Source organism: Enterococcus sp. AZ035 (genome assembly GCF_050548325.1).
GTDB classification, from domain to species: domain Bacteria; phylum Bacillota; class Bacilli; order Lactobacillales; family Enterococcaceae; genus Enterococcus; species Enterococcus faecalis.
Window position 1 is genome coordinate 2,292,501 of record NZ_CP172958.1, and the last position, 57,671, is coordinate 2,350,171.

Here is a 57,671-nt window from a genome sequence, read left to right on the forward strand (position 1 = left end):
TATTTGATTGAGAGTAGACCTCTCAAAACTGAACAAAGTAAAGACGAAATGTGTATTTCCGTAATATTCCTTAGAAAGGAGGTGATCCAGCCGCACCTTCCGATACGGCTACCTTGTTACGACTTCACCCCAATCATCTATCCCACCTTAGGCGGCTGGCTCCAAAAAGGTTACCTCACCGACTTCGGGTGTTACAAACTCTCGTGGTGTGACGGGCGGTGTGTACAAGGCCCGGGAACGTATTCACCGCGGCGTGCTGATCCGCGATTACTAGCGATTCCGGCTTCATGCAGGCGAGTTGCAGCCTGCAATCCGAACTGAGAGAAGCTTTAAGAGATTTGCATGACCTCGCGGTCTAGCGACTCGTTGTACTTCCCATTGTAGCACGTGTGTAGCCCAGGTCATAAGGGGCATGATGATTTGACGTCATCCCCACCTTCCTCCGGTTTGTCACCGGCAGTCTCGCTAGAGTGCCCAACTAAATGATGGCAACTAACAATAAGGGTTGCGCTCGTTGCGGGACTTAACCCAACATCTCACGACACGAGCTGACGACAACCATGCACCACCTGTCACTTTGTCCCCGAAGGGAAAGCTCTATCTCTAGAGTGGTCAAAGGATGTCAAGACCTGGTAAGGTTCTTCGCGTTGCTTCGAATTAAACCACATGCTCCACCGCTTGTGCGGGCCCCCGTCAATTCCTTTGAGTTTCAACCTTGCGGTCGTACTCCCCAGGCGGAGTGCTTAATGCGTTTGCTGCAGCACTGAAGGGCGGAAACCCTCCAACACTTAGCACTCATCGTTTACGGCGTGGACTACCAGGGTATCTAATCCTGTTTGCTCCCCACGCTTTCGAGCCTCAGCGTCAGTTACAGACCAGAGAGCCGCCTTCGCCACTGGTGTTCCTCCATATATCTACGCATTTCACCGCTACACATGGAATTCCACTCTCCTCTTCTGCACTCAAGTCTCCCAGTTTCCAATGACCCTCCCCGGTTGAGCCGGGGGCTTTCACATCAGACTTAAGAAACCGCCTGCGCTCGCTTTACGCCCAATAAATCCGGACAACGCTTGCCACCTACGTATTACCGCGGCTGCTGGCACGTAGTTAGCCGTGGCTTTCTGGTTAGATACCGTCAGGGGACGTTCAGTTACTAACGTCCTTGTTCTTCTCTAACAACAGAGTTTTACGATCCGAAAACCTTCTTCACTCACGCGGCGTTGCTCGGTCAGACTTTCGTCCATTGCCGAAGATTCCCTACTGCTGCCTCCCGTAGGAGTCTGGGCCGTGTCTCAGTCCCAGTGTGGCCGATCACCCTCTCAGGTCGGCTATGCATCGTGGCCTTGGTGAGCCGTTACCTCACCAACTAGCTAATGCACCGCGGGTCCATCCATCAGCGACACCCGAAAGCGCCTTTCACTCTTATGCCATGCGGCATAAACTGTTATGCGGTATTAGCACCTGTTTCCAAGTGTTATCCCCCTCTGATGGGTAGGTTACCCACGTGTTACTCACCCGTCCGCCACTCCTCTTTCCAATTGAGTGCAAGCACTCGGGAGGAAAGAAGCGTTCGACTTGCATGTATTAGGCACGCCGCCAGCGTTCGTCCTGAGCCAGGATCAAACTCTCATAATAAAAGTTAGAACAATCTTACGATTGTTAAGCTCAATTTGTTTGCTAGCATATTGCTTGCTTGTTAAAAATGTTTGTTGTCTTGAATTGAATCAAGACGCCCTACACATTTGGTTCGTCTATTCTTTGTTCAGTTTTCAAAGGTCTACGTTACCTCGCAGCAACTTTTATATCATAACAAACTTTCGTTTGAATGTCAAGAACTTTTTTTAAAAAAGTTTTTTAAGTTGTTTCGCTCGGTTGTTGTTGTCTGTTGTGACAACTTCTATATCTTATCATCTCGTTCGTTATTTGTCAACAACTTTTTTGTTGTTTTTTCAAACTTTTTTCGAGAGATTCGAAATCAAGAATTGTTATTTAATTATTGATTTCTGAATCGCTCAGCTGTGTGACTCGCCTTGCGACATGTAATAATATATCAAGATTTTGATGTTTGGTCAACACTTTTTTTCAAAAAAATTAAAAGAAGTTTTCAATCTGTTTTCATTCTTTTCAATTATTTCGTTTTTAAACTTTTTAAATCCTAATTGTCTATCAAAACAGTTTAATTCCTTACTAAAAATCGAACAATTTGAATCATATATTTGAAATAGTTCGATTAACTTTTTTACGTACAACATAAAAAAAGAAAGAATCTGTTCAATTATCGACAGATTCTTTCTTTTTTGTTTAAAACATTGGGACACCTTCAATATGATATTTTGACCAAATCGTTTTTAATTCTGCAGGCGCTACCCATGTATAGTCTTTATCCATTTCATTTTTAAGTGCTTGTTCATCCATCTCGAAGACAAACAGCGGAACATTTTCTTTATTGATATGCGCGTTAGTTAATTCTACTAAGCTAATTGAAGTAACGTCCAATTGAACCTCTTCTTTGAACCATTGTAGCATACTAGCTAAACCCGTCATCTCATCAGAAACTTTTGCCATCGCAAACTCAATCGCTTCACCTATTGGATGCATCAAAAATTTTTTACTACCATCGTTTAAGTTCAGTATGATTGTTCCAGCGACTTTTTTGTTAGACACGACATCCACCTCAATTAATTTTTAGATTCACTAACAAAAGAAATTGTAACACACTTTCTGAAAAAATACAGAATTATTTTTCAAGCAACTTATCCATTGCTTCATCAATCCATTCTGGAAGTTCTTTGTCTAAGGTTGCAAAGCCAATTTTTTTATTCTTATCCGTAAAATATTTTTTGCGTCGATGGTTCACTGAATGAACTTTGTCTTCAAGGGTTCGTAAAGATAAGCTAATCTTTTGAGAATATTCATCAACATCAATAACTTGAACGGTTACTTTTTGTCCAACGGTTAAGAGTCCATGGATATTTTTGGTAAAGCCAGCTTGTACTTCCGAAACATGAATCAGTCCTTGTGTTTCTTCGTCTAAAGAAACAAATGCGCCATATGGTTGAAGTCCGGTAATTGTGCCAGAAAGTACCATACCAATTTTGTACTTCATCAAATTTCCTCTTTTCATACGATAAATTTCTTTTTCCGTTTCTACTCATTTAAAATAATAGCATTTTTTCAACGTTTGTGCATTATTTCTTCCCTAGTTGTTAAAACTATTGTTTCATCTTTTAAGCAAAATCTACTATACTATAGGAAGTAAGACTTTATATAGAAGAAAAGGAGTTATCTTATGTTTAATTTTAATGAAACCATTGATCGTCGCCACACGAATTGTGTTAAATGGGACACCGTTGAAACGAGTTACCACGAAAAAGATTTACTACCTTTATGGGTTGCTGATATGGATTTCAAAGTACATCAGCCTATTCTTGATGCCTTGTCACAAGTTATTGAACAGGGCATTCTAGGATATGCGATTGCACCTAATGAACTGTATCAAGCAATTCAAGATTGGCAACGGCAACACCATCAATTGATTGTTGAAAAAGAAGAAATTTTGTTTAATAGTGGCGTGGTACCCAGTTTGGCCACAGCCGTTCAAGCGTATACAGCACCTGCTGATTCTGTCATGATTTGTGATCCAGTCTACCCCCCTTTTGCAGATGTGGTAAAACAAAATGAGCGTAGACTTGTGCGCCATTCTTTACTAGAAGTTAACGGACATTATGAAGTTGATTTGGTTAAAATGGAACAACAGATAATCGAAGAAAAAGTGAAACTGTTACTTTTTTGTAATCCCCATAATCCTGGTGGACGTGTTTGGACAAAAGAAGAATTGCTAGCAATTGGCCGTTTATGCCAAAAACACCAAGTAACTGTGGTTAGCGATGAAATTCATCAGGATTTGATTTTCAAACCGCATACCTTCACTTCCTTCACTGTCGCTGATGAAACATTTAAGGAATTCACTGTTACCTTAACAGCGGCAACCAAAACCTTTAATTTAGCGGGGATTAAAAATTCAATGCTGTTCATTCCTAATGAAAAACTACGGCAATCTTTCGTATCTTTACAAGACAAAAATCATCAAGGCGGCATCAATACTTTTGGCTACGTTGGAACGGCAGCTGCCTATCAAACAGGGGAAGAATGGCTAACGGCGTTACTTGATTATTTAAAAGAAAATATTGATTTTGCCCTTTCCTTTTTCCGTGAAGAGCTGCCTAGCGTTCGTGTAATGGAACCTGAAGGAACCTATCTTTTATGGTTAGATTTTAGTTCTTATTCGCTAACGGATCGGGAACTTCGCGATACCTTAATTCATAAGGGGAAAGTGGTTTTAAATCCAGGAATTAGTTTTGGTCCCCAAGGTTCTCAACACATGCGTTTAAACTTAGCTTGTTCAAAAGAAACTCTCGAAGAAGGCCTTTTACGTATCAAAAAAGCCTTTAATTAAAAACAGCTGTCCTAGTTTTTAGGACAGCTGTTTTTAATTCTTTCTTTTGCGTTTAGCTAAATAAACTCTGACGAACCAGATACCTGAAAATAGAAGTAAAATTTCTCCAATTATGATTGTATAAAATCCTGGTTCATGAACGATTCCTTGCTGATCTACATACGTAAAAAACGTTCCTATAAATGGGAGTATTACTGCAAACAAAGCCAAGGCCATTGGATATCTGTATTTTTCTAACAAATTCGCTTCCTCTCCTTCTATTCTTTAATTCAGTATCCTATAAAGACTTCATTAAAAGAAGCGATTTGGATGCTTTTAAAAAAAAGTTAGTCGTTTTAAGAAAAAAATAAAGAGTACCAACGAATTTGTCCCTCGTTGGTACTCTCTTTTTCAATTGGTTAAACTTATTCACCAATGATTTCAACTGTGTCCATCACGACGTCAAATGTTGGACGGTCTTGGGCATCCCGTTGGACTCCACCAATTTCATCCACTACATCCATACCATCAACAACATGACCAAAAACAGTATGACGGAAGTCTAACCAAGGTGTTCCGCCTTGTTTGTAAGCTTCAATAATTTCTTCTGGAAAACCAGCGTCTTCTAACTGACTCATCATTTGAGCTGGAACATTTTGATTAGTAACAACAAAGAATTGGCTACCATTTGTGTTAGGACCAGCATTTGCCATTGACAATGCGCCACGCAAATTGAAAACATCCCGAGAAAATTCATCCTCAAATGCTTCTCCATAAATACTTTCGCCGCCCATTCCTGTTCCGGTTGGGTCACCGCCTTGAATCATAAAATCAGGAATCACACGATGGAAAATAACGCCATCATAGTAGCCCTTTTTCGCTAATTCAACAAAATTTTCAACCGTTTTAGGCGCTTGTTCTGGGAATAATTGAACAGTGATGTCGCCTCGGTTTGTTTTAATGACCGCTTTTGGGCCTTTAGCATTTTCTAAATCTAATTGTGGAAATTGTGACATGAGAATGTCCTCCTAGATAATTATTTTATAGTTCCATCATATCGAAAAATGCTGAAAATTGCTATGATCTTTTTCCAATGATTAAAGAATGCTTTGATTCGTTAGCCAAACTTGCTTTTTTTGAAAAGCCGTGCTATTTTGTGAAGTGTTCGCAAAACGATCAATAGTTGTCTCAACCCTAAATGAATTAGGAGGAATTTTCAAATGTCTGATGAAAAAGATATTTATGATTTAACGATTATCGGCGGCGGTCCTGTTGGATTATTTGCCGCTTTTTATGCGGGAATTCGTAAAGCGAAAACGAAAATCATTGATAGCCTGCCGCAATTAGGTGGTCAGCTAACAATGCTGTATCCCGAAAAATATATTTATGATATTCCTGGATTCCCTGCTATTAAAGCCGGTGAGTTAATTGCCAATTTGGAAAAACAGATGCAGCCATTTCAGCACGATGTTTGCTTGGAAGAAGAGGTCACACACCTTGCACAGGAAGCAGATGGACTTTTGCGCTTAGACACAACTAAAGGCACACATTATTCTAAAACGGTTATCTTTGCGATTGGTAACGGCGCTTTCCAACCTCGACGTTTAGCTATCGAAAATGTTGAAGCCTTTGAAGGTGAGTCAATCCATTATTATGTGACTGACATGAAAAAATTCGCTGGCAAAAAAGTTGCGATTGCTGGTGGCGGCGATTCCGCAATTGACTGGGCTTTAATGCTAGAAAACGTTGCAGAAGAAGTATCTATTATCCATCGTCGCCCACAATTTCGCGGCCACGAACATAGCGTGGAACAACTGGAAAAATCTAGCGTTTCTATCAGAACTCCTTATATCATTAGTGATATTTTGAAGGAAAATGAAACGTTCACAGGCATCCAATTAACGGAGACAAAAGGTGACCAAACATTGGATCTCCCTCTGGATGATTTAATTATCAATTATGGCTTCACTTCTTCTTTAACACACCTCAAAGAATGGGGATTAGACGTTTCTAGAAATGCTATTAATGTTCATTCCGATATGTCAACTAACATTCCTGGTGTATACGCTGTAGGGGATATCTGTTTCTATGAGGGAAAAGTGAAATTAATCGCTACAGGATTTGGTGAGGCACCTACTGCCGTAAATAATGCTTTACATTACTTACGGCCCGATGCTCGACGTCAACCAGTTCATAGTACAAGTTTATTTGAAAACGGCGTACCTAAATAAGGTTAGCACTGGACTTTAGCAGTTTTTAAGCCAAGGACAAAAATCTAAATCGGATTTTTGTCCTTGGCTTTCTGCTTTACTGAAAAGCCTTTCTTTTTCTCTTTTAAATTTATTTTTGATACAATAAAAAGTGCTAGGAGGAAGAAAGATGAACCAACCAATTATTTATTTAAATGAAGTATTCAACGAAGAACAACTGGAACAAGTGAAAGCTGTGGCGCCCAATTATCTAGTTAAAACATCTACCGATCATTTATCCTCTGCTGAAGAAGAGGCAATCGAAATTATGTTAGGCTGGCATAAAGAAATTGGTCCGCGTTTATTAGCCTCTGATACTAGTCACCTAAAATGGATTCAGCTCATTTCTGCTGGTGCTGATTATATGGATTTTGATAAATTAAGAGAAAAAGGCATTCTGTTGTCTAATGGTAGCGGAATCCATAGTGTTTCTATCTCAGAACATGTTTTAGGCGTTTTATTAGCACATACCCGCGGACTGCAAGAAAGTATCCAACAACAAATGCAACACACATGGAATCAAACAGCCCCTTCCTATCAACAACTTTCTGGGCAAAAAATGTTAATCGTAGGCACCGGGCAAATCGGACAACAATTAGCTAAATTTGCTAAAGGTTTAAATCTTCAAGTTTATGGCGTGAATACCTCTGGACATGTGACGGAAGGCTTCATTGAATGCTATTCACAGAAGAATATGAGTAAAATTATCCATGAAATGTCCATTGTTGTGAACATTCTTCCTTTGACTGAAACAACAAAACATTTATACAATCAGGCACTTTTTGAAAAAATGGCTCCTGAAACAATTTTCGTAAATGTTGGTCGCGGCGCCTCAGTAGCAACGAACGATTTGATAACTGCCTTAAACAATAAAACCATTGCTTTTGCTGCCTTAGATGTCTTTGAAGAAGAACCTCTTCCCGAAGATAGCCCTTTATGGGAGATGCAGAATGTTTTATTAACACCTCATATTTCTGGCATGACACCGAAATTCAAATCAAAATTACTGGCGATTTTTATTCCAAACTTAAATCAATTTGTGACGGATCAGACCCTCGTCAAAAACCAAGTTTCCTTAAAAAAAGGCTATTAACTCAAAAAAGGCCTTCAACCATCTTTCAAGTAATTGCATGGTTGAAGGCTTTTTTTGCTATTTTTTACCAGATAACCTTGAAGTTATCATTTGTCGACGCTTGAATGATTGGATGTTTTTTTAAATATTCTGCAATCAGTTCCGTCATATCAATTTGGATTTCTCGAATAATTTTTTCAGGTTGGAACATTTGATAGTTTCCGCCACCGACTGCACGGTATTGATTTGTCACGATTTCCAAAACATCTTCTGCTTGCACTGCTTTGCCATGATAATTAAGTTTCGTCACTCTTTCACCAAACGGTTGTCTTAAATCAAGCGTATACTCAATGCCTTCATACATATCATAATTATAGTATTGTGGTTTTGGATCGACATATTTCGGGTTAAAAATTGGTTGGCCTTTTTCTAACACAAAATAAGTAGCGCTTTGTTCTAACGCTTCACGGAGGTCTTGTCCAGTGACACGCAATACAGCCAAAGTATTTGGATAAATATAGTTGGTAATGATATCGCGCATCGTAATTTGGTTATTAAACCCTTTGCCTTCATTGTTAAAAAGTGCAGTCCCTGAAATATCCGTTCCGCTTGAAGCCATTTGGACGTTATTAATAAATTCTATATATGGATGTTCTTTGAGGCGTACGGCATTCGGATTTTGAATCGTCATATCCCCTTCCACATTTCCCACTGGTTGATCAAGCCACTCTTCTACCTCGTCATGTAACGCTGTTGTCAAAGCTAAAACTTCTGCATCTGGTTGTTCGTTTCCAACAGGATGAATAGCTGCGTCACTTCCAATAACGCGATAGCCTTTAGCCATAGGTTCAATTTCTAAAGTAATTTCTCCAACAAAAGCTCCTCGAAAACCTGGTTGAATCACAGGTATTCCATTCAGTTTTGTAGCAATTTCTCGATGTTGGTGACCAGTGACTAAGGCATCAATCCCAGGAACTTTTTCCAATAAATCGTAGCCTTCATTTTCTCCTGTTAGTAATTCCGTGGGTTCCCCTGTTTCTAAATCTTTTTCAAAACCGCCATGGTAAGCGACAACAACTAGGTCTGCTTCTTCCCGCAGTTTTGGCACGTATTCCGCCGCTGTTTCAACGACACTTTTAAACGTTAAATCTTTGACTGTTGCCGGCTGTTCCCAATGAGGAATATATTGGGTCGTCACGCCAAGGATGGCTACTTTAACCCCTTGTTTTTCTATGATGACATACGGCTGACCGAAATAAGGTTGTCCATCTTTACCAAGAATATTGGCAGCTAAAACTGGCTGTTGATAACTGGCAATCGTTTCCTTTAAATAATCTAAACCGTAATTAAATTCATGGTTGCCTAAAATGCTAACATCATAATTCATTTGATTAATGATTTTAGTGATGGCTTCCACTGAATGTGTTTCTGCTTTTCTTACGTAGTAACTAAGCGGCGAACCTTGAATAAAATCCCCATTTTCAATTTGAAAAACTGGTCCTTTGGCAGACGCCCGTAACTTTTTCAGCATGGTTGCTGCTTTTGCGGTTCCAAAAGGCAAATCCATCTTTTTTTCACTATAACTTGTCGGCATAATATACCCATGCATATCACTTGTTGCTAAAATTTTTATTTGCATTTTGTTTCTCTCCTTCTTCCGCCCAAAAGAACAGGAAGGTTAGAACACGAGCCATAACGACTCAGATCCCAACCTCCCACGTCTGTTTATTTATTGATTATTGGTTCCATGCTTGTTCAAATTGTGATGTTGCATCTTTCAATAATTTTTTCGTGTCTTTATTTGATGAAGCAAAAATACTTTCCATAATTGTCCGCATTTCATTATAGGCTGAATCAGCATTTTCTTCTACTGGGATAGCGAATAAATCTTTTACTGCGTTTTCAAGTTGTGCAGGTACTTTGGTTGTCTTAGAATTTTTGTACTCATCACTGTGTAAAACAGATTCTAAAATTGGCATATAACCTGTTTGTTGTGCCCAGTACAATTGTGAATCAGGAGTAGCTAAGAATTTCATGAATTCAAATGCCGCTGTCCGTTGTTCTGGCGTAGCACTATCGAACATATAAATATCTGTTCCTTGTTGTAAGTTGATTTTTTCAGGACGTGGTGCAACACCGTATTCATAGCCACCAGCTTCAGCATCTTTTTGAACAAAACCAGCACCAGCAATACTACCGACAAACATTGCTACCTTTTTGTTTGCAAATGGGCCAGATAAATATTTATCTGAACCAGCTGTGCGGAAGTAACCTGCTTCGATACCATCACGGTAATAGTCCACGACTTCTTGTGAATCTTTGCTTGTTAAATCTAAGTCTTTATTAAAATCAACGCCTTTGTTTTTCATTCCAATTGCGTAATAGTTATTTAACGAGTCAAAACCAGCACCAACGACTTCTTTGTTGGATTTTTCGTAAATTGTTTTAGAAGCTTCTTTTAATTCCTCTAATGTTTTCGGTACTTCAACACCATATTCTTTCAACAAATCAGCATTATAGAATAACATTTCTGTCGATTTATTAAATGGAATGCCGTATTGTTTGCCGTCGATTTTGGCGCCGTCTAACAATACTTCACGAATTGGCTCTGCATCTTTCCAGCCGATTGTGTCATCATCCATATATGGTTTTAAGTCCACTAACATTTCATCTTGTGCAGCATTCCATAACCAGCCTGGGTACGCTTGCGTAATTGTTGGTAAATCTTTTGGTGAAGTTAAAGTCGAATTGATTTTGGCTTGTAAATCAGGGTAAGCAGATTGATTTTGTAATTCCACTTTAATTTTTGGATTTTCTTTCATGAAGTCTTTCGTTAATTTTGTTAACGCTTCTTCTTGAACCCCATTCATTGCATGCCAGAAAGTGATTGTCGTATCTTCCTTCACTTCTTTCACAATATCGTTTGATTCTTTGGCCCCATTACCGTTACCACAAGCCCCCAATGCGAAAATAGCTGCGGTTGCTAACACTGTTGTTGCTAGAGTTTTGAACTTCATTTTTTTCTCTCCCTTAAAAAAATTTATAAAACAATTTGCTCGCCACGTTCTGGCAATATTCTTTCACCATACGGGTTTTCCAGTTTTTCTGGTTTTAACGTATGGATTGGAACCAATACTTGAGGTTCAATCAATGCAATAATTTTATCCAGATCTTCTGGAATTGCATGTCCTGAACAAGCTAAACGGACAAAAGTAATGTCTTTTTTAGCCAACAAATCTAAAAACACGCGATACTGTGGATCAAAGTCTCCTAACGGTTGTGCATCACTGTGAATGTATAAACTACCTTCTTGGAGGTTGTCAAACTGGTTCACAACTTGCCACAAATAGTCTGTTTTGTCCTTTAGTAACGTGTCATACGGGATTTCTAACGCTGGATTCAATTCTGGTATTTTACCAGATTCAGCATAATAATAACGAACTTCTATTCCAAATACTTCAAGTAACAACGCAGCCATATTTGCTTCTAAAACGACTGTACGTGGTGACTTTTCAATAATCTTAGCAAAACGTTCCACGTTTGCTGGATAACCATTAAAGGTAATTTGTCGATTCGGGTTTTCTAGTTCTAAACGAACCAAGTGCTGAACAAGATCTTCTTCACTGACAACCGCTATTTGGGCTGGATCTGGTTCACGTTCTGGGAAGCTAATGCTTACGCCTTCCATCATTAATAATTCAGTATGTTTGGCTTTTTCACAAAAAGCTAAAGTCTCTTCACGATTATGGCCATGTAAGCGCAAATCACCTGTGTATGTGATGAAATGGTCAGGCGTGCGAATCAGTAATGCCGAAGCACCGTACGCATCATGATCAACAGGCACGATTTCCACTGAAATTTCGCCAACTTTAATCACATCGTTTTTATTAAGACCAATCATTTCTCGGGTAAAATTCTTTTCTTCAAACGGTGATGGAATCAAAAAATCACCTTTTCGATTTAAACTATTTAGAATCATTTTCGTTTCTTTTAGGGTGTACAACGGAACAGCTGGGTCTAAATAATTAATCATGCGTGAATGATCTAAGTGGGCATGAGATAAGAAAACAGCTGTGTGTTGATACTCTTTGTCTTCTGCACCATGATATTCATAACCTAAACGTGGATCATATAAGTCTTTTAATTCTGGCACTAAACGATTATTAATTAAGGTTTCAATGTGATCATCGGGCAAATCTAATTCTGGTCGAAATTCTGTACCAAAATCAAAGAAGATGTGGGCATCTTTATACGCCACTTCAATCACGGTTCCTCCAATTGTTAAAATGCCACTGTGAAAAGTCACAGTTGTTTTAGCCTTTGATTCCATTTTTTGCAACTCCTCTGATAATTTCTTTTCTGAAAATCAAGTAAATAATTAAAATTGGAATAACGGTTAATGTTGCAGCAGCCATTTGTAAATGTACGTCACTACCGCTCTCTGTCGCAAAGGCCGATAGTCCATTATTCAATAGACGGTATTTTTTCTCGTTCGTCACCAACAATGGCCACAAGAAAGAATTCCAACTAGAAATGAATGTTAAAATCCCTACTGTTACCAACGCTGGTTTTGACATTGGTACTAAAATACGCCAAATATATTCTAAATCACTAGCGCCATCAATCTTGGCAGCCTTGTAAAAAGTATCAGGAATACCTTTTAAATACCCGTTTAAATAGTAAATATAAAAAATACTAGTTAAAAATGGAATAATTAAGGCGCTGTAAGTATTTAACAAACCTAATTGCGCAATCGTTTGATAATTGGTAAAGATAATAGATTCATATGGAACCATTAACAACGAAATCATCAAAGCAATGACCACATTTTTAAAACGGAACTTCAAACTCGTTAACGCGAATGAAGCTAACACGGCGGTGACTACCGTAGCAATCGTTGTAACACCTGAAACAAAGACTGTGTTCAAGAAATACCGAAGAAAGGGTGCTTTTTGAAAGACCTCTGTGTAGTTTTGCCATTGTGGTTGTTTTGGAAACATGGTTGGCGGCATGCTGGTCGCTTCAGAGTAACTCATTAAACCAGCTAAAATCATATAGACAAATGGAAATAACGTAATAACGGCTAAAATGCCTAAGAAAACAAATGCGATAATCGTTAAAACTTTTTTCATTGGCTTATTGCCCCACTTTCTTTAAGAGTTTATTTTGTAAGAAAGTGACCACTAAAATAATCACAAATAAAATCACTGTGGCGGCCATCGCAATTCCGGGACGCCCTGCAATGTGGAATTTGTCATAAATATAGTACACTGCGGTTGTGGCACTATTGGCAATCCCCGCACGACCACCGAATAAAGCATAAACTTGTGTATAAACTTTAAAGGCGCCAATTAAATTGACCGTTAATAAAAAGGCAATGGTCGGGACTAATTGCGGAAACGTAATACGTCGGAAAATTTCGCCGTCTGAGGCACCAAACATTTTCGCTATTTTAAAGTGTTCTTCATCAATATTTCTCAAACCCGCCAACAAAATAATAATATTAAATGCTAAACTCGTCCAAACCCCAAAAATAATCAATGTTGGCATACTCATTTGAACATTATCTAGCCAGTTGACAGAAGGAATGCCGAAAAAACCTAAGACGTAATTGACAATTCCATAATCGCCATTAAAGAAGTAACGGAAGACAATCCCAATGGCAATCGTACTCGTTACATAAGGCATAAAGAAAATCGTTTCAAAGAAACTCTTATGTTTAACTTTTTCAAAGATAATCCAAGCAATTGCTAGGGAAATTATCAAGGCAATCGGTACCACAGCAAATGCATAGAGCGCTGTATTTTTTAACGCTTTATAGAAGATTGGATCATTCAATACACGTTGATAATTTTCTAAACCAGCGTAGCGTTGGTTAATTAAGGAACCTTTTTGGAAGCTCATCCACAAAGAACGAAACAGCGGATAAACGCTAAACAGTAAAATGATTCCTAATGATGGCAGAAGGAAGAGCCATGCTTTTGGTTGATTTTCTGGATTGTATTTTTTCATTAGTAAACCCGGTCTCCCGCTTCGTTAAAGATAAATACTTTTTTATATGAAAAATCAAAAGATAAAGTGTCTCCTTCTTCAATCGCTTCTTCTACACTTACAATTGATTTCACTTGTTCATTTCCTAATGTAAATCGTAAAATACGTTCTCGACCAATCAATTCCACTAAATCTGTCGTTGTGGTAAAGAGACCTGTTTCAGTTGGTACCACATCTTCTGGACGAGAAGCAAACGTATATTTCCCGTCAGTCATTGGCATTTTAAAGCGTGCTTGCTCAAAACGCTCAAGCGGAATTTCAAAACTTTCATGGTACATTTTGCCGTCTTTCACTTCAACAGACAATAAATTAATAATTGGGTTACCTATGAACTGAGCAACAAATAAGTTATTTGGTTCTAAGTAAAGGTTTTGAGGTTCATCATTTTGTTGAATAACCCCTTCGTTTAATAAAATAATTTTATCACTGATTGATAGCGCTTCCTCTTGGTCGTGCGTTACAAAGATTGTTGTAATGCCTACTTCTTTCACCAAGCGGCGGATTTCTTCACGAATTTTCAAACGCAAACGTGCATCCAAGTTACTTAAAGGCTCATCTAATAATAAAACATCTGGTTTTTGAACTAACGCCCGGGTAATCGCAACACGCTGTTGTTGACCACCAGAAAGTGTGCCTGGCTTTTTATGGCTTAACTCTTCAATATTCGTTAGTTTCATATATTCTTCGGCAATAGCTTGTGCCTCTGCCTTGGGAACTTTCTTACTTCCTACCGTCAAAGGAAACATTACGTTTTCTAGAACAGTCATATGTGGATATAAGGCATAGTTTTGAAAAACGAACCCGATGTTCCGATCTTTTGGTGCTGTTTTGACAACCGATTGCTGTCGAAACTGAATATCTCCATCACTTGGATGCAATAAACCTGCAATTAAGTTTAAAATTGTGGATTTCCCACACCCACTTGGTCCTAACAAACAAACCAAGTCCCCTTGCTCAATCGTAAAATTGACCGATTTTAACGCTTCAAACCCATTATCGAATACTTTTTTCAAGTCGATAACTTCTATCATGACCCAACCTCCAAAAAAACATTTAATAGCATACCTTTTGATTTTAACATTTATTTCTTGCAACCGCGAGAGCAAAGCTGTTTCATTAAGATAAAAATAGGTAAAGTTAATGTATTTTTTATGTAAAAAATGTTGTTTTTCTGAAAAGTCTATTCACACTTTTTTTAATGCACAACAAAAAAGCAGAGAATTTTTCTCTGCTTTTTTGGTTATTTTTTAGAATCTTTTTCTGATTCCTTTACAATATAAATTGGTCGTTTTTTCGTTTCTAAGAAAATTTTGCCGATATATTTGCCAATAATTCCTAAACATAATAGTTGCAAACCACCTACAAAAAGTACAATACAAACCATTGAAGGCCAGCCGCTTGTTGGATCACCATTAACTAATGTTCGAAAGATAATCACTAACATTGCTAGTGCAGAACCAATACACGAAAAGGCGCCAACGTATGAAGCGATATTCAATGGTGTTTCTGAAAAATTGACAATCCCGTCAATTGAATAACTTAATAGACTCCAGAAAGACCAAGAGGTTTCTCCAGCAATTCGTTCTCGATTTTTAAATTCAATATATTCTGTTTTAAAGCCGACCCAGCTAAAGATCCCTTTTGAAAAACGATTATACTCAGATAACTCTAAAATCGCATCGACCATTTGCCGGGTCATGACACGAAAGTCACGGGCACCATCCACCATTTCCGTCTCAGCAATTCGATTAATGAGTTTATAGAACATCCGTGCAAAAAAGCTACGAATGGGCGGTTCGCCGTCTCTTGTTACGCGTCGTGTGCCAACACAATCTAAATCTGTACTGGTTTCAATCATCTCAATCATTTGAGGTAATAACTCAGGCGGGTCTTGTAAATCAACGTCCATGACTGTCACTAAGTCACCTGTTGCTTCTTTTAAACCAGCGTATAAGCCTGCTTCTTTCCCAAAATTTCGTGAAAAAGAAAGATAACGGACCTTCTCTGGATGTTCGCGATAAAGCTGTCTTAAAACAGCTAACGTATTATCTTTTGAGCCATCATTCACAAATATATATTCTACTGAATGAGACAGTTGCTGGCTAATTTTTTCTACTTCTTCAAAAAACAGCGGAATCGCTGCTTCCTCATTATAACAAGGGACAACAATTGATAACATTTTATTTCCTCCACACTTCAGTTAATTATCATTATACCATATAATAGCCTTATTAAATAACGATATCCGACTAAAAATAACTTAAATAGAAAGAACCTGAGAAAAAATCCAAAACGATTTTTTCTCAGGCTGACTAGCGGTTAAACGAAAGCAACAGAAATAGTCCTACGCACTACTTCAGCCTCTTTTGTTTAGCACTAAAATTATTTTGTTAAATCTTCTTGGTTTGCTTCAAATTGATAACGCGGTTCATCATTCTTTTCATCATAATCAACAATCAAATCATACCCTTTAAAGAACCAATCATCTGTTTCTTCAATAAAATAGGTAATCCCATCTAGGTTCTCTTTAATCATTGGCTCATCTGGCGCTTCTACAGACATCGCAATGGAAAAACCATCATGAACAGGTGTTTTTCCGTAAATTTTTCCGAAAAAACGAATGCCTGTCTCAGGCTGAACCCCGGTTTCTTCTTTAAACCATTGTTGGGCTTTCGGTGTCACTTCTAATTTCATTCTTTGTTCCTCCTTCACATCTCTGTCGCCATTTATTGTAGCACAGCGCAGTGCTTTTAGAGAATAAAGTGCTTAGCCATTCATTTTTTCATCTAATAAATCAACGTCTGCGGTATCACCGATAACTAATAAATTGTCGTTTTCTCGAACAATTTCAGAAGCATCTGGCGAAGCAATTACTTCTGTTTTCGAGCGGCGGATCGCTACCACAGTTAAACCAAATCGTTGACGGAAATTTAATTCTGCTAAGGTTTTATTGTAAAATTTAGGATTGGTGACCCGAACCTCAGCTAATGAAAATTCGCTAGATAATTCAATATAATCTAAAATATTGCGTGAAACAAGTTTGTGAGCAATTCGAATACCCATATCCCGCTCTGGGTGAACGACCATGTCTGCCCCAATTTTATCTAAGACACGGGCATGATATTCATTGACTGCTTTGGCCAAGACATTGGGAACCCCCATCTCTTTAACCATTAGTGTCACTAAAATACTCGCTTGAATATCTTCACCAATTGCCACCACTACGTGATCAAAATTCCGAATTCCTAAAGAACGCAACGTCATTTCATCTTGGGCGTTAGCCACCACTGCATGCGTTGCAATATTCATATATTCATTGACACGGTCTTCACTGCTGTCAATGGCCAAAACTTCTTGACCAGCTTCCACCAAAGTTTGGCATATGCTGCCGCCAAAACGTCCTAAACCAATAATTGCAAAATTTTGTTTCATTTCTTCTGACCGCTCCTGTCTGTTCGTTAAAATTAGTATAACAAATCCATAAATAAATTCCTAGAAGGATTTCCTAGAATTTATTTATGGATTTATCTGATATTTATTTGGCTAAACCATGTTGAAAAGCATAAATCGCCGCTTGGGTCCGATCATCCACATCTAGTTTTGCTAAAATGTTTGAAACATGTGTTTTAACTGTTTTCAAAGTGATAAAGAGTTCATCAGCTATTTCCTGATTACTTTTACCTTGTGCAATCAACATTAAAATTTCGTGTTCCCGGTTTGTCAAATCTTCGTGCAACACCGGCTCTTGTTTTTTTGTTAACCGTTCCATCATCTTATGTGTCACTTCAGGTTCCAACACACGCTCTCCGCGATAAGTCGCCCGAATTGCATCAGCAATCTCATGTGCTGTTGATGTTTTTAATAGGTAGCCCGCTGCACCAGCTTCAATCGCCGGATACACTTTTTCATCATCAATAAAACTCGTCACAATAATAATCTTGGCTTCTGGCCAATCTTTCAAGATCGCTTTTGTTGAATCAATGCCGTCCATTTCTTCCATTACCAAATCCATCAAAATAACATCTGGACGTAGTTCCAATGCTTTTTCATAGCCAATCTTACCATTTTCTGCTTCGCCTACGACTTCTATATCCTCTTGAATAGATAAATATGATGAAACGCCTAAACGGACCATTTCATGGTCATCCACTAACATTACTTTGATCACTTGCAGTTTCCTCCTTTATGACAGGAACTTTAATTTCAACGCTGGTTCCCTGCCCTTTAAAACTAATAATTTTAACTGTACCGCCCATGCCGACAACACGTTCTCGAATATTATTTAAGCCATAACTACCGGCTTTATTACTTTGTTCCTTCATATCAAAGCCGACACCATCATCAACAATACGCAATAACACGTTTTTATCGACTTGGTGTAAGTATACCTCTAATTCCTTTGCTTTGGCATGTCTTAAGGTATTTGAAAGTAACTCCTGCACAATTCGGAAAAGATGATCCTCAATGCTGCTATTTAAATGAACATCTTCAACATCCCAAATCAATTCAATTTTAATTTTTGTTTGTAGTTCTTTCAGTAATTGTTCAATACCTTTACGCAAACTTTTTCCTTCTAGACTGATAGGACGCAAGTGCAATAGTAGCGCGCGCATTTCCGATTGAGAGGCATTAATGATTTCTGCCACCATGGCTAGTTGTTTACGATATGGTTCCGGGGTTTCTGTTCGTTGTGCTTGTTCATTTAAGGCAGACAACATCATCATGGCTGCAAAAAGTTGTTGACTGACTGAATCATGCAACTCCCGCGCCAAACGATGCCGCTCGTTCTCTAAAATCTCTTCTTTTGTTTGCCCATCCATTAATTGCGGTCGACTGTTTAATAATTGCAATTCTTTAGACATCTCTAATAATTTATTTTTAATCGACCAAATATCTTGTTCGACTTCGGTTAGATAATGGTCTTGATTTTCACTGGTCGTTGGTTTGTTTAAGACTGGACTTTCATAATTACCGTTGGCCAATAACCGAAGTTTTTCTTCAATCCGTCCATATTGCCCTTTTTGAACCAATGAAATCAGTAAAAAGGTCAATAAGCCTATTAGTAAGGATATGAGAACAATGTGCACAATTAGTGGTAGATAAAAGACTTTTCTCTGAAGAAGCTCTAATAGCCACCGGTTTTGTTTAATCGAATGAAAATATGAAAACAATGTAATTAAGATAACAATAAAGGTGCTAAGGGACGCATATAATGAAATCATGCGTCTTGAAATCCGATCGGTCATACACGGATCACCTCAACATCTCCTACTAAAGTGTTCGTCATAATTTTCAAACGACGAAGATTGGTATCATAATCATTGCTGTAAATTTTTAATGATTCGTTTTTCAATTGATATTTTTCTTCTTCAAAACGTACCGTTCCGTAAAAAGTTGAATGTTCTAACAAAATAGCTACACCTAACGGCACTAGAATTCGCGTGCGGCCAAAACCTTTACGAATAATAATAATATTGTCTTCTTTCGGTAGTAGCGTATTACCTAAATCAATAATGGTGTCCCCAGAGATTAAATCAATATTGATGTCGTCCCATTCATAGATATTGTTACCAATGCGTTCGTTGGCAAACCAGCGGCGTTTAAATCGTTTGCCATTTTTAGGTTCTTTTGCCGCCGTCTCCACCATAATCATTTGTTTTTTACGCCAAGGTGCTCGCTCAGCTATATCCACGCCTGAGATCTCAAAGCCTTTTAAGCCGATAAAGAGTACGCCAAAAATCAACATAAACCAAACAGCCGTGCTGTTCATTGCACCAATGACAATAAAAACAACGCCGAGGACGAATTGAAAGTTGTTAAAATGTGTTTTAGATGCTTTCCTGGAAACATAGGCCACAAGTAAAACGCCAATTGTTAATAAAACAGCTAATCCAGGATTATGTACAATTTGCCATAACGCCAGAATAAAAAGTAATGCTTCTGCGACGATAAAAAAGCGCCAAGGGTTATTCATAGATTTGCCTCCTCCCTCTGTCATTTATTTTACTCGTTTATTTTATTTAATCATAGTGGTTTGCGCCTCAGGTTACCATAGGACTTTAGCCCTAAATGTCATAGATTGCGAAAGGACAGGCCTTGGAAGCTGCCTGCCCTACTCAATTATTTAGTTTGCTTCAACTTTTGTAATTTTAACTGTCATGTCGCCACCAGGGGTTGCAATAATCACTTGATCGCCTAATTGTTTACCAATTAAGGCTTGCGCAATCGGTGAATCGTTAGAAATTTTACCAGAAAATGGATCGGCTTCGGCACTTCCTACGATTGTGTATTCCTCTTCTTCTCCATCAGGCAATTCTTGGAAAGTAACTGTTTTACCGATGGAAACTTCGTCTTGGTCCACGCCATCATTGTCGATAATTTCTGCAAAACGAATCATATTTTCTAACGTTGTAATACGTCCTTCAACGAAAGCTTGTTCATCTTTAGCTGATTCATACTCTGAGTTCTCTGAAAGATCCCCAAAGCTACGAGCGATTTTAATACGCTCTACGATTTCTTTACGTTTAATTGTTTTTAATTCTTCTAGCTCTTGTTCTAATTTTTCTTTTCCTTCAAGAGTCATTGGATATACTTTTTCTACCATGTTAATTCTCCTTTTTCGCTTAACGATACGTAGTTCTTGGTTGGTTATTGAAAAAAATTCCGCTTTCAATCCACAAAAGAGTACCACGCTTTTTCTAAATTGTAAATATAATTATTGAATTTTTGTGATTTTGCTAAATTTTATTTATATAAATTTCTAGTTGCTACTCTTTCCCTCTGCTAAACAGATTACTTTTTGAGTATCTAAAAGCTTGGTGAATCATACAAAATTGATTCACCAAGCTCTTTTATGTTTTCATTTTATTCACTACTTGAATTATTGACATACTGATCTACTAATACTTGATGTTCTTCATATGTTTTTGAGAAGTAGACTTTTCCTGTAGAAATATCTGCTACAAAGTATAAATAGTCACTTGGTGTCGGATTCAAGACTGCTTTAATTGACTCCTCACTTGGGCTATCTAATGGTCCTGGTCCATAACCAGTATTTTTATACAAGTTATAAGACGAGTCCACTTCCAAGTCAGCATACGTTACAGTTTCTTTGTGTTCTCCTAGAGCATACAAAATAGAAATATCTGATTGGATTGGCATATCGGCAGCCAAGCGGTTAAAGAATACTTGCGCAATTTGTTTGCGGTCTGCTTCTTTGACTCCTTCTTTTTCAACCAATGAAGCTAACGTTAAGACTTGCTGATTGGTTAAATTCTTTGCATGAATTGTCGGCGTATATTGTTCCATTACTGTGTTCATTTTAGCAATCATTTGTTCGACAAATTCAGGAAGTGTTGCTTTTTTGTAGTAATCATAAGTTGCCGGGAACAAATAGCCTTCTAAGCGATAACGAACACCTTCTGCAGTTGCAGCACTTTCAAGTAAATCAGGATACTTAGCTTTCATTTGATTGAAGAAGTCTTCGTTTTTCATTAATGCAATGAAATCTGCTTTCTTGAAATCTGTATTTTTTTCAATAGCTTCGCCAATTTTATCTATATCGTAGCCTTCAGGAATCGTTACTTTGCCATCTGCAATTTTAGTTGGTTCTGGCGTGCCTCCTTCTTTTAGCATTTCACCAATTTCATCGAGTGTCATGCTTGGAGACATTTGATAATAGCCCGCTTGAAAATCTGTTAAGTTTTTAAATTTTACGTAGTAGTTAAAAACCATTCCGCTTTTAATGACGTTGCTTTCTTCTAAAACCGCAGCAATTTGCTTATTAGAAGATCCTTCTGGGATATGCACTTGAACAAGCTTCTTATTGTTCTTGTCTAGTGGTTGTAGCCCAGCGTCTACATATTTATAAAAAGTAAACCCAAAGATTGCCATCATTAAAACCAATACAGAAACTACAATTAACACGATACGACCGACTAAACGATCTTCTTTTTTACGTGTTTGTTTTTTTGTATTTGTTGGCTTTTCGTCTGTTTCAATCGGGGTTGGCTCTTCGACTGTCTGTGTTGTCTTGTCTTTCCCACGTCTTCGAGCAGCTCTAGAACCTGCACGTGTTTGTGTTGTGCGGCTCGCTGTTTCTTGTGATTCATCAGATGAAGGTTGGGGAGACCTATCATTTTTTTCAGAGGAATCAGGTTGATCGCCATCATTTCTACCTTTTAAAGACCCAGTTACTTGATCTCTAAGCGAAGATTTGGGATCTTGGTTATTTTGGTTATCATTAGCCAAAACTAACCCTCCTTACTATTCTATCGTTTATGACTGAAACTATTATACATGAAACCTCTTTAAAATTAAATGTTTTTAATAAAAAGACCGTCATTCCCCGATAAAAAATTCATCATTGACAACGTTTAAAGCCTATGATGGCGCTTTTCTATTGAAACGATAATAAATCTTAAAATCCTCCTAAATTTATCGAAAATCCATTTTCTATTAAGAATTTTGTAGCAAAATAGCACCTAAGTCTTTAGGCGATTGTACTAGGAATGTCGCTCCCGCCTCTTGTAATTCTGTTTCTTCACCAAATCCATACAAGACACCTATACTATCTAAGCCATTTTGTTGAGCACCAAGAATGTCATGGTTGCGATCACCAACCATGATAATCGCTTCTTTGGTTGGGTCTAATTGAGCTTCCGTTAATGCATACTGAATCACATCTGCTTTTTTAGAACGATAACCGTCCATACTCGCTCCATAGATGCCTGTAAAATAACGATCTAAATCAAAATGAGTAATAATCTTTTTAGCAAATTCTTCTGGCTTGGAAGTCGCAATGTATAACTTTGCTCCCGCTTCCTTTAACCTTGTTAACACTTCTGGAATCCCTGGATACACATGGTTTTCAAACATACCTTTTCTCTGATAATACACTCGATAATGACCCACGGCTTGTTGCGCTGCTTCAGCTGAAGGCGCCATGTGCAAAAACGACTCATATAGAGGCGGCCCTATGAAAGAACGTAACGTCTCCTCGCTAGGAGCTGGCCAGCCTAATTGTTCTGTTGCGTATAAAATAGAACGCATAATGCCGCTACCAGAATCCGTAATTGTGCCATCTAAATCAAATAAAATCGTTTGATACATCTTCACTTCACTACTTTCTAGCATTTTTTGTCTAATTGATTCTTCAAAATAAGATACGCAAAAGAAGCACCTTTTCAGCGCTTCTCTGCCTTTTTATTTATTTTGCTGTAAACGTATCTGGTTTTTTATCTGATTGCTGCATTTCATAGGCAATGGCTTCAACGATTCGGCGGCTAGCTTGACCATCCCCATACGGATTTTGTGCATGCGCCATCGCGTGGTAAGCATCAGAATTAGTCAATAATGTTTTCGCCTCTTGATAGACTACTTGTTCGTCTGTACCAACCAATTTCAATGTTCCTGCCGCTACGCCTTCTGGACGTTCCGTTGTATCTCGTAAAACTAAAACTGGCACACCTAAGGAAGGAGCTTCTTCTTGCACACCACCAGAATCAGTTAAAATTAACGCACTTTTCGCTGCAAAATTTTGAAAATCTTTGACATCCAATGGTTCAATTAAATGCACACGAGCTAATTCACCTAAATGTTCCGCTACTATTTCACGGACTTTGGGATTTTTGTGCATAGGGAAAATGACTTCAATTTCTGGATGTTCCATTACAAGTCGACGAACAGCTTTAAACACATTTGCCATTGGCAGGCCTAAATTTTCACGACGATGCATTGTAATTAGCACGATGCGTTGGTCTGTAGGGATTTTTTCCAATAAATCATTTTGATAGTGGGCATCAACGGTGTACGCCATCGCGTCAATCGCTGTATTGCCAGTCACATAAATATGTTCTTCTGGATGATTTTCTTTGATTAAATTGTCCTTACTTTGAGTGGTTGGGGCAAAATAAATATCCGTTAACACATCTACCAGTTGACGATTCATTTCTTCCGGAAACGGAGAATATTTTTGCCAGGTCCGTAATCCTGCTTCCACATGTCCCACCGGAATCTGTTGATAAAAAGCAGCCAATGCAGCCGCAAATGACGTGGTTGTATCGCCATGAACCAAGACAATATCCGGCTGTTCTGTCACAAGAACCTCAGTTAATAAATTCAAAACACGACTTGTAATATCTGTTAAGGTTTGCCCATCTTTCATGATATTTAAATCATGATTCGGTGTAATTTGAAAATCTTCTAACACTTGATCCAACATTTGGCGATGTTGCGCTGTTACGACTACTACAGAGTCAAATCCTTGACTTTGCTCTTCTAAAACTTTGATTAAGGGCGCCATTTTGATCGCTTCTGGCCGTGTTCCAAAAACCGTCATTACTTTAATTTTCTTCATCATTTTCCTCCTAATTCTATGTTAGTTTCGGGTATTTTTGTTGGCGAAATTCTTCTGCTCGTTGAACGTAATGTAAGGCGTTCGTATGATTACTGGCTATTTCTGCTGCCGTTAACGGACGGATAACCTTCGCGGGTCGACCAAATGCTAAAACATTTGGCGGGATAATTTTGCCTTCCGTCACTAAAGAACCCGCACCAATCAGGCTGTTTTCTCCAATAATAGCATTATTTAGAATCGTTGAACCCATGCCAATCAAAGCACCATCACCGATTTTACAACCGTGTAACATGCATTGATGGCCCACCGTTACATACTTGCCTACAATTGTCGGGGCATCTTCATCAACATGAATAATCGTGCCATCTTGAATATTACTACCTTCACCAATGGTAATTGTGTTACTGTCACCTCTTAAGACCGACTGAAACCAAATATTACTATCCTTTGCTAGTTGTACGTTTCCATAGACATCTGCACTAGCAGCAATAAAATACTCTTTTTTCAAACCCTGTCACCTCTTTTCATTAAGTATAGACAAGAATTCCTCACTTTCATAGTAAAAAAGACAAGAAAAGAGCGTGGGACAAAAATCACTTTGGATTTTTGCTCCACGCTCAAAAACTGATAAACGGCGGGAACAAAAGCAACTCCTTAGGAAATAAGCCGGAATTCTCCAAAAATTACAGAACAATTTTCGGAAATTCCTTCTTATTTCTCGGAGTTAAACGCTTCTGTCCCGACCTCTTTTTATTCCTCATAGTCGCCTTCTTCAGCAAATTGACTATTGTATAGTTTTTCATAGAAGCCACCTTGTTCCAGCAACTCATGATGCGTACCTTTTTCAATGATTTCTCCTTGTTTCATAACAAGAATTAAATCAGCTTCACGAATAGTTGATAGACGGTGGGCAATAACGAAACTCGTTCGTCCTTCCATAACACGATCCATTGCTTTTTGAATTAAGGCTTCCAAGCGTGTATCGACTGAACTAGTCGCCTCATCTAAAATCAAAATTTTCGGATCAGAAATTACCGCTCGGGCAATGGTCAACAATTGTTTTTGACCAAGGGAAACGTTATCTCCCTCAGAATTGATTTCCATTTCATACCCGTCTGGCATTGTCCGAATGAAGTGATCCACATTGGCCGTTTTCGCTGCATCGACAACTTCATAATCCGTGGCATCTAACTTCCCAAAACGAATGTTATCTGCAATGGTACCTTTATACAACCAAGCATCTTGCAATACCATTCCAAATACAGATCGGACATCACTACGGTTCATTTTTTTCGTGTCAATACCATCAATTTTAATGGCGCCTTCTGTTACATCATAAAAACGCATCAGTAAGTTGATTAAGGTTGTTTTCCCAGCGCCAGTTGGTCCCACAATCGCAACCATTTGGCCCGCATCAACTTTAAAGTTCAAATTACGAATTAACGGTTTTTCTGGGTCATAACTAAAGCTGACATTTTCAAATTCAACAGAGCCTAAAATAGGTTCTGGTAAAGGAACATCTTGTTCGTTAAGTTCTTCTTCTGGTTCATCTAGGATTTCAAAAATCCGCATGGTCGAAGCTGAAGCGCTTTGTAAAGCTGCAGACAACTGCGTAATATTCCCCATTGGTTGGCTAATTTGCCAAATATATTGAATAAACGCTTGTAATTGCCCCACTACAATCACACCAGCAACCACATAGTAACTACCAAGGACAGCTACCCCGATATAGGTCCCATAAGCGGTCATCTGAACCAATGGCAACATTAATCCTGAGATAAAGGATGCTTTGAAACCAAAACCATTTAATCGATGATTGACTTGTTTAAAGCCTTCAAGGGTTTCTTTTTCCCGACCATATAGTTTTAAGACACTGAACCCAGTCATATTTTCTTGGACATAACCATTTAAGTCTCCTAAAGAATTTTGCATTCCTTGGAAATATTTCTGGGAGATTTTAACAATTGTTTTGGAAATAATCAGAGACAACGGAATCATAATCACTGAAAAAATCGCCATCAGCGGATTGATCAAGAACATCATCACTACCGCCATCACAATCCCTAAGACTGCCGAAACAATATTAATAAAACTTTGTTGCATCGCATTGCTGACAGCATCCACATCGTTCGTCACCCGTGACAAAATATTTCCTTGTTGGTTCTTATCAAAATAAGAAACTGGCAAACGATTGATTTTTTCTTCAATATCGCGACGTAAATCGCGCATGGATTGTTGAACGACATTCGTCATTAAAAAGCCTGACAAAAATTGTGCCACACAATAACCTGTTCCCACAACTAAAATCCAAATTAAACATTGGATTACATAATCAAAATTGATTGATTCACCGGCCGCAATATTACGGCTAATTTCTGTCGTTGGTAATCCAGTCAAATAAGGCAACGCTGCATTAAAGGCAACGGTTAATATTGTAAATAAAATAACTAAATAAAACGTCACTCGGTACGGTTTAATATAGCGACCGATTCGTTTCATAGAAGAAAAGGCGTGTTTCATGCTAATTCCTCCTCTGACAATTGAGAAGCCGCAATATCATAGTAAATTGGACAAGTCTCAAGTAATTCACGATGTGTGCCAATTCCGACCACGTCGCCTTCGTTTAAAACAACAATGCGGTCCGCATGCATAATTGTTCCAACACGTTGTGCCACAATTAAAACAGTGGATTCTGTTGTTTCTTTTTTCAGACGCGCTCGTAAATTTGCATCTGTTTGATAATCTAACGCAGAAAAACTATCATCAAATATATAAATTTCCGGATTGCGAATAATCGCCCGTGCGATAGCTAAACGTTGTTTTTGACCACCAGAAAAGTTCGTGCCACCTTCTGAAAGAGGTTCATCATAGCCTTGCGGTTTTTGTGAAACAAATTCTGTAGCTTGAGCAATGTCAATTGCTCGTTCCATTTCTTCTAACGTCGCATCTTCCTTACCGTAGCGAAGATTATCAGCAATTGTACCAGTAAAAAGTAACGCTTTTTGTGGAATATAGCCAATCTTATTGCGTAATGCACTAAGTTGGTACTCTTTTACGTTCACTCCATCGATTAAAATTTCACCTTCTGATACATCATAAAACCGTGGAATCAATTGAATTAATGTTGATTTCCCACTACCTGTGCTCCCAATAAAGGCCACTGTTTCACCAGGTGACGCCTTAAAACTTACATTGCGGATGACTGGGCTTTCCGCATGTCCAGGATAGGCAAAGGTTACATTTTTAAACTCTAGATAGCCTTTAGTAGCTGTTTCTGTTACGCCTTCTTCTTCACGAATAGCTGGTTCCATGTCTAAGGCTTCTTGAATCCGTGAAGCCGAAACCGCAGCCCGCGGATACATCATAAAGACACTGGCAAATAACATAAACGAGAACAGCGCATGGAAAATATATTCAATAAAAGCAATTAAATTCCCAACTTCTAAATCCCCATGGCTGATTTGAACAGTCCCGCTCCAAATGATTAAGACCATCACAATATTAAATAAGAAAAAGAACCCTGGTTGGGCTGCTGCCATTAAACGAAACAGACTTTTTGAACTTTTAGTGTAAGTTTCATTGACTTTATTAAAACGAGATTCTTCAAATTTTTCATTAACAAATGCGCGTATTACCCGCAATCCAGAAAGATTTTCTCTTAAAATCCCGTTGATTCCATCTAAGTTCTTTTGTTGCTTTTTAGATAACGGTTCTGACAAACGAGCAATCCCGACAACGGCTAGCAGTAGAAAAGGCAAGGCACCTAAAACGTACATTCCTAACGACGGACTCGTCCGCATCACCATGTAAAGACTGGCAATAAACATCACTGGCGTCATAAAGCCAAGACGTAAAATATTTCCCATGAAGAGCATAATTTGGTATGCATCATTGGTAGTTCGCGTAATTAAGGAAGAAACCCCAATACTTTCATATTCACTGTGTGAGAAAGTTTGAATCTTTTCAAATAAATCATCACGAATATCACGAACAATGTTTGTTGTAATTCTGGCACCAAAGTACCCCAGCAAAATATTCATTGCGACACCAATAATCGTAATTACAACCATCCAAATCCCTTGCTGATAAATATAGTCCATATCTCTAGGAATAATTCCTTTGTCAATCATTCGTGCTAAAATGGTCGGCAAGCCTAATTCAATCAAAATAAAACCAAACACACAAATAAAATCAGCGAAAAGTAATTTCTTATAACGCATTGTGTAACGCCACATTAACTTCAATTAATCATCTCCTTCTTATCTTACTTTAAATTTTCTAGTACTCCCACTGTATCAAAAAGAAATCGGTAATACAAGCTGTCTGGCTAGAAAAAACAGCCTTTCTCTTTCTATCCTTTCTCTTTTAGATTTTCTAAAAAATAGATAATTTTAATGATTTACTTATACGATTAAAATTGCTACTTCCTTTTGATTGTGCCATAATTGGGAAAAACTGAAAGGACCCTTTGAATGAAAAAATTATTCTTCATTTTTCTCGGTTCCTGTACGTTTGCTTTAGGCACGTTAGGAATCTTTTTGCCGCTTTTACCCACCACTGGTTTTTATTTATTAACGGCCTTTTTTTGGATGCGTAGTTCAGATAAACTTTATAACAAATTTTTAGCTTCTTCTTATTATCAAAAATATATCCAAGAAGCCTTCTTCGAGAAAAAAATTACTCGTAAAGGTAAATGGAAACTATTTATTTCCATGTTTCTTTTATTTGCCATTCCGTGTTTAATTGTCCGAAATACGTTGATGACTACGACTTTAGCGATTGTTTATTTAGCTCACGTGATTGGCTTAAGTTGGTATTGGCGTCCTAAAAAAAAGGCACTCGAACTTGATCAAGAATAAGGTGAAACAAGAAGTTTGTTTTTTTTAAAAGTCCAGTGAGTGTTTCTATACTTCCTTATCATTCTATGATAAAATAAGCTTAATTGTTGTTATTCACAACACACGGGACGGTTGAAAAAAGAACACATAAAATCAAATACCCAGAATGAAGCAAAGTCGAGGCTTCATTTCATCATTAACAGATGTTTTTGATGAGCATTCTTTTTTAGGTGATCAGCACCTCGTTTTGTTGTGTTTAATTTTCTGTCTTAAAATGAAAAAAACTATAAATTGCTACTATTAGTAGCTGAAGGAGAAATGAATCGATGATTTACAAAGTATACTATCAAGAAACAAAAATCAGAAACCCAAAAAGAGAAGACACAAAATCTCTTTACATGGAAGCCGATAGCGATGTAATCGTGCGCCAATTAGTTGAAGAAAATACCCCATACAATATTGAATACGTTCAATTATTAGACGAAAAACATCTTGCTTACGAGCAAGAACATGCGGACTTCACTCTAACGGAGTTTTAACATGAAAGTAAACATAAAAAATAACGAAACTGGCGTTTTTGCAATCGGTGGTTTAGGCGAAATTGGAAAAAACACATATGGGGTACAATTCCAAGATGAAATTATCATTATTGATGCTGGGATCAAATTCCCAGAAGATGATTTACTTGGGATTGACTACGTGATTCCAGATTATAGCTACATCGTTCAAAATTTGCATAAAGTCAAAGCACTCGTTATTACCCACGGTCATGAAGACCATATTGGTGGCGTTCCTTATCTTTTACGTCAAGCGAATATTCCAATCTATGCGGGACCACTAGCCTTGGCTTTAATTACCAACAAACTAGATGAACATGGTTTATTGCGAGAAGCGGAATTACACGAAATTAATGAAGATACGGTGATTCGTTTTAGAAAAACAGCGATTAGCTTTTTCCGGACGACTCACAGTATTCCTGATGCCTTGGGCGTTGTGGTTAAAACGCCTTCTGGTAACATTGTCGCAACAGGTGACTTTAAGTTTGACTTTACACCCGTTGGCGAGCCAGCCAACTTACACAGAATGGCAAAATTAGGTGAAGAAGGCGTCCTTTGTCTTCTTTCGGATAGTACCAATGCTGAAATACCCACCTTTACAAAATCCGAAAAAACAATTGGGACCTCTATTTTAAAAATCTTTGAAAAAATTGATGGTCGGATTATCTTTGCCAGTTTTGCTTCAAACATTTTCCGTTTACAACAAGCTGCTGACGCAGCTGTGAAAACCGGTCGCAAAATTGCTGTTTTTGGTCGTAGCATGGAAAATGCCATTGTCAATGGCGAACGCTTAGGCTACATCAAAGTGCCAAAAGGAACGTTTGTCGATGCGGCGGAACTGAACCAATTGCCAGCAAATGAAACAATGATTTTATGTACTGGCTCTCAAGGAGAACCTATGGCCGCGCTTAGTCGGATTGCTAACGGTACACACCGCCAAATTAGTATTCAACCAGGCGATACGGTTGTTTTCTCAAGCTCACCAATTCCTGGGAATACGACAAGTGTTAACCGTTTAATCAACTTATTATCTGAAGCCGGTGCGGAAGTTATCCACGGAAAAATCAATAATATCCATACTTCTGGTCACGGTGGACAAGAAGAGCAAAAATTAATGCTTCGTTTGATGAAGCCTAAATATTTCATGCCTGTTCATGGTGAATTTAGAATGTTAAAAATCCATGCTTCGCTCGCTCAAGATACAGGGGTTCCTGAAGAAAATTGCTTTATCATGGGCAACGGCGATGTCTTAGCTTTAACGGCTGATAGCGCACGTCCTGCTGGTCACTTCAACGCTAATGACGTGTACGTTGATGGAAATGGTGTCGGTGATATCGGGAATGTTGTTTTACGGGATCGTCGTATCTTATCTGAAGAAGGTTTAGTTTTAGCGGTAGCAACAGTTGATATTAAAAATAAAGAAATTATGGCTGGTCCAGACATTCTTTCCCGTGGTTTTGTCTACATGCGTGAGTCTGGTGATATGATTCATGAAGGCCAACGTCTTTTATTCAATGCTCTACGTGAAGCAATGAAAGATAAAAACTGTACCGAAGCAAAATTAGGCGAAGCCATGACGACCGCTTTACAGCCTTTCTTGTTTGAACAAACAGAACGTCATCCAATGATTCTGCCAATGATTATGACTGCCACAGTTAGTGATCAATAAAGCTCTCATTTAATAGAGAAGAAAAATGTTTGTCCATTTTTCTTCTCTATTTTTTCTAACAAAAAAACACCTAACGCATGTTAGGTGTTTTTGGATTATTTTTTATTAGTTTTTTTCTACGTTAACTGCTTGAGGGCCACGGTCTGAATCTTCAACATCAAAAGTCACTGCTTGACCTTCTTCTAAAGTTTTGAAACCATCACCTTGGATAGCTGAGAAGTGTACGAATACGTCGCTTCCGTCTTCGCGTGAGATAAACCCAAAACCTTTTTCTGCGTTAAACCATTTTACTGTTCCTTGTTCCATTCTTTTGTTCCTCCTCGTGCATTTGCACATAAATAGTCGTAACTTTGCTCGCTTCCAATAGAATATTTAAAAAAATTTAAAAAGTCTACATAATTCCAAACAAGATTACCCTTTCATTTTACACGTGATAAAATATTTTTGCAAGAATTGTCCTCATTCTGAAGCAAAAAAATTCTCTTCTCTCAAACTAATGTATCCGCTATCACCAACAATAATATGATCCAACAATTGAATCCCCATCATTTCGCCACATTCTTCCATTCGTTTGGTAAATTGAATATCTTGTGGAGACGGTGTCGGATTGCCAGATGGATGATTATGAGCTAATAGTATGCGAGCAGAAGAATATTTAACCGCTTCCCGAAAAATTTCGCGTGGATGAGCAATACTTTGATTCAGTGATCCTTTGAAAATCGTTTTCTGTTGGATAATGTCATTCTTGGTATTCAAGTAAATACAAATTAAATGTTCTTGTTGCAGCCCCTTCATCTCTTGGAGTAATCGTTGAGCGACTTGTTGACTGGACATAACTTTGCCAAATTTGATTTGACTACTTTGATAAATTCGACACCCTAATTCAATGGCCGCACGTAATTCAATGGCTTTCACTTGGCCAATGCCTTTAATAGCCATTAACTCGTTCAACGTAGCTTGCTGCAAATAAGAAAGTTGCTTAAACTGTTTTAATAGCGTTGCGGCAACAGTCATCACGTCTGCTTCTTTTGAGCCAGTTCGTAACAGAATCGCCAACAACTCTTGATTCGATAATGCTTTTTCTCCTATCGCTAAGAGCCGTTCTCGTGGTAAACAATCACTCGGCATCTCGCGAATAAACAGATCCGATACTTGCATAAAAAAACCTCCTTTGCTAGTCATTAATAAACTACGCAAAGGAGTGTTGTTTTTATTATTTTAAATAATGTGGCGCTTGATGTAAACTCTCCAAGACATGTAATGTTTTCTCTTGGATAACTTCAGTTGGTTGCAATAAATCAGGTACCATGATCACTGGAATGCCCGCACTATGAGCCGCACTTACCCCATGAAATGAGTCTTCGAAAATCAAGGTTTTCGGGGCTTCTGTTCCTAAAAGTTGACGAGCTTTTTGAAAAATTTCTGGGTCCGGTTTTGCTCGTTTAACATCCTCTGCTGAAACGATCCCTACAAAACGATCCTGAATCCCAGCATGGCTTAATAACATTTCAATTGCTGGACGGACGTTACTTGAAGCAACTAATCGAGGAATTTTTTGATCATCTAAAAAGTCGAGGAATTCCACCACCCCTGGTTTTAAAGGGACGTTACCAGATTGAAACTCTTGCAAGGTATCATCATAAGAACGGCGGATAAATTCTTCCACTGTGTCATGACCATAGGATGCATAAATACGTCGGTAATTCTCTTGTACTTCTTCATCGGAAATCCCAACATAGTCTAAATAGACTTCTTTACTATATGGTAACCCCATTGCATCTGCTACTTTTTGAGTAGATGTATAGTAAATCAACTCCGTATCAAAAAGCAACCCATCCATATCAAAAATTACGCCATCAAATTTCTTCATCATTTCCTCCTATAGTTAAAAGTAATTCTCTTACTTGAGAAACAAAATATAATGAACCTGTTACTAATAATAAATCATCTGTCGACATTTTTTCTAAAATTTCGCCTAAGCCAAATTGCCATAAAGACACAATTTCTGTTAAATCGTCTTCATATTTTTCCATTTCTGTAAGTGCAATAGCTTTAGGATAATCGAAGCTAGTTAAGTAAAGATGCGCATTCGGTACTTGCTTTAAGTCCTGAATCATCTCATCCACATCTTTAGTTGCTAAAGCTGAAAATAAAATATGAATCGTGTGTTGTGGAAACTCTTTGCGCAAGTTTTCAACTAAGCGTTTTACTGCATGATCATTGTGGGCACCATCTAAAACAATCAACGGTTCATCACTAAGACGTTCCATTCGAGCTGGCCATTGCGCTTTAGCTAACCCTTGAGTAATGTCTCGTTCTTTAAACGGCAAATGTTGTAGTTGGCAATACTTGTCAAATAATTGAATAGCTACCGCCGCGTTTTCTACTTGGTGACGCCCCAACAAGGGAACTTTAATTTTTGTCAGTTTGCCCATTTCTCCATAGAAATTAAATACTTCCCCCCATTGTGTATCAGGATGTAGATATTCCACTTGATACTCTTTGCCAAAACGAAAAATTGGACTCTGTTTTTCTTGTGCGACTTTTTCAATGACTGCTAGCGCATCAGCACAAATATTGCCTGTTACTACTGGGACTTTTTCTTTAATAATACCCGCTTTTTGATAGGCAATTTCAGCAATTGTTTCACCTAAAATTTCTGTGTGATCCTTCCCAATTGTCGTAATTCCCGTCAATAATGGCTTCACGACATTGGTGCTATCAAGTAATCCACCTAAGCCAACTTCAACAACGGCGATATCCACTTGTTCATTCACGAAATAGTCCAAGGCCATTCCTGTCAATGTTTCGAATTCTGTAATTCCAGCCACTTCAGTGATTTGGTCTAATTCTTTAATGATTGGTTGATACTTTTCCACATAGGTAATCAATTGTTCGTCTGAAATTGGTTGACCATTTATCGCAATTCTTTCATTAAATGATTCAATATAAGGAGAGGTAAAGGTTCCGACTTTCAAGCCCATTTCTTCTAATAGACAGCGTAAATATGTCACGGTTGAGCCTTTACCATTGGTTCCTGCGATATGAATCGTTGGCACTTTGTTTTCTGGATGATCAATTTTTTCTAATAACGCATTGATCCGATCCAAACCAGGTCTTGAACCAAAGGGTAACCGGCTATGAATCCATTCAATGGCTTCTTCTATTGTTAATTGCATCTTGTCCAACTCCTTGTCTTCTTCTACATTATAACTAAGTTAGGTGACTTTTTCACTAATAACCAATTGAAACTTTTTCTTGAAAACTTTTTGCATTTTTCATAATTTTGCGTTATTAGCGGATACATTAATGAACTTATGGTAAACTAACATTCTGGATGGTTCATTCCAGCCAGCCAATTAAAAACTATTTTTAGAGCGTTCAACACGCTTATTCATGATTTTTTTATAAAGGTGGACTTATTTTGATGAAAAACAAATCGAAGCTTTTATGGTTAGGAAGTTTTTTCTTGCCGTTTTTACTTCTGTTGCTTGTATGGATGACATTACAACTTGCGCCTTTTGGTGACAACAACTTATTAGTTAGTGATTTAGGCACACAATACATGCCTTTCTTGAGTTTTTTAAAACGCTCTTTTCACGAGGGAATAACTACATTCTACTCTTTTTCCAATGAGATTGGTGAATCGATTGTTCCTTTGGCAGCCTATTACTTACTGAGCCCTTTTAATGTGTTGGCTTTCTTTTTTCCTTATGAACAATTACCTATAGCAATTTTATGGATTATTACCTTAAAACTTGCCTTGATGGGCACTACGATGTTTAGCTATTTAAAATACACCTATCAAAAAGTTGATGGCACCACGTTACTTTTTTCAACGTCCTATAGTTTCTGTGGCTTTGTCACCGTCTATAGCCAAAACTTTATGTGGTTGGATGCACTGATTCTATTCCCGCTTATCTTATTGGGACTCCAACGTTTATGGGATCAACGCAAATGGGGCTTATACAGTATCACCCTATTTTTAGCGATTGTGACGAATTACTACATGGGTTATATGATTTGTCTCTTTGCTGTTTTGTACAGTATCTATTGGTTCTTTAAAAAGAATACCCAAGCCCATGCTATTCGGCAATTTTTTAAACAAAGTCCGTTATTCATCCTCGTTTCTTTTTTAACAGGAACCGCAACTAGCTTTTTATTATTACCTGCAGCAGAAGGGATGCTTTATACAAAAAAAGCAGATTTTGATGTCTCGACGTTCTTTTTAACGCCTAAGTTCAACACTTCGTTTTTCTCGCAATTAGGCTTAGGTTCTATTAATTATGAGTTGCGTTTAGACCATTTACCAACCGTTTTTGCTGGATTATTTGTGACACTCCTCTGTGTTGCCTATTTTCAAACGAAACAAATTGCGTTAAAAGAAAGAATAGCTTCAGCAATTCTTTTATTCATTCTCTTTTTAAGCTTTTGGTTAGAAGCCTTTAACACTGTATGGCACATGTTTCAAAGCCCAGCTGGGTTCCCTTACCGAAATGTCTTTATCTTTAGCTTTTTATTGATTGTCTTTGCCTATGAAGTTTGGCTTAAAAAAGTGACCATTCCTTGGACCGCACCTATTATTTTTAGTCTGCTGTTAGTCATTGGCTACGGATCTTTGTATTATGGTCCACAAAAGAATCTCTTAATTTCGATCAATTATTTATGGCTAAGTTTACTTTTTATTTGGTTGATTTTCTTTTGCTTGCGTTTAGCACACAAAAAGGCCTTAAGAAACTATGTAGTCGTTGCTTTATTCTTACTGGTCAGCACAGAATTAACAACGAATTTCTGGATTTCTTTTAAACACATGCCCTTTGGTAGCCAAGCAACATTTGCCCAAGATTACCGAAAACACAGCCAATTAATCGATGAAAAAATGGCCTCAGCACCAGAACTTTATCGCATGAAACAAGTCATTCCTTCCAAAGAAACAGGGTTCCGTGAAATCAATAACGGCTACAACAATCCTTTACTTTATGGCTATGCTGGCGTTTCTAGCTATACTTCGACTTTAACTGCCACTACCCAAGACACATTAAGTGCGCTAGGTTTATATCGAAAAAATGATCGCCGGATTGCCTATGTGGATAATTCACAACTAACCAATTTACTTTTAAATGTGAAATATGACTTTTTACCAATTGAAAAACCTACGAGTGAAAAATTGCTAAAAACAGTTGGTTCCACGAAAATCATGGAAAATGATGAAGCGATCGGTATGGGCTTTTTGGCGCCAACCGCATTAACCAAGTTAAAATTAGCAAAAAATAATCCTTTAGATGCCCAAGAAGAACTCCTGCAAACGCTCGTGCCGACGGATAAACCTTACTTTAAAACAGCTTCGTTGATAAATGAACCTCATCATACCAACGAAACAATTGAAGCAACCTTTAAAGTGAATAGCACTGGTGACTTGCATCTTTATATTCCGAATTTAAAATGGAAAAAAGTTACACAATTGAAGGTAAACCAACAAGTTATCTCGACGCCGATTTATATTGCAACCAATCAACTGTTCAATTTAGGGCATTTTGAAAAAGGAACTACCGTGACCCTGTCACTAACTGCTGAACAAGTGGTTGATTTAACCAATTGGCAACTTCAAACTTTAGACCAAACAGCCTTTAATCGTGCGGTTGACAAATTACGCCAACAAGCTCTTCACGTGAATGCAACTAAAAAAGGCCATTTAAATGGCGCACTGAATGTACCTGGAAATGACACTCAGTTACTGTATACGTCCATTCCTTATGACCAAGATTGGCAAGTCAAATCGTCGCTACAAAAAGAACCCCTAAAAACACAACGCATTCTAGGTGGCTTTTTAGCTGTTGAAGTCCCAGCTGGCAAACAGCAGTTAACCTTTGCCTATCATCCAAGAATGATTTATCTCGGCACTGCCGTCAGCGGAACGATTTTACTGGGAACGGCTGGTTATCTTGGCTTTAAAAAATACCGTCGAAAACGTCAGGAGGCCACTCATGACTAATCAGAAAAAATTTTTAAATGGACTCATTCGGTGGTTACCCCTAGTTGGACTGGTGCTTTTCTTCGGCTTAATTTTATGGGGATATTCCAGAGGAATTTTTCATTCTGTTGCTTCCTTGCAAGCTTTTATTAAACAGTTTGGTAACTATGCGGTTCTGTGTTTCATTCTTTTACAAATCGTCCAAGTGATTATCCCTATTCTACCTGGAGGAATCTCTTCTGTTGCAGGAATGTTGATGTTTGGCAATTTGCAAGGACTTTTGTATAGCTATCTTGGATTGATTATTGGTGAGTTTATTGGCTTTTTACTGGTTCGTTACTATGGACGTAGCTTTGTAAAAATAATCCTTTCACCCAATAAATACAAAAAATTTGAAGAGATTTTGGACAAAAATGAACACAATGTCAAAAAGCTCTTAATCTTTACTATGTTAGTCCCCTTCGCTCCAGATGATATTGTTTGTTTAGTGGCGGGAATTACAGATATTTCTTTAAAAGAATTCATGAAAATTGTTCTTTTATTGAAATTCTGGTCTGTAGCTACTTACAGCTATTTAATGTTGTATTTGTTTCAATTATTTGGCAAATTATAACAAAAAGACAACAAAACCAACGTTGGTTTTGTTGTCTTTTCTTTTTTAGATTGAACGTAATTGGGCAATCCGTTCTTTGACAGCCTCTTGTTTTTCAAGGTAGTCTTTTTCTTTTGCACGTTCTGCTTCCACGACCTCATCTGGTGCGTTTGACACAAAACGTTCATTTGAAAGCTTGCCTTGCACACGTTTGACTTCTTTTGTCCATTTGTCTAATTCTTTTTCTAAGCGAGCAATTTCTTCCTTGATATTAATCAACCCAGCTAATGGTAGGAATAGTTCTGCGCCTGTTAATACAGCGGACATGGCTAATTCTGGCGCTTCTATTTCACGACTGATGACTAATTCCTCTGGGTTACAGAAGCGTTCCAAGTAGCTAGTATTAGCTGTTAAAAATTCTTCTACTTCTGTATCGTTTGTTTTAATTAACAAAGTAATTGGTTTAGAAAGTGGTGTATTCACTTCTGCTCGAATATTCCGAACTGAACGAATGACTTCTTTCAGAACTTCCATTCCTCGAGCTGCTGCTTCATCGTTAAATTCTTCATGCACAACTGGATACTCTGCCACAACCAATGACTCACCTTGATGCGGAATTTTTTCCCAAATTTCTTCTGTTACAAACGGCATAATTGGATGCAATAAACGTAAGATTTGATCCAATGTGTACACCAAGATGCTCCGTGTTGTTTGTTTAGCTGCTTCATTTTCTCCGTAAAGAATCTCTTTACTCATTTCAATATACCAATCACAGAAATCATCCCAGATGAAGTTGTATAATTGGCGACCTGCTTCACCGAATTCAAAACGATCAAATAATTCTGTCACACGGGCGACTGTTTCGTTTAAGCGCGTTAAAATCCAACGATCAGCGACAGTCTTTTCACCACTAAAGTCAATATCTGCAGCAGTCATACCTTCTACATTCATGATAACGAAGCGACTTGCATTCCAAATCTTATTGATAAAGTTCCAAGAAGCATCCATTTTTTCATAACTAAAACGAACATCTTGACCTGGAGCTGAACCATTTGATAAGAACCAACGCAATGCATCTGCGCCATATTTTTCGATGACATCCATTGGATCAATCCCATTCCCCAATGATTTACTCATTTTGCGTCCTTGCTCATCACGAATTAAGCCGTGAATTAAGACATTTTGGAAGGGACGTTCACCTGTAAACTCTAAACTTTGGAAAATCATACGACTTACCCAAAAGGCAATAATATCATAGCCAGTAACTAATGTGCTTGTTGGGAAGTAACGTTGATAATCTTCGCTTGCTTCGTCCGGCCAACCCATCGTTGAAAATGGCCATAAAGCAGAACTAAACCATGTATCTAAGACGTCACTATCTTGAACCCAGTTTTCACTGTCGGCTGGCTCTTCCATCCCAACATACATCTCGCCCGTTTCTTTGTGATACCAAGCAGGAATTTGGTGGCCCCACCATAATTGTCGCGAAATAACCCAGTCATGAATATTTTCCATCCAACGTAAAAATGTTTGATTGAAGCGTGGTGGATAAAATTCAACAGCGTCTTCTGTTTCTTGATTTTCTATTGCTTTTTCAGCTAATGGTCCCATTTTTACAAACCATTGGGTCGATAAACGTGGTTCCACGACAACGCCTGTTCGTTCTGAATGGCCCACGCTGTGATTCATTGTTTCGATCTTAATTAAGCGACCTAGTTCTTTCAAGTCAGAGACAATCGCTTTACGTGCAGCAAAACGATCCATTCCTTCATATTTTCCAGCCAGTTCATTCATCGTGCCGTCTTCGTTCATAACATTTACTCGAGGTAAGTCATGACGATTACCGACTTCAAAGTCATTTGGATCATGGGCAGGTGTGATTTTTACAACCCCTGTTCCAAATTCCATATCTACATAGTCATCTGCAATAATTGGAATTTCTTTATCTACTAATGGCAAGACAACTGTCTTACCAATAAGTTCTTGATACCGTTCATCTTCTGGATGGACCGCAATCGCCGTATCTCCCAACATTGTTTCAGGACGCGTTGTCGCAATTTCAACAACGCCAGAACCATCTGATAATGGGTAGCTCATGTGGTAAAAAGCTCCTTCAATATCTTTATGGATTACTTCAATATCAGACAATGCTGTTTTCGCTTTTGGATCCCAGTTAATGATATATTCACCACGGTAAATCAAATCTTTCTCGTAAAGAGAGACAAACACTTTACGAACGGCCTCAGATAGCCCTTCATCTAAAGTAAAACGTTCACGGCTGTAATCTAAAGAAAGACCCATTTTTGCCCACTGTTCACGAATGTGAGAAGCATATTCTTCTTTCCATTCCCACACTTGATCAACAAATTTTTCACGACCTAAGTCGTAACGTGAAATTCCTTGTTGTGCTAGTTTCTCTTCTACTTTTGCTTGCGTGGCAATTCCAGCATGGTCCATTCCTGGCAGCCATAACGTATCAAAGCCTTGCATTCTTTTTTGGCGGATAATCATATCTTGTAATGTTGTATCCCAAGCATGCCCTAAGTGTAGCTTCCCTGTTACATTAGGTGGTGGAATAACAATTGAATAGGGCTTCGCTTTTTTGTCGCCACTTGGTTTAAATAAATCTTGATCTAGCCATTTTTGATAACGGCCAGCTTCGATTTCTGTCGGTTGATATTTCGTTGGTAAGTTTTTTTCTTCTGACATTTTTTCCCCTTCTTTCTTAAAATACGCGATTTGGAGCGGTAATTATTTTACAAATGAGTTTTTTTGGGCTAAACACTAAAATACGCCCTAAAATACTTTCGTATTTTAGGGCGTAGATTCATCTTATTTACGCGGTACCACCTAAATTGCATTTGAATTGAATTCATTCAAATGCCACTCATTCGTGAGATAACGTTCACGAAACGAATCGTTCTACTAACGTACTGTGTTCAAACCATTGACTCACAAGCTACCTTCTCACTGGTTGTGTAAAAGTCTTGCACCTGAACGACTTTTTCTCTAAAACGACGCCAATGATACTCCTCTTGTTCGCTGTCTTTGCTTCATTCTACAATGAAGCGCAAGCAAAGTCAATTTGTAATCTAGAGGGATTACACTTTTTTTGCAGCTTCTAACGCTTGTTGATAATCGGGTTCCGACGAAACTTCTGAGACGATTTCTTCATAAACTAACGTTCCTTCTGGGTCAATCACAAAAATAGCACGTGCTAAACGGCCCATTTCTGGAATATACAAACCATAAGCTGCACCAAATGAGTCTTCAGTATCATGAAGCATTTCCATTTCGACACCCTCAGCGGCACACCAATTTGCTTGTTCTTCAACTGTGTTATTGGAAATCGTGATAATCTGAACACCGTCTAATTTCGCCGCTTCTTGATTGAAACGTTTCGTTTGCAGTGAACAAACACGTGTGTCGATATCAGGAACCACACTAATTAAAACCGTTTTACCTTTATAATCTGCCAAGTTGATTTCTTGGTTGTTTAAATTTTTCAAAGAAAAGACGGGAGCTTTTGTGCCAACTTTAGGCTGTTCACCTGTCAATTCTAATACGTGCCCTTTTCTTGTAACATTCATTCTGAAATCCTCCTTTTCCACTTTCAATAATAAGTATAGTAGAGGATTTTTATGAAGACAATTTTATTGCTTTGGGCTATTTGCTAGTGAAAAAGTTTCATTAAAATAAATTAGTGTTTGCAGTTCCGTTGTTAAATCAATATACTGCACACTAACGTTGGCTGGCACACTGACACGGTCTGGCGCAAAATTTAAAATCGCAGTCACACCCGCTTGTACAATTTTGTCGATGGCTTTTTGGGCATGGTGACTTGGTACTGTAGAAATGGCTACCGTGACCCCTTCTTGTCGAACGAATGCTTCTAACTCAGACATATCATGAACTAATAATCCATTAATCGTGGTGCCAACTAAAGCTGGATCATTATCAAAAGCACAGACAATATTCAAATTCTCGTTGCGTCTAAAATTATTTTTTAATAATGCCTTGCCTAAATTGCCACAACCAATCAAGGCAATTCTTTTTTCTTCTTGCGTATTTAAAATATTACTAAATACCTCAATTAAATACGGCACATCGTAACCATAACCGCTTCGGCCCAGTTCACCAACGTGGGAAAAATCACGCCGAATCGTTGCAGAAGGAATCTGGATCATTTCACTAAACTCTCGTGATTTAATGCGTTTAACACCAGAATCCCCTAACATTTTTAAATAACGTAAATAAACCGGCAAACGTTTTGCCGTTGCTTTAGGCATTTTTTTCTCCATCCTCTGTCCTCCTTGTTACCTACTTCACATATTCAGTTTATCACGGTTCCCCTCTCCGAGCAACTTGTTTGTGAAATAAGTACAAAATAAATACAGTGACGTCTAAGCGACCGTCACTGTATTTATTTCTTATAGGAAATCTGCAAATTCGTCTTCTTGTTTATCTTTCGCTGTTTCTGCTGAAATCTCTGTAATTTTGAGTCCTTCTAAGGCCCGAGCCATTAAACCTTCCAAGTCTAAGCGCGCTTCATAATCTTGCGCTTTATCCAAGCGAGGTCGCGTTTTCGGTTGCGGTGGCGCAAAAATTGTACAACAATCTTCGAAGGGTTGGATGGCTAATTCAAACGTGTCAATTTTTTCGGCAATTTCGATAATTTCTGTCTTATCCATTGAAACCACAGGTCGAATTATCGGTGTTGAGGTAACCTCATTAATTGCTACCATACTTTGAAGTGTTTGCGAAGCCACTTGTCCTAACGATTCACCGTTAATAATGACTAAACCTTTCCGCATTTCACGAATTGCATCTGTTAAGCGTAACATTAAACGTCGTGTAATGGTCATTAAGTAGCCTTGGGGAACAACTCGTTTTATTTCTTCTTGAATTTCTGTAAAGGGCACTTCAATAAATTGAATAGTTCCTACATAAGGGACTAATTTTTCAGCTAAATCTTTAGCCTTTTGTAACGCTTGTTCACTTGTATAAGGCGGACTAGCAAAATGGACAGCTTCCACTTCCACGCCACGTTTCATAGCTAAATAACCTGCAACTGGTGAATCAATGCCTCCTGACAACATCAACATACCACGACCACTGGTGCCCACTGGCAATCCACCCGCACCACGAATCGTTTCATAAGATAAATACGCCGCATCTTTACGAATTTCAATTCTTAAGTTAATATCAGGCTTTTTCATTTGTACCTGAATTTCCGGGATGGCTTCAATAACAGCCCCACCTAATTCTTGATTCAAGCCATTTGAATCAAGTTCAAATGAATGGTCCGAACGTTTAGCAGTAATTTTAAACGTCTTACCTGGCGTATAAACTTCCCGAACAACCTCTTGAACCATTGCACGAATCGCTGGCATTTCTTTTTCAATACGAATACTTGGCGAAAAATTTTGAATTCCAAACACTTTACTTAGTTTTGGAATCACTTCTTCACTATCTTCCCCATTTAATAAAATATGCATTCTATCTCGATCTGCATGGATTTTCAATGCTGGAAAATCAGCTAACGCACGTTTCACATTTTGTGCTAACTGCATGATAAACGTTTTACGATTTTTTCCTTTAGTTGATAATTCGCCATAGCGAACCATAATTTCTGTATATTTCACTTTCTATTAATCCCTTTCTAAATCGCTTTAAAACAAAGCTTACAATTAGTTTTCATTATATTTGCTAACAATAAAGCTAACAATTACTATTCTAAATTTTTAAATCAGTTAATTTCTTAGAAACATCATTCATTCTTCCATTATAAAGGTGCCCATATTTTTCTAAAGTAGTTGTTATACGACTATGACCCAATCTTTCCTTAATAACCAGTGAATCTTCCTTAAGGGCAATTAACATAGAAGCATGAGAATGTCTTAAAGCGTGTATCTTAATCACTGGCACATCTGCTAAGTCACAAAGTTTTTTAAGCCAGCCATGCGTTGTAGACTTAGCCAATGTTCCACCATCTATAGAAAATATAAGGTTTATTTTTAAAGGAGATTGCTGTTCTCTCCATATTTCAAAAAGCCGTAGCGTTTCATCGTCAAGAGATACGGTTCTAATACTACTTTTTGTTTTTGGCGTTGTAGTTCTAAACTCTCTTTTATTTTTAACAAGCATCGTCTTATTAATATAAACAACTTTACTGTCAAAATCAACATCTTCCCAATTCAAAGCTAAGGCTTCACCTAGCCGAAGACCTGTCATGAATAAAAATCTAAAAAACATTTTTTTAAAGAACAATAAACTATCGCTTTCATCACTAAGCAGCATTACTTTTTGCATATCATCTATAGTCCAAATGTTAACTTCTTTCTCTTCAACACGAACTCTACTTACTTTTTTTGATATATCTTCATCAATAAACCCAAAAATAAAAGCTCGCTCAAATACGGATTGAATATTACAAATGATCAAATTAATATACTCTGGAGATAAACTTTCACCTGTTTTAGTTCTATACTCACCAGATAAATAATTAATCAATTTTTGTAAATCAACCGTTTCAATAGTATTTATCTGTACCTCATTAAAGATAGATAAATGATTTTCAATTATACCTGTATTGGTCTTAAAAGTACCTTCCTTAACATGATTTTTGTACCAGCATTTATAATATTCTTCGTAAAAATTACCAAATGTAATCTTTTCACGTTTTTCTTGATAATCAATCATAAACTGATTATAAGCTTTTTTTGCCTCCTTTGCTGTCTTAAATCCACGCTTAAATTTTTGTATTCTTTTCCCTTTTAAATCAAAACCCAAACTTGCAACAAAATAATACTTACCTGTCTTTTTGTCTTTATAAACATTTGATGTCTTTGCCACCTTTATTAACCTCTATTCCTAAAATTTCTTCAACTACACTCACAGGAACACAAGAGATTTTCTTACCACTATAGAAGTGGCAACCTCTTTCTACTAGTAAAGCTTTGGCTTCACGAATAACACGTTGTGATTGGTATGGAGAAAATCCAAGGCTAATAATGTCTTTTTTTGTCACAGTACTTAACATTAATAATACCATCTCCTTCTATTTAATTACATAAAAAAAAGCAGTACTTAATTAGCACTACCCTATGTCAAATGTTCAATAAAATTGAATTTCTATTTAAATTTACCCGACTTGTAGATAACTTCATAGTTACCACTAGCTTTCATATCATCAAAAGTTGCTTTACTTTTTGTACTATCTAACTGCTTATCTTCATCATAATAATAAAAATACTCCAATGTACTAGGCTCATCTTTAACAGGAACCCAAATATCAGCCAAATAACGATTAGTGTCTTTATCTTTATACATCAAAAAACTAAAACTATCTTCTGAATGCTCATCACCATATGCAGAATCTCTAATTATAGAGTCTTTAAATTCTTCACCTGTTTTATCTAATTTAGAACCACAGGCAGATATCATAAAAATTGCAACAACCATCAACACAATTGAAGCTGCCTTTTTCATTTTATCATCTCCTAACTTATATAAACGTAACACTATTAAATAAAGCAAAAAATTGTATATCAAAATTAATACTCTTGTTTCACTGAGTTATAGGTAATTTCTGCTATCTTATTCCCTTTCACTTTTGCCAGTAAAAGTACCCTTGTTTTTGTTCCGTTTTGTTCACAATCAAGCAAGACTGCGTATTCCTTTTTATCATTTTGATATATTGAACTTACTTCACCTTTACTTTCCAATTTTGCACCAGTTTTCACATCAATACCATTTTTCTTTATACATTCAGCAGTCATTAATTTCTTCAAATTTTCGTTACGATCATTGATACTAGAAAAATTAGCATAAGCATTTCCAAAGTCCTCTACCAACTGGTAAGTGTTAGATACCTTTTCTTCCGTTGATTTATCCTTACTCTGTATAGACTTGGTACTACTTTTTTCAGTTACTTCACTTCTTTTCGTAGTATTTATATTATCAACTGGTTTCATAGTCACCGATTCAGTTGTTGACGAAGCCACCGTTTCATGACCTTTGGTATTTCCTCCACAAGCAGAAAATATTAATCCAACACCTAATACTAAAACTACTAAACTTAACTTTTTCATTTTCTACCTACTTTCTTTGAAATGCGTTGCACTTCTTTAATATACACAACCTTTGAAAAAATTCCCTCAGAAAATTTAACACGATACTCTTTATTATTCACAGCTACTAAAAAACCATCTTGGTACTTTTGAACTGCAAATTCATTTTTTCTACAGTTAAATTTCGAACAGATTTCTTTTATCTGACGATTAGTTAAACCACTTTTCTTACTCAAAATCATTCATAATTCCTCCTACTTCCTTACTATGCTGGTCACATGTGGAAAATCTAATCCCCAAGTCCGAGAATACTTAGCAACAATTTGACCTTGTTCCGCATTTTGCTCGTATGTTGTAAATTTTCCTTTGCCTTCTACTCCTGCAACAACACCAGTATGTCCATAAATACTAGTAGCCACACCACCTTGTCCAAAATTAATAACATCTCCTGCTTTAATATCCGAGTAGTTTGGATTCTTTATCACTTTCCAACCTATTGACGGCCAATTGTAATCGTTACCAATCTCACTCGCAAACATATGTCCTGTACCCATCATTTGAAAACCTCCTTGTTTTTCAACAAAAAAAGCAGATAAGCCATAGCACTGCCCACCATTAATAGTTTGTCCCAGTACATTTTCTAAAATATCAATTTCTCCTCCACCAATATTGGCTGAACCTCCGCCCATCGAACCTGTAGAAAGTCGCTTATACCAATTATTAGCACTAGTCTTTCTGTTTACTTGTTCTACAGGATCATCTTTTGTTCCAGCTCGTTCCCACAGCTTCAAAATATCTACCGCAAGTGTATTCACATCTTTTGATTTAGACATTCTTTTAAGTAAGTCACTATCAAAACCATCCTTATTCCACGCAAAATCCATTTGTAAAGCTACTGATTTCCATTCCTTTTTTTGACTTTTTGCAAAATTTAATAAATTAACTCTTCGTCCTGAATCCCATTGTCCTAATCCAATTCCATAACCGCCTAAACTAGCGTTATAAGCAATAGAAGGATTAAAAGCCAAATCACTTTGAATTCTAGCAGGATTTAATCCACTTTCATGTTCCATATTGCCAATCCAAGCGGCTGCAAACTGCAACGTTCCACCGTTTGACGTCACGTAGTTAGAAACTTCTAATGCTACTTTTTCCTGTGGTGTAGCAGGCTGAAACTGGGAAGAATCTCCACTTTCACTAGAAGAAAATACACCTAAAAATAATAAAAAAGGAAGAATAAAGACAAAGCAACTAGCAATTAAAATCTTATTTAAGTTCTTCATGTTCTCTCCTTTCAATAAAAAAGAAGACTGATAAACATTTCATCAGCCCTCTACAACATCAAAATTATATTCTTCCGTGTTCACACTACCAAAAAATTGTTCCTCTGTTTGTTCTAAATTATTGAAGTTTTCTTCTGTTTGGTAAAATGAATAAACGTTATTTAATGAATCATTGTTGTTTGTGATTAATTCGCTATCCTCTCCACCATCAAAAAATGCACGTTCTTCACGAGCAAATGCCAACTCATCGAAATTATCAACCCTAACATTCAAATTGTCCGCTATTTCTTGCTCATCAAGTTCTTGAATTGGCTCTTCTCTATCATTTTCACTTGAATCTAAACTTGAATCTAAACTATCAAGTTCATTTTCAATAATTGGCTCTAATTCAATATTATTTTCATCAGCTAAAGAAGTATCAGTATCAAAATCAGATACATTTTCATCTAACACAGGAACATCAAATTCTTCTAAAGAATTATCCATTTCATCATCTGTTGAATCTTCAAAATTATCCACTTCATCAGTTAAAGCTTTATCTTCTATTTCTTCTAGTTCCTCATTATCAACATTGGTTGGCTCTTCTACTTCCGCAATTTCTTCGTCGGGCAACATATCGTCTTTAAATGGTTGTTGTTCTTCTTGAGTAGAACGATTCAATAATGAATTCAATCCTGTTTTAACACCAGCAAATTGCCCATTATCGTCAATAAAATGGTCTTTGGCTAAGTTCAATGCCTTGTCATGTTTTGGCATTAAATGACTAGCACCATCAGCAGCCAACGCTAAATTCCCAGTGGAAGCACCTATTCCTGCTTTCACTGCTCCAACACCAATTTCACCTGTACGTTCAACCGTTTCTTTTGTTTTTTCATTCATTTTTGATTCAAAAGAAGGTTGTTGAACTTGACCATCAGAAAAGAATGATAATATTTTATATCTGCTTTTCCAAATTTTCCGATACAAAATAATTTTCACCAATGCAGTAACAATTAATGTGCCTAAAAGAAAAACACCACCAGACATCACCATTAATAAACTACTACTTACTTTATCCATCAATCCTAAAAACGCTTGGTCAATTAACTTATTGACCCAAAACAACACAGACAAAAAGATACCGAAAACTACAGGTAAAAATAAAATGCCAATTAATGATTTAAAAAATTTAAACATCATCATTTGACACCGAGGGAAGAAAGACACCAACGCAATAATCGGAAAAACAAAAATGAGTAAATCAACAATGATTTGAATTACATTGAGCATAATATTAATATACGTGACAGGCACTGCTAAGACTGCTAAATTGACTACACCCACACCAACGCCAAAAGCTTTTTCCATTGTTTTTGCTCCGTCCTGTGCGAAGTATGGATTATCTTTCTCATTATTTTTTATATAGGTACTTCTTTCATCCTCAAACTTTGCTTTTTCTTTTTTAGACAATTTAGGTTTTTCTAGTAGTTTACTTTCGTCTAACTTTTTACCATTTTCCATTTTCCCATCAAGTGAACCACTATTTACAAAATTAAATGTTTGTTTTACTGTGGCATCAAAAATAGGGCTTTGGTATACTTCTCCATCTTTAGAACCTTCTGTTCCTAAATTGGCACTTGTAGTAAACGTACTTTGTACTCCTTTAGCAATTGCGTTAGTTGATTGAATCAAGAACGTTGAGCCACTTGTTGTGCCTGTTGACGTTGATACAGAGCCAAACCAAAAACCAAATAAAACAACAACTGCTAAATAATGAAGGAATACTTTTGAAAAGCTTCTACGACTGGAAAAGAAATGATAAAGCAGATAATATGCACTTACAAGAATCGCTAACGCAAATAAAGAACTACCTCTAAATCCCTTGCCACCAAAGTCATTTAGGACATCTTTTGACATATTCAATACTGTTTCTTGTTTTCCTTCAAAGAAACTAGATTGATTTAAGACGTTCTCACAAAAAAGGAAAAAAGAAGCAAACGTTCGTAAGATAAAGAATGGTATATCTACAAAGAACCAATTTACTACTTGCCATCCTTCATCCAACAAACCACCATCAACCGTATACGCACTATAACTGTCAATTAGATACTGCATCTTCTCACTTCCTTCCTATGCAACAAAGCGATTCTCCATTTTAGAAGCTTCTGTATCATCAACAGTTTTGAATAGTTCCAACCATTCCTCAAAAATTACATGAACAACAATTCGATTGGTTTGACCAAACATATCCTTCATTAAGCACTGACCTTGAACCATATTTGAGACCCATTTCATGTTAATTTCGTTCACTGGTAAATTAAGATATTTCAAAACACCTTCTCGATTTTGTACTTCATCAAAGCAAATCACTGTTCCAAAACCAGTACCATCTTCACTATCATCCAAATCATTTGTTGATTGTGTAATCAATACTAAGAAATTATTAAACGAACGGCCAATACGTTTCATAGATTTCAAAATTGCTTTACCTTCAGGAGAAGATTGAAAAATCCAAGATTCATCAAAGAACGTCACTGTTTCTTCTTTTGGATTTCTTGAACCAAACTTCGAACAAAACGTTCCTAAAGCAAACATCAGTGTAACTGACGACCGTTTATTTTCATCTAACTTTTCATTTTTATCAGTTGGTAAATCTAAGTCCTCGATTTCCAAAATGGTTACTTTTCTATCGAATGACAAACCTTCCACTTCTCCATGAGAAAACGCCAATTCTAAAACAGACCCTTTGATTGTTGACAATAAAAATCTCCCCATGTCTTTAACATCCGAGATTTCACTCTCAGCTAACAATTCAATAACATGCCAGAATCCAACTTTCTTTCCTGCTTTTCGTTCAGAAATTACTTTTGTAATAGCTTCATTACTTGCTGTTTTCTGTTTTAAGTTCCATGTACCATCATAAACATTCGTTATCATCGCTTTAGCGGTAGACGTGGCTTCTGTTTCATTAAATAGAACAATCGGGTCAAGGACGCCATGGTTTTTCGTATCACGAACATCTAAAGTGACGAAATTAAAGGACTTCACAAAATCAACATCTAAAGGATATTTCTTTTGATATTCAGGGGCATTGATTGTATACATAAATTGCTTTCGCATTTCTTTTTTCGGATCAATGTATAACACTCTGTCTTTTAAAAGTGCCATTTGCATAAACAATGTTTTAGCTGTAACCGATTTTCCGTTCCCAGTATCGCCAGTTAAAGCCCAGTGGGGATTATTTGTTTTCTTCCCATCAACATTTTGTTTATTCGCTAGTAACATATTCATAAAAATTAAATTTTTTGAACTGGAAATAATAGATTTTCTATCTTCTTTTTCTTCTAAAGTTGTATCAATACGTCCAAGGTAAAAGCCTAACTTCGTACCTGCATGAAGTGAAGTAAAGAAATTCAACTCGGCAAACGATTCAATTGTTGACGTGTGTTGCCAACGAGAAGTCTGCATGCGGATAAAATTACCAAACAAAGTGGATTGAAATAAATAAGGATTATCAAACGTTGCTTTAATAAGTGGAATATCTAAACTATCAAAACGATTGATTAGATATTTTTTTCTTGCACGCATTTGTTTTTTTGTACTACCACTAACAACAACCACTGCTTTCCAGTCAATAATATCCACACCATCATCAATTTTTTGGTCTAAATCGTCTAGTGATAATTGACCTTCAACAATCTTTCGTTTTTGTTTAGAACCAGCTAAGTGTGCTTCCTGCATGATATTCTTAGTGCGGGTTCTTGCACGTGACGAACGCCCAGACAGTGCCAATTGCCCTTTACTTTCTGCAAAAGTCGCTTGAATCTTCACTTCAACTGGGAAAGGCATTTTTTGAACGACCTCTAAAAAATGATTACCATCAAGAAAAACACCTACATCTCCCATTGGAAGGTAGGATATATAGCTTTCGCCATAATCACAATTTAAATGAAGCCCTCCACCGAACAATGGTTTAATTTTTGTTGCCATTAAATTATCTAAGTTTTGACTAGAAAGAACATCTTGTCGCTCATGTGGAATATTTTTTAAAAATTGATACGCTTGATAATAGTACAATTCATCTTCCGATAATCGTTCAATTAACAATTCAGATAAATTTTGGTAGACTTCTAATTCTTGCTCTCGATAATCTTTTTCCCAACACTCCGACAGTTCTACATCAAAACCTAAGCCTTTGACAAACTTTTCCGATACGTTGCTAATTGAGTTAGTAACGGTTTCTTTTAAATCAACAGCGAGATCTTTCTTGATTAAAGGCACACCAATAATCCACGTATATTCGTAAACCATACCCATTTCTTGTTCTAAAACCATTGCCGTTTTCATTAATTTATCTACGCCTACTTCATAATTATTAGAATCTATTAAAGAGCGCATAGCACCCATTTTCCCTCGAATGTCGGCATTAACTGGCAAAAGGTTAATTTCAAATCCATCATTTGCTTTTAAGCGATTTAACGCACGAGCAACTTTTCTTTTCGTTTTTAATTTCTTTTCAACATCAGTCAACATTACCGTTTCAGAACGAACACGATAGTAAGCTATCGCTGTTTTTTCTTGTGTTAAAACAATATTTCCTTTCATATGATTCGTTAATGGATATTCTAATTGCATATTTTTTCCTTTCTTGTTGATTTTATTTTAGTAATTAACATTAAAAATGATTTTTCAGAAATTTCTATATATTATTGGACAACTTTTTTTCATTCAGTTATTATAAAATAAAGCTATATTTAATATAGCTTTTAAATAATAATTGGAAAGAAGGAAAGTGTATGAAGAAAAAAGTTTTTTTAGCTTTAACTATTTTCGCAATGGTAACACCTTTTATTTTTAGTTCAGAAGCTAGTGCCAGAGAAGCTGAATTTGGTAGCTCTTGCCCTGGTGGTTTTTATTTTAAAAAAGGTGGTTGGTCTACAGGTGGAAAAAATATGAGCGGTGGTTATTGTGTTCCTTTAGGAAATATGGGAAACATGAATAACAAAATTTGGTAATTAAAATGAGAAAAGAAAATGTTATCAAATCCTTTTTATACATTTTAACTCCTATAATCATAGGTACCATTATTTCACTTTTCACCAACGCTCCTATTTTCCTTATAGCGGGAATTATATATATTATTTTATTACTGTTTTTACTTCCTACTTTAGACTTTGGAATTACTGATTTTAACGCAAAACAAATTAATCCTAGCTATAGACCTGAAAGAAAAATAAATAAAAATGAAAGTATTGTTACTGTGCTACTTTTAGTCATCGGAATAATAGTCTGTGCAGTCATGCTTTATTTAAAATATAAAAATTCATAATTTAGACATAAAAAATAAGGAGCTAATGCTATGCGCTCCTTGTTTTTTTTATTCATAGATATAGTGCGCTTTTTGTACTAACGTTTAAATGAAAACTCTTCTATTTCTTTTACTCGTTCGAAAGCTACAATTGGTCTACTATCTAACACATAATTTTTCACATAGACAAAACCATCTTTTAAAAAACCAAAGCCTGTTTTTCCTTCGAATTCCTTTTCGGAATACCAACGAGCAACTTTATTCGGCACCAACACCATGATTAACAAATTTAAGTTAATTCCTAAAATTTGTGGTAATGGTACTTCTTTCCAAAACAAGCCAGTTAACACAATCCCTAAGAATAGAATTAGGAGATAGGATAGACTAACAGGTTGTGCAAATACCCACACCACTTGTCCTTTAGGCGACTTAATAACTTGCATTGAATAAGGGGCTTTTAAGCCCCTTGAATAATCGTAATATTTCATATACTCACCTACATCTTAATTCCAACTAAACTTAATACCCATTTAACAACTGCAAAAATATTTTTTCCTTGATTCGTCGCAAAGTCCTGTAAAATTAAGGCAATGACAATTACTGAACCAATTTTTGCCCATTCGGCACCTTTCCAATGTTTTAAAATCAAGATAATCGCACCAGCCGCTAAAATTGTAATAAAACCTGTACTTAAAAAACTACTCAAATTGCCTGTATTCATTAGTCATTTCCTTCTTTCTCTGTAAAGTAATGTTTCATCGTATTAATAAAATAAGAATTCTCCGTTTTAGATAACCAAAGCGAAAAATCCTCAGTATGCGTTAATTTTGTTGTTTTATCTGAAAAAGTGACCGATACTTGAACCCCTGTTACACCTTTCTGCTTTGTATCAAAAAATTTCATATCACCAAAATCTATTGAAACAAATGAGTCTTGACCTGCTGTCGTTGTTGGATTTTTCATTAACAACATTAATTCTTGTTTGTTCCCAACTGAATATTTTGTAAAAAACATCTTTAAAAATTTCTCTATAGATTGTTTTTCTTTCCCATCAACATCTATTGAATTTTCTGTCTGTTTTAGAGGTACTGTTTTTCCTTGTGGTAAACTACTTGCTACAAAATAAGGACGTCCTACAATTGAAAACAAATTGTCTTTTACTTGAATTGGTAAAACCATATTCTGTGTCACATTTTCAGTCTTTTTATCTTTCTCCCATTCATAACTCACATTTAGATAAACCAAATAACAATCTTCCATTTTCTCTATACGTGATAGAGACGTATTTTTAAACGTACGCAAGACATTCCCTTGTAGGTTTTCTGTTTCATCAACATCTTTTACATCTAGTGATAAATATTTAGATAATCGATCAATACGAGCCTTTTTCGCTTCATCACTTGCTTTCGAATTATAGTTCAAATACTCTTTCGCAAAATTTTCGGTATAAAAAGAGAGGGCTGAATAATCAAGCTCCTCTCTATCAACTTTATTCTTTTTTGATTGTTCGCTTAACGTATCCACTTTTGAATACAAATTGTCTACATTACTTGCCATCACATTGGCCCGAATCGCACCAACTCCTGACATCACCAGTAAAACACTAGCGCCAATTAACACAACCTGATTCGCTTTCTTTTGAGAAAAAGTTTTAACCTTTGGTATTTTTTCTTTCTTCTCTTTCTTTTTAATTTTCTTTAAATTCATATTCCCCTCCTACTCTTAATAAGCCCAAACAACTTTCAAACGTTTTTAAAAAAGTAGATTTAATCGCCTTTTCAACATAAACTCTCTCTCTAACATGCCCCTTATGTGTTTGAAAGCCTTCTTTATACAAATAAAAATAATACGAATTGTACATTTTATCCCCGTTAGGCTTTCTCAAATATTGACCTTCTGCCATCAAACTAGTTATACCGCCATGAAAAACGTATTGCGCAACAAATTCCTTCTTAAAAGGTACTTCATCAATAATAATCCCCATTTTAAGTAAAGAATTTTTATATTCTTCCATATAAACAATATCTGCTTCATCAATTGGCATTTCATCAACTATGAATCCATGCAAGCGAAGCATTTCAGGAACTGGTACATTTGAATACCTTTGGTAAAATTTACTATGCTCTCTAAAAATTGGCATAATATGTTGATTCATAAAATACAACTCCTTTCCATTTTTCTGTAATATTTATGGTATCTTTCCATAAATTCTCCCCTTAACTCTTCCAAGCCTTGGGTAACTGCTTGTTTAGAACGACTTATCATTAGTTCTTCATAACCCATAGGAAAATCATCATGTGCGATAAAATAATTAATAGCTATCTTCTTTTCTCGTCCTAAAATATAAGATAAATCATCGGATCGATACTTTTCTAATGGCATTTGCTGTTTGACCATTTGTACGTGTAGACCACAAAATTTTTCTTCACTAATCACATCATATTCCACTCGAAATAACTTTAAACGGTCAAGGAAATTTCTTTGAACAATCCTACCCAGTTCTTTTTCATCAGGCGGATACCCCTTCATTCGTTTATATGTTTCATAAAATAATACAGCGATTTTCTTTTCACATTCCAAGAGTTTTTCTTGTTTAGCTGTTATTTTTTCAGGATTATTGGATTTGAAAATTAATGACTTAAAATCAAACATGTACTGATTGACAAATTCTTCTTTTGACAATTCCCTTATTTTTTCAACCAACTTTTTCCCTCCTCTAAACTAATTCCGCAATCACAATAATTCTTCCTGTTGTTTTTGTGGCTTGGTCACAAGTTATTAAAGTTAATGTTGGCTTTCTTGTTAGATTCAACATAGTTGTATCAGTCATATCAACATGCTTTTGTTCTTTTACCTTATATGTGAACGAATGTCCTTCACGATCATTAAGTTTGACCAAATCTCCTACAGAAACTTTATTTAACGAGGTAAAAAGTAATCCTTCATATCCAGCATTGTGAGAAGCTAAAGCATAATTTCCTTTTCCCATCGTTTGTTTTGATAAAACAGTACACGCTCCATAAAGCATATTGTCAAAACTATCACCCATTAAAATAGGCAATGTTAATTGAATAGAATCAATTTCAATAGACCCCAAAACAGAATCCGACACTTCATTAAAATTTACTTGGGCACTTTGAATCGTTTTAACAGACGGACGTTCGCCTTCGGTTAAAGAAATCACTGTTGGAATAGGTGTTTCTTCTTGTACTTCCGTACCAGTAATAACATCTACTTGATTACTTTGAACAGTTTCACTAGATTTTGTCTCTACATGTTTTTTTGGCTTTTCTGCTTCCTCTAAGCCACTTGATACCATTGTATTTATAGCTTCTTTCACTTCTTCTTTTTGTTGGTTTTGAAAAAGAAGGAATGAAAAAAGAGCAATGAGAATAACTCCAATTGCTCCAACAAAATATTTGTTTTTTTCAATCCATTTTTTCATTAATTAGCCCTCTTTGCTATCTTTTTGTCGTTTCACTGCTACGACCACACCAATTAATGAAATTGCAATCATTGTAGCTACACCTGCACTTGTTCCAAAATCCATATTAGTATTTGGCAATACTTTTGGTTTTTCTTGTGGAGTTGTAACATTCACTTTGTTAGAATCTGTCGGTTCATCATTAATCACCAATTGTGCCAAGTTTGGAATCATAATATCCCCTTTATCATCGACATATTGCGAAAAGTCTGCGTCTTTCAATTTCCCTTTAATGTACACAAATAATTGTTTTTCTTTTAATTTGTTTGGTTCATTGGCAGTCCAAGAAACTTTTTGTGTTTTTTCATCAACACTAATTTTCCCCTGATCCGTAATATCTGTCCCATCTGAAAGAGTGACTTTCACTTCTTTATTCGCTTCCAATACATCTTCTAAATCATCTTGAATCACTAAAGATGTCATATCTTTGGTGTTTGGCACTTGTACATCTAATTTGAATGTCACTTCATCGCCCAATTTGGCACTGGTCAAATCCACTTCTTTATCGCCTTCAAGGATTTTCTTAGCGATAGACGGGTCTTTTGGTGTGACAGTTGTATGTGTTTCATCAGTTGGCACTTCTTTGTTGTTTTGGATAATTTTTGCTTTATTTGGAATTTGTAGTTTGCCATCGACAAGGTACTTATCTAAGCTAACACCTTCACGGATTTTTGTTTGAAAATTGAACTTGTATTCATGATTGTAGAAATCCGCTGTTTTTAATACGTCTGCTTTTGCGACCATACGTACTAAATTACCTTCATGCTTCGCTTCAAATTTATTGGTAACGTCCTTTCCTGCTTCGTCCGTGACTTTCACATCAGACACACGTTCTAATTCAGGAACCAGCTCGTCTTGCATTTCGTAATTACTGTAGTAGAATTCTTTCATTTCATCAGGAACTTTATGTGTAATCGTATAGCTATATACTTCGCCTAACCCTTCTAAGATATTCTTATCAACATTTGTTTCATCACTATCTGTCACTGTTTTAGTAGGAATCATTGGCGCTGTTCGAACTGGTTTTTTAGCACTATAACCAAAATAACTATACTGGTTATTATTTTTTGGCGGTAAAGGATACCCTAAATTCTTTTCACGTGTCGCGAAGTCCTCACTATATGTGAAGTCGAATCGAGAACGATTAGAATACAAAAACGTAAAATCACCACGGTTATCGCCATCATCTAAGGGAATGTCATCAGAATCATAAAAAGTTTTTCCACCGTCTTTTTCTTCTTTATATTTAACAATTGTATCTTTCGTTGGTACGTACAATTTATCGATTGCTTTGTACGAATCTTTGTCAATCGTCATTCCTTGTAAATTATCAATATCAATCCATGAATAGTAGCCTGAAACTGGCTTTTCTTTGTCTGTGCCATGTTCTAGGTACGTCCATGTTTGTTTCACCCATGAGAAACCACCTTGGTAGGTTGCAATTGCGGATACATTGTTAAAAGCAACAATATTATTTGACACCATATTTTGTGCATTTTTATATTGTTCCCAATCTTGAATGGTAATTTTTAAATCAATTGGTGTCCCATCATCAGCTGTACCTACGTTGTTGTAACGAATCCACGATTGCCCTTTCTTCGTTTTCGTTACATCAAGACCGATTTTCCCGTCCCATTTTTGAGGAGGCATATTAACGTAAACATCATTCGTCCACCCACCACCACCTGTTTCAACCGTAGTGACACCTTTAATAAACTTTGCAATAAAACTATACTTTGAACCAGCTTCATCAT

The 57,671-nt window shown here is 36.8% G+C and carries 56 protein-coding genes, 1 rRNA gene and 1 other annotated feature (1 of these 58 only partly in view); of the genes, 9 read left to right on the forward strand and 48 right to left on the reverse strand.

What is annotated here, in order from left to right; genetic code table 11:
- Positions 1 to 74: 74 nt before the first annotated feature.
- From IGL32_RS10965 to IGL32_RS10980, 4 genes are all read right to left on the reverse strand, one after another.
- A 16S ribosomal RNA gene (locus IGL32_RS10965) occupies positions 75 to 1,635 on the reverse strand.
- A gap of 434 nt (positions 1,636 to 2,069) precedes the next feature.
- Entirely contained in the window at positions 2,070 to 2,318 is a 249-nt protein-coding gene (locus IGL32_RS10970) for a hypothetical protein (RefSeq protein ID WP_002392518.1), read from the reverse strand.
- Positions 2,302 to 2,673, reverse strand: coding sequence for a hypothetical protein (locus IGL32_RS10975; RefSeq protein ID WP_002385270.1), 372 nt, complete (start codon positions 2,671 to 2,673; stop codon positions 2,302 to 2,304). Before IGL32_RS10975 ends, IGL32_RS10970 begins: the two co-directional genes overlap by 17 nt.
- 64 nt (positions 2,674 to 2,737) lie before the next feature.
- Positions 2,738 to 3,106, reverse strand: a complete 369-nt coding sequence (locus tag IGL32_RS10980; RefSeq protein ID WP_002365178.1) for a CvfD/Ygs/GSP13 family RNA-binding post-transcriptional regulator — start codon at positions 3,104 to 3,106, stop codon at positions 2,738 to 2,740.
- Positions 3,107 to 3,289: 183 nt separating this feature from the next.
- Here IGL32_RS10980 and IGL32_RS10985 point away from each other — a divergent pair, with 183 nt between their 5' ends.
- Complete coding sequence (locus IGL32_RS10985; RefSeq protein ID WP_002381174.1) at positions 3,290 to 4,456, forward strand: MalY/PatB family protein; 1,167 nt, start codon at positions 3,290 to 3,292, stop codon at positions 4,454 to 4,456.
- Positions 4,457 to 4,489: 33 nt separating this feature from the next.
- On the opposite strand, the gene IGL32_RS10990 is transcribed toward IGL32_RS10985, so the two are convergent.
- Both IGL32_RS10990 and IGL32_RS10995 read right to left on the reverse strand, forming a co-directional pair.
- Positions 4,490 to 4,696 carry a DUF3955 domain-containing protein gene (locus IGL32_RS10990; RefSeq protein ID WP_002355151.1) on the reverse strand — a complete coding sequence of 69 codons (207 nt, stop codon included), beginning with the start codon at positions 4,694 to 4,696 and terminating at the stop codon, positions 4,490 to 4,492.
- 164 nt (positions 4,697 to 4,860) lie between these two features.
- Positions 4,861 to 5,451: a peptidylprolyl isomerase gene (locus IGL32_RS10995; RefSeq protein WP_002361120.1), complete on the reverse strand. Its 591-nt coding sequence runs from the start codon at positions 5,449 to 5,451 to the stop codon at positions 4,861 to 4,863.
- Positions 5,452 to 5,655: 204 nt separating this feature from the next.
- Between IGL32_RS10995 and IGL32_RS11000 the strand changes: the two genes are divergently transcribed.
- Together IGL32_RS11000 and IGL32_RS11005 are read left to right on the forward strand one after the other, a co-directional pair.
- Positions 5,656 to 6,666, forward strand: a complete 1,011-nt coding sequence (locus IGL32_RS11000; RefSeq protein ID WP_010827753.1) for an NAD(P)/FAD-dependent oxidoreductase — start codon at positions 5,656 to 5,658, stop codon at positions 6,664 to 6,666.
- Between the two features lie 148 nt (positions 6,667 to 6,814).
- Complete coding sequence (locus IGL32_RS11005; protein WP_002355148.1) at positions 6,815 to 7,777, forward strand: phosphoglycerate dehydrogenase; 963 nt, start codon at positions 6,815 to 6,817, stop codon at positions 7,775 to 7,777.
- A 64-nt stretch (positions 7,778 to 7,841) separates the two neighbouring features.
- On the opposite strand, the gene IGL32_RS11010 is transcribed toward IGL32_RS11005, so the two are convergent.
- From IGL32_RS11010 to efrA, 19 genes are all read right to left on the reverse strand, one after another.
- Positions 7,842 to 9,395, reverse strand: a complete 1,554-nt coding sequence (locus IGL32_RS11010; protein ID WP_002419148.1) for a bifunctional metallophosphatase/5'-nucleotidase — start codon at positions 9,393 to 9,395, stop codon at positions 7,842 to 7,844.
- Between the two features lie 97 nt (positions 9,396 to 9,492).
- The gene (locus IGL32_RS11015) at positions 9,493 to 10,773 is read right to left on the reverse strand and encodes an extracellular solute-binding protein (RefSeq protein WP_002359172.1); all 1,281 of its coding nucleotides are present in this window, start codon (positions 10,771 to 10,773) and stop codon (positions 9,493 to 9,495) included.
- 23 nt (positions 10,774 to 10,796) lie between these two features.
- Positions 10,797 to 12,086, reverse strand: a complete 1,290-nt coding sequence (locus IGL32_RS11020; protein ID WP_002359171.1) for an MBL fold metallo-hydrolase — start codon at positions 12,084 to 12,086, stop codon at positions 10,797 to 10,799.
- Positions 12,070 to 12,888 (reverse strand): carbohydrate ABC transporter permease, encoded by an 819-nt coding sequence (locus tag IGL32_RS11025; protein ID WP_002355144.1) that lies wholly within the window; start codon positions 12,886 to 12,888, stop codon positions 12,070 to 12,072. The genes IGL32_RS11020 and IGL32_RS11025 overlap by 17 nt, the downstream gene beginning before the upstream one ends.
- 4 nt (positions 12,889 to 12,892) lie before the next feature.
- The gene (locus tag IGL32_RS11030; protein WP_002355143.1) at positions 12,893 to 13,768 is read right to left on the reverse strand and encodes a carbohydrate ABC transporter permease; all 876 of its coding nucleotides are present in this window, start codon (positions 13,766 to 13,768) and stop codon (positions 12,893 to 12,895) included.
- Complete coding sequence (locus tag IGL32_RS11035; protein ID WP_002385276.1) at positions 13,768 to 14,901, reverse strand: ABC transporter ATP-binding protein; 1,134 nt, start codon at positions 14,899 to 14,901, stop codon at positions 13,768 to 13,770. Before IGL32_RS11035 ends, IGL32_RS11030 begins: the two co-directional genes overlap by 1 nt.
- A gap of 146 nt (positions 14,902 to 15,047) precedes the next feature.
- Positions 15,048 to 15,986 (reverse strand): glycosyltransferase family 2 protein, encoded by a 939-nt coding sequence (locus IGL32_RS11040; protein ID WP_033917987.1) that lies wholly within the window; start codon positions 15,984 to 15,986, stop codon positions 15,048 to 15,050.
- Between the two features lie 203 nt (positions 15,987 to 16,189).
- Complete coding sequence (locus tag IGL32_RS11045) at positions 16,190 to 16,519, reverse strand: HesB/YadR/YfhF family protein (RefSeq protein WP_002355140.1); 330 nt, start codon at positions 16,517 to 16,519, stop codon at positions 16,190 to 16,192.
- Positions 16,520 to 16,573: 54 nt separating this feature from the next.
- The gene (locus IGL32_RS11050; RefSeq protein WP_002355139.1) at positions 16,574 to 17,239 is read right to left on the reverse strand and encodes a potassium channel family protein; all 666 of its coding nucleotides are present in this window, start codon (positions 17,237 to 17,239) and stop codon (positions 16,574 to 16,576) included.
- Positions 17,240 to 17,342: 103 nt separating this feature from the next.
- Positions 17,343 to 17,975 carry a response regulator gene (locus IGL32_RS11055; protein ID WP_002355137.1) on the reverse strand — a complete coding sequence of 211 codons (633 nt, stop codon included), beginning with the start codon at positions 17,973 to 17,975 and terminating at the stop codon, positions 17,343 to 17,345.
- Positions 17,950 to 19,053 carry a sensor histidine kinase gene (locus IGL32_RS11060; protein WP_002365182.1) on the reverse strand — a complete coding sequence of 368 codons (1,104 nt, stop codon included), beginning with the start codon at positions 19,051 to 19,053 and terminating at the stop codon, positions 17,950 to 17,952. Before IGL32_RS11060 ends, IGL32_RS11055 begins: the two co-directional genes overlap by 26 nt.
- Positions 19,050 to 19,781, reverse strand: coding sequence for a cell wall-active antibiotics response protein LiaF (liaF, locus tag IGL32_RS11065; protein WP_002381168.1), 732 nt, complete (start codon positions 19,779 to 19,781; stop codon positions 19,050 to 19,052). Before liaF ends, IGL32_RS11060 begins: the two co-directional genes overlap by 4 nt.
- A gap of 150 nt (positions 19,782 to 19,931) precedes the next feature.
- Positions 19,932 to 20,411, reverse strand: a complete 480-nt coding sequence (gene greA, locus IGL32_RS11070) for a transcription elongation factor GreA (protein ID WP_002355133.1) — start codon at positions 20,409 to 20,411, stop codon at positions 19,932 to 19,934.
- Positions 20,412 to 20,671: 260 nt separating this feature from the next.
- Positions 20,672 to 22,057, reverse strand: a complete 1,386-nt coding sequence (gene mltG / locus IGL32_RS11075; RefSeq protein ID WP_002375722.1) for an endolytic transglycosylase MltG — start codon at positions 22,055 to 22,057, stop codon at positions 20,672 to 20,674.
- Positions 22,058 to 22,264: 207 nt separating this feature from the next.
- Positions 22,265 to 22,942, reverse strand: coding sequence for an HAD family hydrolase (locus IGL32_RS11080; protein WP_025186686.1), 678 nt, complete (start codon positions 22,940 to 22,942; stop codon positions 22,265 to 22,267).
- A gap of 73 nt (positions 22,943 to 23,015) precedes the next feature.
- Positions 23,016 to 24,167, reverse strand: coding sequence for a non-hydrolyzing UDP-N-acetylglucosamine 2-epimerase (gene wecB / locus IGL32_RS11085; RefSeq protein WP_025188780.1), 1,152 nt, complete (start codon positions 24,165 to 24,167; stop codon positions 23,016 to 23,018).
- Positions 24,168 to 24,180: 13 nt separating this feature from the next.
- Positions 24,181 to 24,672, reverse strand: a complete 492-nt coding sequence (locus IGL32_RS11090) for a gamma carbonic anhydrase family protein (RefSeq protein ID WP_002367316.1) — start codon at positions 24,670 to 24,672, stop codon at positions 24,181 to 24,183.
- A 242-nt stretch (positions 24,673 to 24,914) separates the two neighbouring features.
- Positions 24,915 to 26,684, reverse strand: coding sequence for a multidrug efflux ABC transporter subunit EfrB (gene efrB / locus IGL32_RS11095; protein ID WP_108120202.1), 1,770 nt, complete (start codon positions 26,682 to 26,684; stop codon positions 24,915 to 24,917).
- A complete protein-coding gene (gene efrA, locus IGL32_RS11100) occupies positions 26,681 to 28,408 on the reverse strand; it encodes a multidrug efflux ABC transporter subunit EfrA (RefSeq protein WP_010818536.1) in 1,728 nt (575 codons plus the stop codon). The genes efrB and efrA overlap by 4 nt, the downstream gene beginning before the upstream one ends.
- A gap of 228 nt (positions 28,409 to 28,636) precedes the next feature.
- On the opposite strand from efrA, the gene IGL32_RS11105 reads away from it, so the two are divergent.
- From IGL32_RS11105 to rnjA, 3 genes are all read left to right on the forward strand, one after another.
- Positions 28,637 to 29,023: a YbaN family protein gene (locus IGL32_RS11105; protein ID WP_002355126.1), complete on the forward strand. Its 387-nt coding sequence runs from the start codon at positions 28,637 to 28,639 to the stop codon at positions 29,021 to 29,023.
- Between the two features lie 305 nt (positions 29,024 to 29,328).
- Positions 29,329 to 29,541 (forward strand): DNA-directed RNA polymerase subunit epsilon, encoded by a 213-nt coding sequence (locus IGL32_RS11110; RefSeq protein ID WP_002355123.1) that lies wholly within the window; start codon positions 29,329 to 29,331, stop codon positions 29,539 to 29,541.
- A 1-nt stretch (position 29,542) separates the two neighbouring features.
- Positions 29,543 to 31,228 carry a ribonuclease J1 gene (gene rnjA / locus IGL32_RS11115; RefSeq protein WP_002355122.1) on the forward strand — a complete coding sequence of 562 codons (1,686 nt, stop codon included), beginning with the start codon at positions 29,543 to 29,545 and terminating at the stop codon, positions 31,226 to 31,228.
- A gap of 105 nt (positions 31,229 to 31,333) precedes the next feature.
- Here rnjA and IGL32_RS11120 read toward each other — a convergent pair whose 3' ends face one another.
- The 4 genes from IGL32_RS11120 to IGL32_RS11135 all read right to left on the reverse strand — a co-directional run bounded on the left by IGL32_RS11120 (position 31,334) and on the right by IGL32_RS11135 (position 34,407).
- Positions 31,334 to 31,534 (reverse strand): cold-shock protein, encoded by a 201-nt coding sequence (locus tag IGL32_RS11120; RefSeq protein ID WP_002355121.1) that lies wholly within the window; start codon positions 31,532 to 31,534, stop codon positions 31,334 to 31,336.
- A gap of 153 nt (positions 31,535 to 31,687) precedes the next feature.
- On the reverse strand, positions 31,688 to 32,386 hold the full coding sequence (radC, locus tag IGL32_RS11125; protein ID WP_002381162.1) for a RadC family protein: 699 nt from the start codon (positions 32,384 to 32,386) through the stop codon (positions 31,688 to 31,690).
- Positions 32,387 to 32,441: 55 nt separating this feature from the next.
- Positions 32,442 to 33,101 carry an HAD family hydrolase gene (locus IGL32_RS11130; protein ID WP_002398690.1) on the reverse strand — a complete coding sequence of 220 codons (660 nt, stop codon included), beginning with the start codon at positions 33,099 to 33,101 and terminating at the stop codon, positions 32,442 to 32,444.
- Positions 33,085 to 34,407, reverse strand: a complete 1,323-nt coding sequence (locus IGL32_RS11135; protein ID WP_002355117.1) for a bifunctional folylpolyglutamate synthase/dihydrofolate synthase — start codon at positions 34,405 to 34,407, stop codon at positions 33,085 to 33,087. Before IGL32_RS11135 ends, IGL32_RS11130 begins: the two co-directional genes overlap by 17 nt.
- A 248-nt stretch (positions 34,408 to 34,655) precedes the next feature.
- Here IGL32_RS11135 and IGL32_RS11140 point away from each other — a divergent pair, with 248 nt between their 5' ends.
- Together IGL32_RS11140 and IGL32_RS11145 are read left to right on the forward strand one after the other, a co-directional pair.
- Positions 34,656 to 37,220 carry a YfhO family protein gene (locus IGL32_RS11140; protein ID WP_002396518.1) on the forward strand — a complete coding sequence of 855 codons (2,565 nt, stop codon included), beginning with the start codon at positions 34,656 to 34,658 and terminating at the stop codon, positions 37,218 to 37,220.
- Positions 37,213 to 37,812 (forward strand): TVP38/TMEM64 family protein, encoded by a 600-nt coding sequence (locus tag IGL32_RS11145; RefSeq protein WP_002355114.1) that lies wholly within the window; start codon positions 37,213 to 37,215, stop codon positions 37,810 to 37,812. The genes IGL32_RS11140 and IGL32_RS11145 overlap by 8 nt, the downstream gene beginning before the upstream one ends.
- Positions 37,813 to 37,857: 45 nt before the next feature.
- Here the strand turns inward: IGL32_RS11145 and IGL32_RS11150 are convergent, their stop codons facing one another.
- The 12 genes from IGL32_RS11150 to IGL32_RS11205 form a co-directional block, all read right to left on the reverse strand.
- Positions 37,858 to 40,500 carry a valine--tRNA ligase gene (locus IGL32_RS11150; RefSeq protein WP_002367320.1) on the reverse strand — a complete coding sequence of 881 codons (2,643 nt, stop codon included), beginning with the start codon at positions 40,498 to 40,500 and terminating at the stop codon, positions 37,858 to 37,860.
- Between the two features lie 103 nt (positions 40,501 to 40,603).
- Positions 40,604 to 40,843: a binding site (T-box leader), on the reverse strand.
- A 49-nt stretch (positions 40,844 to 40,892) separates the two neighbouring features.
- Positions 40,893 to 41,381 (reverse strand): thiol peroxidase, encoded by a 489-nt coding sequence (tpx, locus tag IGL32_RS11155; protein WP_002355111.1) that lies wholly within the window; start codon positions 41,379 to 41,381, stop codon positions 40,893 to 40,895.
- A 63-nt stretch (positions 41,382 to 41,444) separates the two neighbouring features.
- Complete coding sequence (locus tag IGL32_RS11160) at positions 41,445 to 42,092, reverse strand: redox-sensing transcriptional repressor Rex (protein WP_002381159.1); 648 nt, start codon at positions 42,090 to 42,092, stop codon at positions 41,445 to 41,447.
- Positions 42,093 to 42,221: 129 nt separating this feature from the next.
- A complete protein-coding gene (gene thiI, locus IGL32_RS11165) occupies positions 42,222 to 43,436 on the reverse strand; it encodes a tRNA uracil 4-sulfurtransferase ThiI (RefSeq protein WP_002359156.1) in 1,215 nt (404 codons plus the stop codon).
- Positions 43,437 to 43,527: 91 nt separating this feature from the next.
- Positions 43,528 to 44,646, reverse strand: a complete 1,119-nt coding sequence (locus IGL32_RS11170) for a site-specific integrase (protein ID WP_002410071.1) — start codon at positions 44,644 to 44,646, stop codon at positions 43,528 to 43,530.
- A complete protein-coding gene (locus IGL32_RS11175; protein ID WP_002399131.1) occupies positions 44,621 to 44,833 on the reverse strand; it encodes a DUF3173 domain-containing protein in 213 nt (70 codons plus the stop codon). Before IGL32_RS11175 ends, IGL32_RS11170 begins: the two co-directional genes overlap by 26 nt.
- Before the next feature lie 92 nt (positions 44,834 to 44,925).
- On the reverse strand, positions 44,926 to 45,282 hold the full coding sequence (locus IGL32_RS11180; protein ID WP_010712805.1) for an LptM family lipoprotein: 357 nt from the start codon (positions 45,280 to 45,282) through the stop codon (positions 44,926 to 44,928).
- A 65-nt stretch (positions 45,283 to 45,347) separates the two neighbouring features.
- On the reverse strand, positions 45,348 to 45,884 hold the full coding sequence (locus tag IGL32_RS11185; RefSeq protein WP_002410069.1) for an EF0163 family protein: 537 nt from the start codon (positions 45,882 to 45,884) through the stop codon (positions 45,348 to 45,350).
- Complete coding sequence (locus IGL32_RS11190; protein ID WP_002371406.1) at positions 45,881 to 46,105, reverse strand: hypothetical protein; 225 nt, start codon at positions 46,103 to 46,105, stop codon at positions 45,881 to 45,883. Before IGL32_RS11190 ends, IGL32_RS11185 begins: the two co-directional genes overlap by 4 nt.
- 12 nt (positions 46,106 to 46,117) lie before the next feature.
- On the reverse strand, positions 46,118 to 47,146 hold the full coding sequence (locus tag IGL32_RS11195; protein WP_202569304.1) for a phage tail tip lysozyme: 1,029 nt from the start codon (positions 47,144 to 47,146) through the stop codon (positions 46,118 to 46,120).
- A 42-nt stretch (positions 47,147 to 47,188) separates the two neighbouring features.
- Positions 47,189 to 49,240 (reverse strand): hypothetical protein, encoded by a 2,052-nt coding sequence (locus IGL32_RS11200; RefSeq protein WP_430600041.1) that lies wholly within the window; start codon positions 49,238 to 49,240, stop codon positions 47,189 to 47,191.
- 15 nt (positions 49,241 to 49,255) lie between these two features.
- On the reverse strand, positions 49,256 to 51,760 hold the full coding sequence (locus IGL32_RS11205) for an ATP-binding protein (RefSeq protein WP_002371410.1): 2,505 nt from the start codon (positions 51,758 to 51,760) through the stop codon (positions 49,256 to 49,258).
- 161 nt (positions 51,761 to 51,921) lie between these two features.
- Here IGL32_RS11205 and IGL32_RS11210 point away from each other — a divergent pair, with 161 nt between their 5' ends.
- On the forward strand, positions 51,922 to 52,140 hold the full coding sequence (locus IGL32_RS11210; protein WP_002394251.1) for a hypothetical protein: 219 nt from the start codon (positions 51,922 to 51,924) through the stop codon (positions 52,138 to 52,140).
- 391 nt (positions 52,141 to 52,531) lie between these two features.
- Here the strand turns inward: IGL32_RS11210 and IGL32_RS11215 are convergent, their stop codons facing one another.
- The 7 genes in view from IGL32_RS11215 to IGL32_RS11245 are tightly spaced (at most 13 nt apart) and all read right to left on the reverse strand, a layout consistent with a single transcriptional unit that may run on beyond the window.
- The gene (locus IGL32_RS11215; protein ID WP_002394253.1) at positions 52,532 to 52,921 is read right to left on the reverse strand and encodes a conjugal transfer protein; all 390 of its coding nucleotides are present in this window, start codon (positions 52,919 to 52,921) and stop codon (positions 52,532 to 52,534) included.
- An 8-nt stretch (positions 52,922 to 52,929) separates the two neighbouring features.
- Positions 52,930 to 53,154, reverse strand: a complete 225-nt coding sequence (locus IGL32_RS11220) for a hypothetical protein (protein WP_002394254.1) — start codon at positions 53,152 to 53,154, stop codon at positions 52,930 to 52,932.
- Positions 53,154 to 54,140 (reverse strand): conjugal transfer protein, encoded by a 987-nt coding sequence (locus tag IGL32_RS11225; RefSeq protein ID WP_002394255.1) that lies wholly within the window; start codon positions 54,138 to 54,140, stop codon positions 53,154 to 53,156. Before IGL32_RS11225 ends, IGL32_RS11220 begins: the two co-directional genes overlap by 1 nt.
- Positions 54,121 to 54,588, reverse strand: coding sequence for a hypothetical protein (locus tag IGL32_RS11230; protein ID WP_002365204.1), 468 nt, complete (start codon positions 54,586 to 54,588; stop codon positions 54,121 to 54,123). Before IGL32_RS11230 ends, IGL32_RS11225 begins: the two co-directional genes overlap by 20 nt.
- Positions 54,585 to 55,136: a hypothetical protein gene (locus IGL32_RS11235; RefSeq protein WP_002394257.1), complete on the reverse strand. Its 552-nt coding sequence runs from the start codon at positions 55,134 to 55,136 to the stop codon at positions 54,585 to 54,587. Before IGL32_RS11235 ends, IGL32_RS11230 begins: the two co-directional genes overlap by 4 nt.
- Positions 55,137 to 55,149: 13 nt before the next feature.
- Complete coding sequence (locus IGL32_RS11240) at positions 55,150 to 55,878, reverse strand: class A sortase (protein WP_002394258.1); 729 nt, start codon at positions 55,876 to 55,878, stop codon at positions 55,150 to 55,152.
- A gap of 3 nt (positions 55,879 to 55,881) precedes the next feature.
- A protein-coding gene (locus IGL32_RS11245) for an isopeptide-forming domain-containing fimbrial protein (protein ID WP_025189428.1) crosses the window boundary here: on the reverse strand, positions 55,882 to 57,671 show its 3' portion. The gene runs 208 nt beyond the window's last position; only the last 1,790 of its 1,998 coding nucleotides appear in the window; its start codon lies beyond the right edge, outside the window — the gene reads right to left on this strand; it ends in the stop codon at positions 55,882 to 55,884.

Bases quoted from the DNA above. Each gene is read 5' to 3' on its own strand.
- IGL32_RS10980 (WP_002365178.1), bottom strand. From the start codon at position 3,106: ATGAAGTACAAAATTGGTATGGTACTTTCTGGCACAATTACCGGACTT.
- IGL32_RS10985 (WP_002381174.1), top strand. From the start codon at position 3,290: ATGTTTAATTTTAATGAAACCATTGATCGTCGCCACACGAATTGTGTT.
- IGL32_RS10995 (WP_002361120.1), bottom strand. From the start codon at position 5,451: ATGTCACAATTTCCACAATTAGATTTAGAAAATGCTAAAGGCCCAAAA.
- IGL32_RS11000 (WP_010827753.1), top strand. From the start codon at position 5,656: ATGTCTGATGAAAAAGATATTTATGATTTAACGATTATCGGCGGCGGT.
- IGL32_RS11005 (WP_002355148.1), top strand. From the start codon at position 6,815: ATGAACCAACCAATTATTTATTTAAATGAAGTATTCAACGAAGAACAA.
- IGL32_RS11010 (WP_002419148.1), bottom strand. From the start codon at position 9,395: ATGCAAATAAAAATTTTAGCAACAAGTGATATGCATGGGTATATTATG.
- IGL32_RS11015 (WP_002359172.1), bottom strand. From the start codon at position 10,773: ATGAAGTTCAAAACTCTAGCAACAACAGTGTTAGCAACCGCAGCTATT.
- IGL32_RS11020 (WP_002359171.1), bottom strand. From the start codon at position 12,086: ATGGAATCAAAGGCTAAAACAACTGTGACTTTTCACAGTGGCATTTTA.
- IGL32_RS11025 (WP_002355144.1), bottom strand. From the start codon at position 12,888: ATGAAAAAAGTTTTAACGATTATCGCATTTGTTTTCTTAGGCATTTTA.
- IGL32_RS11030 (WP_002355143.1), bottom strand. From the start codon at position 13,768: ATGAAAAAATACAATCCAGAAAATCAACCAAAAGCATGGCTCTTCCTT.
- IGL32_RS11040 (WP_033917987.1), bottom strand. From the start codon at position 15,986: ATGTTATCAATTGTTGTCCCTTGTTATAATGAGGAAGCAGCGATTCCG.
- IGL32_RS11050 (WP_002355139.1), bottom strand. From the start codon at position 17,239: ATGAAACAAAATTTTGCAATTATTGGTTTAGGACGTTTTGGCGGCAGC.
- IGL32_RS11060 (WP_002365182.1), bottom strand. From the start codon at position 19,053: ATGACCGATCGGATTTCAAGACGCATGATTTCATTATATGCGTCCCTT.
- liaF (WP_002381168.1), bottom strand. From the start codon at position 19,781: ATGAATAACCCTTGGCGCTTTTTTATCGTCGCAGAAGCATTACTTTTT.
- greA (WP_002355133.1), bottom strand. From the start codon at position 20,411: ATGGTAGAAAAAGTATATCCAATGACTCTTGAAGGAAAAGAAAAATTA.
- IGL32_RS11080 (WP_025186686.1), bottom strand. From the start codon at position 22,942: ATGCTAGAAAGTAGTGAAGTGAAGATGTATCAAACGATTTTATTTGAT.
- wecB (WP_025188780.1), bottom strand. From the start codon at position 24,167: ATGATGAAGAAAATTAAAGTAATGACGGTTTTTGGAACACGGCCAGAA.
- efrB (WP_108120202.1), bottom strand. From the start codon at position 26,684: ATGAAACACGCCTTTTCTTCTATGAAACGAATCGGTCGCTATATTAAA.
- IGL32_RS11105 (WP_002355126.1), top strand. From the start codon at position 28,637: ATGAAAAAATTATTCTTCATTTTTCTCGGTTCCTGTACGTTTGCTTTA.
- IGL32_RS11110 (WP_002355123.1), top strand. From the start codon at position 29,329: ATGATTTACAAAGTATACTATCAAGAAACAAAAATCAGAAACCCAAAA.
- rnjA (WP_002355122.1), top strand. From the start codon at position 29,543: ATGAAAGTAAACATAAAAAATAACGAAACTGGCGTTTTTGCAATCGGT.
- IGL32_RS11120 (WP_002355121.1), bottom strand. From the start codon at position 31,534: ATGGAACAAGGAACAGTAAAATGGTTTAACGCAGAAAAAGGTTTTGGG.
- radC (WP_002381162.1), bottom strand. From the start codon at position 32,386: ATGCAAGTATCGGATCTGTTTATTCGCGAGATGCCGAGTGATTGTTTA.
- IGL32_RS11130 (WP_002398690.1), bottom strand. From the start codon at position 33,101: ATGATGAAGAAATTTGATGGCGTAATTTTTGATATGGATGGGTTGCTT.
- IGL32_RS11135 (WP_002355117.1), bottom strand. From the start codon at position 34,407: ATGCAATTAACAATAGAAGAAGCCATTGAATGGATTCATAGCCGGTTA.
- IGL32_RS11140 (WP_002396518.1), top strand. From the start codon at position 34,656: ATGAAAAACAAATCGAAGCTTTTATGGTTAGGAAGTTTTTTCTTGCCG.
- IGL32_RS11145 (WP_002355114.1), top strand. From the start codon at position 37,213: ATGACTAATCAGAAAAAATTTTTAAATGGACTCATTCGGTGGTTACCC.
- IGL32_RS11150 (WP_002367320.1), bottom strand. From the start codon at position 40,500: ATGTCAGAAGAAAAAAACTTACCAACGAAATATCAACCGACAGAAATC.
- tpx (WP_002355111.1), bottom strand. From the start codon at position 41,381: ATGAATGTTACAAGAAAAGGGCACGTATTAGAATTGACAGGTGAACAG.
- IGL32_RS11160 (WP_002381159.1), bottom strand. From the start codon at position 42,092: ATGGAGAAAAAAATGCCTAAAGCAACGGCAAAACGTTTGCCGGTTTAT.
- IGL32_RS11175 (WP_002399131.1), bottom strand. From the start codon at position 44,833: ATGTTAAGTACTGTGACAAAAAAAGACATTATTAGCCTTGGATTTTCT.
- IGL32_RS11180 (WP_010712805.1), bottom strand. From the start codon at position 45,282: ATGAAAAAGGCAGCTTCAATTGTGTTGATGGTTGTTGCAATTTTTATG.
- IGL32_RS11185 (WP_002410069.1), bottom strand. From the start codon at position 45,884: ATGAAAAAGTTAAGTTTAGTAGTTTTAGTATTAGGTGTTGGATTAATA.
- IGL32_RS11190 (WP_002371406.1), bottom strand. From the start codon at position 46,105: ATGATTTTGAGTAAGAAAAGTGGTTTAACTAATCGTCAGATAAAAGAA.
- IGL32_RS11195 (WP_202569304.1), bottom strand. From the start codon at position 47,146: ATGAAGAACTTAAATAAGATTTTAATTGCTAGTTGCTTTGTCTTTATT.
- IGL32_RS11200 (WP_430600041.1), bottom strand. From the start codon at position 49,240: ATGCAGTATCTAATTGACAGTTATAGTGCGTATACGGTTGATGGTGGT.
- IGL32_RS11205 (WP_002371410.1), bottom strand. From the start codon at position 51,760: ATGCAATTAGAATATCCATTAACGAATCATATGAAAGGAAATATTGTT.
- IGL32_RS11210 (WP_002394251.1), top strand. From the start codon at position 51,922: ATGAAGAAAAAAGTTTTTTTAGCTTTAACTATTTTCGCAATGGTAACA.
- IGL32_RS11215 (WP_002394253.1), bottom strand. From the start codon at position 52,921: ATGAAATATTACGATTATTCAAGGGGCTTAAAAGCCCCTTATTCAATG.
- IGL32_RS11220 (WP_002394254.1), bottom strand. From the start codon at position 53,154: ATGAATACAGGCAATTTGAGTAGTTTTTTAAGTACAGGTTTTATTACA.
- IGL32_RS11225 (WP_002394255.1), bottom strand. From the start codon at position 54,140: ATGAATTTAAAGAAAATTAAAAAGAAAGAGAAGAAAGAAAAAATACCA.
- IGL32_RS11230 (WP_002365204.1), bottom strand. From the start codon at position 54,588: ATGAATCAACATATTATGCCAATTTTTAGAGAGCATAGTAAATTTTAC.
- IGL32_RS11240 (WP_002394258.1), bottom strand. From the start codon at position 55,878: ATGAAAAAATGGATTGAAAAAAACAAATATTTTGTTGGAGCAATTGGA.